Source organism: uncultured Campylobacter sp. (genome assembly GCF_937980635.1).
GTDB lineage: Bacteria > Campylobacterota > Campylobacteria > Campylobacterales > Campylobacteraceae > Campylobacter_B.
Genome location: NZ_CALJPG010000036.1, coordinates 1 through 45,469, shown reverse-complemented (window position 1 = coordinate 45,469; position 45,469 = coordinate 1). Strand labels below are relative to the sequence as shown.

Below are 45,469 nucleotides of genomic sequence, written 5' to 3'. Positions count from 1 at the left end.
GCTTGAGCATTTGAAGTTGCTGTTTCATCACCTGCTGAACGAATATTTATCCACCCTGACTTTTATGTTATAATTATATAATAAATTTGATTATAATTATATAATAAATTTGGGTTCTTTGTCAATAGTGGGGGTGTAAAAACACCTCTATCTATTGCAAAGATGAGATTAGAATTTTATCCTCGAAGGCTCCATCGGTTTGCTGTAGAAGTAGCCTTGCATATATTTAATCCCCATCTCTTCTAAGATGATTGAAATTTCGTGGTTTTCTACGTATTCGGCGATGAGCTCGTAGCCCTGCTTGCGCGCGAAGTTAGCGATCGTTTCGACGATGGCGCGCGAGTTTTTGTCGTTTGCGATGTTTTTGATGAGCGCTCCGTCGATCTTTATGTAATCCACATCAAGCGTTAAAATTCTATAGTAGTTGGAGTATCCGCTGCCAAAATCGTCTATCGCGACCTTGCAGCCGTAGTTTTTGGCTACGGCAATGAAGCTACGCAGGCTCTCGTAATCGTCGAATTCCTCGCTTTCTAAAATTTCAATAAACAAATTTGAAGCATTTGGGCTGGATGCGAGCTTGCGCTCTAAAAGCTCCTTGATACCTTCGTTTGCGATGTCAAAATATGAAAGATTTATGCTAAAGCAAGTCCCTGCGAAGCGGTCTAGCAAGCGAAAAGCTTCGTTTATTACGACCTGAGTTAGCGGGATGTAGAGCGAGGTCTGCTTTGCGATGTCGATAAACTCACCAGGGCAGCGCGTCTTGCCCGAGCGGTCGATTAGACGGATTAGAATTTCATATACTAATGGGACATAATCACCGCCCTCGGTGCCGTATGTGTTACCACTAGGATCGCGGTGGGTGATATCAAATATAGGCTGGACGAGTACAAAGACTTGATTTTTCTTGATCGCGTTTTGAATGGTGTTGATCATAATCTGATTTTGCAGATATTTTTCCTCAATCGCATTTGGACGCGAGTAAAAGCCCACATGCTCGTTTTTGCTCTGCGCCTCATACATCGCCATAACCGCCTGAAAGACCCTATTTGCGCCGCCCGCTACGTCGGCGCGCTCGCTTACGCCCATCGTGATATTTAAAGGCGCGGACGCAAAGCCCTCGGTGGTATGGAGATTAAAGACCTTGTCGGTGAAGTATTTATTTATGATCTCCACGTCGCGCGCGACATTTAGTCCCTCGTAAAATAGGCAAAACTCATCCGATTGGATGCGAAAGATACTGGCTTTGATCTCGTGCGATTCGATACACATTGCAAGCGTGCGCGCAAAGGAGCGCAGAATTTCATTTGTCGTCTCCGCCTTGTAAAAAAGCCGCAAATTCGCAAAATTTACGATAGTGATGTAGATCGCTACGCCCGTTTTTTCGGCGTTTATTAGCTCATATAGCGCCGCTTCGTTGCCCTGGCCCGTAAGATGATCGATATAGACTTGATTGTTTAAACTCTCCTTTGCGCTCGCAAGAGCTAGTTTCATAATCTCGCGCTCGCCGATGTCATGAGCGTAAAGCGCATATAGCGGCGGCTTGGATGCAGCGGCGATATTTGCTAGTCTTAAGCTCACGTCGGCTAGTTCGCCGTTTTTACGAAGCAGGCGCGTATCTTTGGCGCTTTTATTTACCATCGCAGGAAGTTCGATCCCCTTATCTTTGGGCATCAAAACTCCAAGATCGCTTCCTTGCAGCTCGCTTTGTTCGTAGCCGCTTAAGCTAAGCGCGCTTTTATTGGTGTATAAAATTTTAAAGCTTTGATCTGCCAAAACTATCGCTTCGCCTGCCTCCTCGCATAGCGCGCGATAGGGCGCGAGGGCGCGTTTACTACGCAAAGCATCGGAATTTATGATGTAAGTAAGCAGTAAAAACGACAAAAACACCGCCGTGTAAAGCATAGTCATTTGCATAAACGAGCCGTAAAATTCCTCGCTAGCGTAAGAAAATCGCTCGCGCAGGCTTGCGAAGCGCTCATTTAGCAACGAGAGATTATCGCTTACGATGATATTTTGCCGCTCGAAATTCCTTAAAATTTGTCGCGCGATTCCTATAAACGCAGCTTCGTCAGGGCTTGACGCATCTGCGCTTTCTAGCGCGCTTTTCAAAGCGGAGATCTCGGAGCGATTTTTATAGTTAAGCCCTAAAATTTGAGAGTAGAGATTTGCTCTTTGCGCATTTGCGCCACTGGATAAAAATTTTTGCTGCAGACTTTGAAAAAGGATTAAATTCTGCGAATTTAAAGCTCCAAGCTCGTCCAAAAGTGAAATTTTATCGCTAAAAGCGCTTCCGATCGCGCGCACATCGCTGCTAAGTCCGATTTTATCAATGATTTTGTCTTTTTGCAGAGCTTGTAGCACCTGATAGATGCCGCGCATATCGGCATTTGCGATCGAAAAGTCCCTTCTTGCGATTTTTGCATCAAATAATATATTTAGGCGATTGTCGGCATTATCGATCAAAGCTAGCTCGCGCGAAATCGTGCTAAATCTCGCTACATCTCTTAGCGACGAGAAATAATTCCCGGCGATGATTATGCCTAATATCATAATCCCCACCATCAAAGCCCACATTATCTTATCTTTCATCCTGCGCCTCCGTCATCTCGCCCTTAAGTGTGGCTAAAAAGCTCATCAAAGCATCAAGCTCCCCATCGCTAAGATCGTATTTTAGCAGATCCTTTGCGATCTGCCGCACCGCAAGACGCAAATCCGTCTGCCCGTTTACGTAAGGCGCGGTTTGCGTGATATTGCGCAAGCTAGGCACGCGGCGCAGCTCAAATCCATCGGAAGTGAGCCTATGCCTAGGCGCATCCTCCTCTTCCGCGCTTGGGCGAATTTTAGTAAAGCTGCCGGTGCCAAGGCTAACGCCGTTATGACATGCCGAACACAGCCGCACAAAAAGCACATATCCGTTATATTCGGCATCATTTAGCTTAACCTCGCCGCGCAAAAACCGATCAAATTTAGAATTTATCGCGGTTTTGGATTTTAAAAATTCCTTTAGCGCATCAATGAAGTTCGCCGTATTCGCCTCGCCGTAAGCACTTTCAAAAGCCTGCTTGTAGGCTAAATTCTTCCTGATAAGCTCTAAAATTCTATCTTCGCTCGCGTCCAGTTCATTCTCGCCAAAAACCGACGCCGCGATCCGCGCTTCAAAGCCCGCGAAATTATAATCGCCCAAGTAGCGATCAAAGTAATAAGAATTTATTAGCGTAGGCACGCGTCCATCGCGCACTGAAGCGCCTGAGTCGTTTAGATAGAAGTTATGGCAGCTCTCGCAGGAGCGGCCTTTGCTGCTAAATCTTACATCGGTAAAAATTTTTGCACCCAGCCGCGCCTTTTGCGGATCATATTTAGGCATCTCAAGCGGCGTAAAAAGATTGCCGCAAAGCCCCAAAAGCGGCGCCAGGCTAAATATAAAACAGCTTAAAGCTCGCTTCAATCTCATCGCTTATCATCCCGCCTTTAGCCCGCTTTTTCAAAATCTCCTCAATCTCGCGCTCGCTAGCCTCCGCGCCGTCCATATGCAGGTGCCACGCGGCGTTTTGCACCGCTTCTTGCAGACTGCGTTTTTGCTCGCGCCTCTCGGTTAAAATTTCGCTTTTAAATTTGATGTCGCGCGCCCCGAGCAGCGCCTCAAACTTTTCGGCGGCGGTAGCAAGTCTTTTAGCTCCTGTGCCGAAGCGCTCAAATAGCGGCGCTAGCATAGACGAATTGCGCTCGCTCGCCCAGTTTAGATAAATTTTTCGCTCGCCCAAAGCCAAAAACGCCTCAAAATCCTCCGTGCTTTTTAGCGCGGGGCTCATCGTAAGAAACGCGATATCAAAAACTGCGGGAATTTTAAAATTTTCGCTCTCGCGGTTTTTGCCTGCAGAATTTTTAAAATTTAAAGCCCACGCTTCTTGAGCTTGCGAGTTTGAAATTTTACTTTGCGATCTCGGATAAATTTTAAAATTTTCGCCCGCCGCGTCTGCAAAGCCATCGCAACTCAGCCGCTCGCAAAACTCCGCGAAGCTTAAATTTAATACGTTTTGCAAAGGGATGCCAAACTCCTCCGCGCTGCGCCTTAGCTCGCGCAGCATCCCCTCCGAGCTATCGATCGCCGTGACCTTGGCGCCCAGCGACGCGAGATACAGCGAGTAAACCCCCGTGCCGGCGCCCACGTCGAGCACGCTTTTACCCGCAAAGCTCACGCCCCAGCCGCGCAGTATCTCAAACACCCGCTTGCCGAAATCGCCCGGCTCGCCGCTAAATTTAGCGTAACTTTCGGACTTTTTATCCCAGCTATTTTCATCTGATTTTTCGCCGATTCTCTCCACCGCTAGCCTTTAAATTTTTTGTAATAATAGCAAAATTTGGCAATTTTTCCGAATTTGGGCTATAATAAATGCTTTCAAAATCTAGGCGAAAGGGCGTTCATGGCGGACGTGACGATAAGAAATTTAAACTTTGCTTACGAAAAACGCGAAATTTTAAAAGATATAAACTTAAGCTACGAGCTGCGCGATTTTTTAGCGATTTTCGGGCCCAACGGCGGCGGCAAAAGCACCCTTTTGAAGCTGCTTTTGGGGCTGCTGCGACCAAGCTCGGGCACGATCGAAATTTTAGGCAGATCGCCCGCGCTTGCCAGGGCGCAAATGGGCTACGTGCCGCAGTTCATCGCGATAAACAAAAGCTTTCCCATAAGCGTGCTCGAAGTCGTTTTAATGGGGCTGATAGATAAGAAAATTTTAGGCTTCTACTCCAAATTCGAGCGCGAGCAAGCCATGCAAGCCTTGGAGCGCGTAGGCATGCAAGACCTTGCAGACTGCCGTATCAGCGAGCTTAGCGGCGGACAAAGACAGCGCGTTTATATAGCGCGGGCGCTGTGCGCGAAGGCTAAAATTTTACTTCTTGATGAGCCGCTAGCGAGCATCGACACGATGGGGCAAGTTCAAATTTACGAGCTTTTAAAATCCCTAAACGAGAGCGGCTGCGGCATAATTCTAATCAGCCACGACGTACAGCTCGCGCTAAACTACGCAAACCGCGCTCTTTACGTCGCAAACGGCTCGGCGCATACTCATGAGATCGATCCGGGAAGCAGGGCGGAATTTTTAGATCACCTGCGACGCGAGCACGGGCACTTCTGCGCCGTCGATCTCGCGCTTAACGAATGCCGCTGCAAGGAGGGCGAAAATGGCTGAAATTCTATCCTATGATTTCATGCGAAATGCCCTACTCGGCGGGCTTTTGGTCAGTATAGTCTGCGGCGTCGTGGGCTCTTTAGTCGTGATAAATCGCATGAGCTTCATAGCAGGCGGCATCGCGCACGGCGCATACGGCGGCATCGGCATCGCGCTATTTTTAGGCATCTCGCCCGTGCTGGGAGCTAGCGTATTTGCGCTGTTTTTGGGGCTGCTCATCGCCTACGTCACGCTGCGAAACACCGAGCGCTTCGACGCCGTAATCGGCGCGATATGGGCGTTTGGGATGGCGCTGGGGATAATCTTCGCCGATCTTACGCCCGGGTACAAATCCGATCTGATGAGCTTTTTATTCGGCTCGATCTTAGCGATAAATCACGAAAATTTAATCTTCATCGGCATTTGCGGCGCGGCATTTGCGGCGCTTACGGCGTGCTTTTACAGGCAGTTTTTAGCGATCAGCTTCGATAAGGAATTCGCCCTGCTGCGCGGAGTAAATACTAGCGTCTTTTACTATGTCCTCGTAGTGATGGCGAGCCTTGCGGTGGTCGCGTCGATTCAGATCGTAGGACTAATCTTGGTAATCTCGCTGATGACGATCCCACCTTTCATCGCCGAAAAAATTTCAAAAAGCCTAGGCTCGATGATGGCGATAAGCTGCGCGCTATCGGCGCTCTTTTGCGCGGCGGGGCTTATTTTGAGCTTTAAGCTCAACCTAACCAGCGGCGCTTCGATAATCCTAGTCGCCTCGGTCTGCTTTTTCGCAAGCTCGATCTTTAGCAAACTTCGCGCCTAAAAGTCCACCCAGTTCGCTAAGCAGGATGCCTGCGAGTATCAGCGCCGCGCCTAAAATTTGAAGCGCGCTTAGCTTTTCGCCGAAAGCATACCCCATAATACCCGCGCTTACGGGCTCCAGCGCGAAAATCAGCACCGTTTTTATCTCGCTTACGCCGCGATTTTGCGCCATCGTTTGGATCACAAACGCCGCGACGGTGGCAAAGATCGAGGTCAAAACCAGCGCGAAAACAAAATCGAAGTTCGGCGAAAAGATCAAATTCCCAAGTACCTTTATCTCGTCTTCAAATTCCGCGTGTGGGACAAAAACTGCCGCGATTAGCGCGCAGACGCAGACGCAGATAAACTGCACGATCACAAAGCCGTAGAGATTGCTTTTGCGCGCGCAGACGCCGGTAAATACGATGTGAAGCGCGTATGCAAACGCCGAAACTAGCGTCAACCGCTCGCCTATGCCAAATCCAACCGCGCCGCTTGCTCCGCTTAAAAAATATAGCCCCAAAAGCGCCACGACCGCACTGCCAAAGGCGCTCGCACCGACCTTTTTACCGAAAAAAGCAAGCATTAAAAAGGGCACGATGACGACATTTAGCCCCAAAATAAACGCCACCGTCGATGATAGCGCATAATCAAGCGCTATGGTCTGGCAGGAAAAATCGCAAAATAGCATCAGCCCGCAAAACACGCCCCGCCCTATCGTGTCGCGGTCAAATTTGACGCCGAAGCGCAGGCAGGCGAGGTAGGTAAAAATGCTCGCCGCCAAAAAGCGCCAAAACAAAAAGCTAAAAACGTCACCGCTATGCAGCGCCCGCTGAACCGGCACGAAAGTGCATCCCCAAACGATCGCTACGAAAAGCAGCCCCAGATCCCACAGCCTGCTAGGCGGAACGGGGTTTTGCACGCGGCTTTGCGCAGAATTGGAATTTTGCCCGAAACTCTGCGCGGAATTCGAGCTTTGCGTGCAGTTTTGCGTAGAGGCAGAATTTTGCGCGGCAGCAGGGCTCTGCGTAGAATCAGAGCTTTGCGCGAAATCGAAATTCTGCGCGAAATTTAAGCTTCTAGCGGAGCTAGAATTCTCTGCCGAATTAGATTTCTTCGCAAAATTCCGCGCCTTAAAATTTTTCAATCTAAAGCTCTGCGGTGCATGAGCGGAGGCTGGATCATTTGCAAGAGTCTCGATAAAATTTTTCTTTAAGCGTCGCGTATGAGCTGCGGCAAGGCTTTTTGCGGGGCTTAAATTTGGATCGTCTACGGCGCTCGCACGGCTTAGCAAACTCGCGCTATTTGCGCCGCTATGAGTGGAATTTTCCGCACAATTTAATATAAAATTTTGTTTGAAATTCTTTGCGGAATTTTCGCGAAGGTTTATTGTGGGGGCTTTTGCGGAATTTAAAGTTTTATTTTCGGCGCAGCTCGGAATTTGCGCGGATTTTAAATTTAGCGCAAGAGTCGCCAAATTTAAAGCAGCTTTTTTTTCTATATTTCTGACGCGCGGGGTGGAATAGAACGCGGCGAGATTGCGCGCAGCAAAACCGACCGAAGCGGGATAAAATTTTAAATTTCTTCTGCTCATAAAATTTAACTCGGCGGCCGCATCTTGAAACTTAAAATTTCTTCTGAGGTTGGGAGCTGGAGCGAAATTTGCCGCGCTGCCGCGCGCTGTATTTTTCGCGCGCTCGCACGTCTGATTTGAGATAAAATTTAAAGCGGATTTCGAATTAAAATTTTCCGCGAGCTCCGAGATAGAATTTTTCATAAATTTAAAGTAAAATTTCGCTGAAATTTTAGTGCGGTCGCGCCTATCTAGCCTTCTTTATCGCGTTTAAAATCGCGCCCGAGTTTTTGCGAAATTCCATTTCGTTTTTGCTTAAAAAATCGAAGCTCTCGTTGATGAGCGCGCTGCTAAACTCGCTACTAAAATCCTCGCCCGGCTCGCGTCCGACGGCACTTTTAAAGCTTTTAGCAAAGCTCGCATCGGCTCCTAGTTCACGTGCCAAAGGGCGAATGATTTCGTAAATTTCATCAAAGGCATTTGTGCGCAGATAGTGGCTGAATAGCACCTCGCCGCTCATTACCGCCTTAGTATCGGCTTCGGACATATCTTTTATTTTAGCGAGTACGAGCTTTTTGATCGGCTCTACGGCAAGACCTAGCTTCTTGCTCGCCAGCCTTTGCATATTCTGCACGGCGATGCTTTTTTTGCCCGCGCGCTCGGTAATGTAGCTAGGCAGATCGAGCTCGTAATCCTGTACGCCAGTGCGTTCGTATTCATTTGCAGCGCGTTTGATCAGAGTGCTTAGTGAGTTTTTAAAATTTTCGCTATCGCCCGCACCCGCGCTAAGCATCACGTCCAGTCCCTTTACGGCGACCTCTTCCCAGCTAGCAGTCGCAAATAGTGGCAATAAACAAAAGATTAATTTTTTAAGCAAAGTTTTTCCCTAATTAAAGATTGATTATTTTATTTCGAAAATTTTAATGTATAATCAACGCTTTTATAATACCAAAAGGGCTGAATATGGAGCTTTTACTCATCGCTTTTGCGCTTGCTATGGACAGCGTCGCGCTTAGCATTTCAAACGGCGCGAAATATCCGAATTTTAAATTTGCGCAGATCGCGCGCGTCGCGTTTTTCTATGCGGCGGCTCAGTTTATAATGCCGTTAGCGGGCTACGCTTTGGGGATAAACTTCGTAAAATTTATCGCGCAAATCGATCACTTCGTCGCGTTTGGAATTTTATCGTTTTTAGGCGTTAAGTTGATCGCGGAATCCCGCCGTGAACAGGATGAGCCCACTCTGCGCTTAAGCACAAAGGAGCTGGTGCTGGGTGCGATCGCTACTAGCATCGACGCGATGGCTGTGGGCGTGACCTTTGCCTTTGGCGAGACAAACATCCTCTACGCCTGTTGCGTGATCGGGCTCGTCTGCTTCGCGCTGTGCGTCGCGGCGTGCTACGCAGGCAAACTAACGGGCGAATATCTGCACTCAAAGGCGCTCGTTTTAGGCGGCGCGATTTTGATCCTAATCGGGGTTAAAATTTTACTCTCGCACCTCGGCGTTATCGATATTTAGCGGCGCGGATATTCAGCGGGCAGATGAGGTAGGCGCGGTTAAAGTACTCTGTCGCGATAGTGGCGTAACGATACGTAATTTTAAAATTTATAAAATTTTAGATTTATAGAATTATAAAAAATTTCGCGGATTTTCTAAGCGGTGGGATTTAAATCCGATTGGGTGCGTGGCGGGAACGAAAATGCGCCGCTTCAATACGGCAAATATATCTAAAGCGCAGATCAAAGTATTTGTCGCGATACTAACGCAGTAGTCGTCAGGCGGAATTTCAAAATTTAAAATTAGGCAGAATTCTAAAATTCCGCCGCATTGTGTTTTCTTAAAATTTCGCAAAAATTTAAAATTTCGTAATCTTAGAATTCCAAAATTTTTAATAACTTTAAAATTTTATTCGCGTTAGCTACCGATTTTAAATCGAATAAAGGCTTTTCATTTTCTACCCATCAGAAGCTTTGAGCTGCCTAGCATCAGCCATTTGGCTTCGCGCGGGTCCATAAAAAGCCCCTGCGTCGTGTCTATGAGCTCGAGCTGCTCATAGCCCTGCTCCTTAAGTCGCGCGATGAAAGCATCCATGTCGCCGTAGTTTCCGCGCGAGAAAAGATCGTGGATCGCGAAGCTGCCGCCCTTTTTAAGCACGCGAAGCGTCTCTAAAAGCAGCGCCTGGCGGTCCTTGCGCATGATGTTGTGATAGACGTAGTTACTTGTAACCGCATCGAAGCTGCCGTCCTCAAAGGGCAGCTGCGTGGCGTCGGCCTGTTCGAAGCTAGTGTTTTGCACCCCTTCGGCGCGCGCGTTGGATTCGCACAGCTGCTTGTTAAAAGACGCGTACTCAAAGCCCCAGCGATCTACGCCTAGCACCGATGCGTGCGGGTTGCGCTTAGCGACGGCGATCGTTAGCGCGCCGCTGCCGCAGCCTACGTCTAGCCCGCGACCGCCCTCAGGCAGATCTACGTATTTTGCCGTGCCCTCTACGATCGCGCGAGAGAGCTGACGCTTGCCGCCGTAATCAAACGCGCGGTACCAAAAGATGCAGTAGATCGTAAAGCCGATCAAAACCAGCGCCGCTGCGCCGAAAAGCCCAGCTAGCACGCCTCTTAGCGCACCGCTAACACCCAAACCGCAAACGCCGAAAATCAAAAATAAAACTAACGCTACGCCCGCACCCGCGGCAAATGACGCGATCATGCCCTTAGGCACCCAGTTTTTATAATCAGGCTTCATCTTCGCTTCTTTTATTAAATTTAATCTCGCGGCGGCAAAGCACGCTGCGGCAAAATTTTAAATTTCGCCCGTAAATTTTAAAGTCCGCAGCTCAAAACCCCGCCTAAATTTAAACGCGCGCTAATAGGCGTATTTAAACTCCACGTAGTAGTTGCGTCCGGGAGCCGGAGTATAGACATCTGCGCGTAAATTTTGGTTGTAATTGTATTCCTCGTCAAAGACGTTTTTGACTCCGGCGCTTATCAAAAACCCACTTGCGAAGCGGTACGCAGCGCCCAGATCCACGATCGTGCGCGAGTCGATCCTATCGTGGTTGGCGTCGTGCGATGATGAGAAATATTTAAAATCGCTCATCAGCGTTAAATTTCTAATCGGCTCGTAATCGACGCCCAAAACGAACTTCGAGCGCTCCACCAACGGAACCTGCTTGCCTTTATTCGCGCCGGATTGGATCTTGGCGTCGACATATGAAAAGGTCTCGCTGAGCTTTAAATTTGAAAGCAGACTTTGCTCCGCATACAGCTCTACGCCCTTGCGGCGCGTCTCGTCGATATTGATGAAATGCCAACCGCTATTAAAGCCGCTACCGAGTAGCTCGTTTACGATCTCGTTTTTCGTATCGGTCCAAAACAGCGTCGCACTTACGTATTGCCCATAGATTAGATCCTTCATGCCGATCTCGTAGGTTTTAAAGGTTTCGGATTTGAGGTTATTAAGCACATAAGGGCCGTTACGACCGAGCTTGTCGATGAGTTGATTAGGACCCGGCGAGATATAGCCGCGCTCAAATTTAAAATATAGATTGCCATCCTTGGAATAATTAAAATTCGGCGTAATCTCAAAAGCGTAGTTGTTTTTATGATCCGTTACGTGCGTGCTTTCTTGAGTATGAAATATGCGCCCCATCCTACGCATCGTCGTAGAGACTTCGCGATCTACTTTGTATTCGGCGCGCTCAAAACGCCCGCCAGCACTAAGCGAAAACAGCTCTGTGAAGTCGTGCTTTTCTAAGGCATAAACCGAGTGCGTCTGTTTTTGCATATCAAAGATCGTAAGTTGCGAAAGGCTCATCATAGGATTCATCGAAGTGGTAAAGTCGATCCTACGGAAGCCCTTATTTTTAAGATAATCATATCCAACTATGAGCTCGTCGTTATCATAGGTAAACTTGCCCTTTAAATTCGCCCCCTCTTTGCGATCTTTCATCACAAAGCCCTTTTGCAAAATTCTAATATCTTGGTAATAAGGCTGTAAATTTGCTTCAAATCTATCGCCGAATTTCACCGCATAATCCAAGTCAAAATTTAGTCGCGTACTTTTGGTAAAGGTCCTCTCACCTCCCTGTTGGCGACGATCCGCTTTAAGCTCGGCAAGCCCTAAACCCGGCACATCATGTGTCCTAGCGCGATAAAAGCTCGGATTAAAAGATAGGCTTTGATCATCTGAAATTTTATAATTTAGTCCGAACGATGTATAGTAGCCTCGCTCTCTTTCGCCCTTACGGTATCCATGCTGATCAAAGCCCTTTATTGCGGTCTTTAGAAATAGATTTTCGCTCACATTACCGCCTACGCCGAAATTTAGATCTTTATAATTATACGACGCGATCTTGGTAGAGACATTGGCGTATGGATATTTTGCGCCCTTTTTTGTGATGATATTTATCACGCCGCCGCTGGTGCCGCTGCCGTAAAGCACGCTACCGCCGCCGGGGATGATCTCCACGCGCTCGATATCCTCAATAGGAACAAGATCGATCGGGATGGTCGTCGGCGTCGTGTCGATCATATTGAGCGCGACTCCGTTAAGAAGGACCTTTACGGAGGTATTGGCTTTCGCACCTTGCCCACGCAAATCAACAGATCTGCCGTTAAAGCTAACCCCCGGCGCCTTTTCTAAAATTTCGCGCAGATTGCGGTAGCCGCGATTTTCCATATCCTCAGCGGTGACAACGGAGACATTGCGAACCTCATTTTTAAGCGTGTCCTCAAAGCCCGTCGCGGTAACTACGATGGTGCCCAGCTTTGTGGCGTTCGCGCCAGAAGCGCTTTTAGAAGCTGCGGGATTTACCGCTTGCGCGCTAGATGCGCTGATATTTGCAGACGTAGCGTTGTTTTCAGCCCCGTTTAGTTGCAATGCGGCACACAAACTTAGCGCGATCGCGGCATTTGAAAGATAAAATTTCTTAAACATCACTCTCCCCTATTTAAAATTAAGATTTTGCGAATGATTTGCAAATGCTATATTATAATTTCTCTTGATTAAATAATAATAAATTTCAAAGATTAAAGATAGATTTTTTAAAATTTAGGCGGAGATTGGATGAAATTTTAATTTCGAGCGTTTTACGTAGCGTGGTAAAATTTTAGTTTTAAATTTAGATTCTTTAGCGGCGTTTGTTTTTAAAACAGCAAATCTGCAAAGTAAATTTAGCTGAAATTTTTAAAATTTTACTCAATCCCTAAAATCATACCCGTCTAAAATGCGCCAAAAGTATTAAACCTATCCTAGTGCTCATTTTTTATTCCTAAGACTTTTTGATTTTGCTTGCGTATCAATTATTTTTTATCATGGCTCACCTTCTTTAGCCACTCTTTTTCAAATTTATAATATCTTTCAAGCTTTTTATTCTTTTCTATTTGATTCCACTTTTCTATCTCGGCATAATCTTGCAGCTCACCTCCGCACTTAGGGCAAACGCTCCTATCTTTAACGTCCGAGAAATTATAAAATTTAAGACACCCTTTGCAGCGCATAAATTTAGGATAATACTTTACGCTTTTTTCAGGGCGAAATGCGAGATATAAAAAGAAAGCGCACGTCGCAAAGCATAAAATTCCTATGATGATACGCAGATATGTGCTTTCAAGCTTTACCGATGCCATAAAGCCGGGTTTTATATCGACTTTTTCCAATAAAGCGGCCGTCAGCCCCCATGCGAAAAAAGCAAAAAAGCCGATTAATGCAAAAATTCTATTTAGCATTTTTATATATTCCTCTATAGCAAATCAAAATTTCATCGCTTTTTAAATTTACGTTTTTTGATCTTCGGAGTTTTAGCGTTTTGCTCGGAGGCGTTTCTTTTCCAGTAGTCGCCGTCATTATACTCCGTAAGCTTTTTGCCGCAGTCCGGGCAAATTTGATCCGTATCCTTGACATCCTCGTATCGGTAAAATTTACCGCAGTCTACACACCACATATACTTCGGATATCTTTTTATGTTCTTTTCAGAGCGAAAGGCGAGGTAAAAAAACAAGATACTAATAAGTAAAACCGAAAATCCCGAGATAAGAAAAGGATATCCGATTTTGCTTTGTATTCCTGCGGGATCTTGCGTTGTAAAAATTTCTATAGATATTATTAAAAGATTTAAGCCTATCAAGGCATTAATCACTCTACCTATTTTTTTGTTTATGAAAATTCCTGCGGAAACAAACAATAAGCCGATGATAAAAATCTTGATAATGTAGACCGGCTCAACTGCGCTCCAGCCCCCGTATTTAAAATACATCTTTCCGCTAAAGCAGCCAAGAATACTTTCAAATACAAAAAATGCGCCCAAAAGTATTAAACCTATCCTAGTGCTCATTTTTTATTCCTATGGCTTTTTTGAGATAGTTGTCATCATGCCGATACAACAGGAGCCGATTCTATCTAACATTTTGCTGCTCCTTTTCGTTATGATCTGCTTTATTTATAACGTTTTGCGCCATACCGTCCGATCCTTTAAATTTTATAGTTTTATCCGTGCTGTCATACGCAAATTTCATTCCGTAATGAACTGCTTATAAGGATCCGGTACCGTCAGATGTTTGGAAAATAGCAATGGCATATATTTGTAAATATCTACCATAACGATCTCTTGATACACATTATCTAGCCGCCAATCTATTTTGTCGTAGTGCTTGTTTTCATCATGCATATCTTCTATAAGGAGATCGCCATTTTTTATACCAAAATTTATAATTAGATCGAGCTCCTCTAGCGTGTATCCCCAATCTATATGGAAAAATTTAAATACTACGGATATGATCCCGTCTCCTTCGATTGCGGAGGATAGTAACTCTACAATGTGCTTTTCTCTCATTGTCGCCTTTTCTTCAGCATAAATTTCTCTTTATCGCTTGGTATCTTTTTAGTTTATAAGTTCCGCCGAGCCCTCCTCAAGCGAATTATGCTCATCCAGATGTATATGCGAATGTTTCGGCACGGAATCTTGCGCTAAAGTAAGCAAATGTCTAGCAAGAGATATAAGTCCGCTTTTATTTGCCCTTATAGTAACTTCGTTTCCTGGGGCATTGACGGAGATCGCGAAGTCCTTTTCCCATTGTAGCCGCAGTCTCTTTTCTGCGCAGTAATCTAATGTTTTTATAACATACTGTCCCATATATCGCTGATACTCCTTTCTAAATTTAATCGGTTGCCGATAAAAATTTATCTCATTGATCGCTTAATCGATCTCATAGTATTTCTGGAAAAATTATATCTAAAATAAAAATGAAAGATGTCGGAATAACTAAATCTAAGACAGGTGCTGTGCGTGAAAAAGAAGTGATTAAAATTTTAAAACAACTTAAGCAGGAATTAAAGAGAAATAGAAAGAAGTGATTATAACTTAAAAGTAGCTTAAGTGGTGGTCCCGATTGGACTCGAACCAACGACTTCCACCATGTCAAGGTGACACTCTACCAACTGAGTTACGGGGCCAAAAAGAAACGGCAGTATATCAAAAAAATCTCTCAATAGCAAGCAAATTTTAACTTTTCGTGAAATTCCGCCGAAATTCTATACAAGATTTCGCCGCGATGTAAAACCCCGTCGAATTCTACGCGAAATTTCACGATATTGCCGAAACCCCGCGCAAAATTCTATCCCGCAACTAAAATTCGCAATCCCACGCGAAATTTCATCCCATTACTAAAATTTCGAATCCCACGCGGAATTTTATCGCGCTTACGCGGTGCTCGCGTGCTTTGCCCCAGCAGCCTATTCTGCCCCGCTTTGTTTTATCTAGTCGTTTTGCTTCACTCCGCCCCGTTTCATTTGCTTGCCTCACTCCGCCTTGCGCCCGCTAAGACGTCCAAATTTTTTCATTCAACTTTAGAATTTTTACGATTTGCAGCATCGCGTCCAGATCTGCCTTGATATCCTTTGCGATGCGAGCATTGAGTATCGGCTGATCCAAGCTCGGCTCGAAACTATCGGTGCCGCGAGCTATCGCGATGTAAATTTTATTTTGCTTGAAGCTCAGCGAAATATCCGATTTCACGAGCTGTTTAAGAGATAAAATTTTCTCCATCAGCGCAGGCGTCAGGACGTACATAGCCGCCACCGTATCGCTTGCGTAAACCGAGAAATTTGCATTGAAATCCGCGTTATCTATCGGAATTTTGCGGTTGCTCCATAGCCCGCGCGGCAGCCCCGAAGGTGGTAAATCTATGCCTGCGGGCGCCGCCACGTCCGAGAAAACAAAAACGTCGGAGCAGATTTTTTTATTAAAATTTGCCACGAAAAAGGGTCCTTCGAAAAATGTGGCGTAATTATTTTTAAAAATAAATGGAATTCCCGTGCCGATGTCCTTTTCCAGCCTTATGTCGCAAAACATAAAATCCACGCCGTCCACGTTCGCGCAAACCAGATCATCCGCGCGAAATCTATCAAATCCGTCAAATATCTCGCTTGCCCTTACCTCTTTTTCCTGAAAAAGCGCGCCCATTTTATACGAAAAGCCCAGACTCTCGATATAAGGCTTGAGATAAAGCTCTTTGTAGCGCATCAAAAATCGCTCGGTTTTGCGCTCAAAAATCCACTCGTAAAATTCGTCCCTCGTACTGATTATTGCTAAAATAGACATGACCAAAAAAGATAAGCTTTCTATGCCAAGATCGAGTTTGGGAAAATCAAGAAAGATGATTATCAATGCGAGCGCAAGCATCGGACCGAAAACCGCAAACGCTACTAGATAACTTAAAATTTTCCAAAGCTTGCGACTTTTCTTAAGCCGTTTGCGCTGCTTTTCTAAATCTATGACGGTTTTAATATCCACGCCCAACCTCTAATTATTAAATTTAATGGCGCAACTTTACGGCACAGCGTAAATTTACGACCGATACGGCGTAATAGGTGCACGCTGTTTATATGCCGCTAAATTTTACGGCTGCTTGCGCGAGCCGTGCGCAGTGAAATTTGCCGCCACGCTCAACTTGTAGCATAAATCCCGTGATTAAAAAATTTATTTCAGCAGTTCGTTTGCATACGCTCGCACGCTCGCATCCACCGCCGCAAGCGCTTCTGCGTCCGTCACACTAGGCGAGTTAAATTTCTCCACGCACTTTAGCACCACGCGCGCAATGTCGGTGAAGCGGCACCGCTGCTGCAAAAACGCATTTACGCCCGCTTCGTTCGCGGCGTTGATGACGACGCCGAGATCAGGGTTTGCTAACAGCGCGTCTTTGAGGGTAAAGATTTGGAATTTCATCTCGTCGATCGGTTTAAATTCTATCGGTCGTAGCGCGTACAGATCCACGGGCGCGGTGATCCGCTCCCGTACGTCGCCGCCAAGTAGCGCATGCGCGATGGCTAGCCGCATATCGGCTCTGCTAATATGCGCCGTCGTAGAGCCGTCTGCGAATTCGACCAGCGCGTGGATCTGCGAGGTGCGCTCGATAAGCGCATCGATCTCGCGCGTGCCGTAGAGCCAAAACGCCTCGATCACCTCAAAAAGCTTATTCGCCATCGTGGCGCTGTCGATCGTGATTTTCGCGCCCATCTTCCAGTTGGGGTGCTTGAGGGCGTTTTGCGGAGTGAGCGAACCGAGCTGCGTTAGCGGCACATCGTAAAACGCGCCGCCGCTAGCCGTGATGATTAGGCGCGAAACGGGGATTTTGGCATTGCTAAGTAAAAATTTCAGTCCGAAATGCTCGCTGTCGATCGGGTAAATTTTATCCGTTTGCAGAAATTTCCCGCCGACGACGAGGCTTTCTTTATTGGCGAGGCATAGTCTCTTTCCGAGCTCTTGGGTTTTTAGGCTCGGCATCATGCCCGCAAAGCCTACGAGAGCGTTTACTACGGTCGTGCTTTTGCACTCCGCAAGCATCTGCAAAATTCCATCCGCACCGCAAAATACGCGCTCGTGATCTACCTCACTTTTTTGCTGCGCGTCCGCGATACAGACGAGCTTTGGATGAAATTTTGCGATCTGTTCGTTTAAAAGCTTGATATTGCGCCCGCAGCTAAGCGCTTCGATCATACTACCGCTACGCGCGGCTACGTCTAGGGTGTTTGTACCGATAGAGCCCGTGGAGCCTAAAACTACCATGAATAGACTATCGCCATCGCGATCGCGCCGAACATATAGCCGTCGATGCGGTCTAAGATCCCGCCGTGTCCGGGAAAGAGCGCGCCGCTATCTTTAAGACCCGCCGCACGCTTTAGGTAGCTTTCAAACAGATCGCCGAATACGCCAAAAATTGCTATGATGATGGTTTTGCCTAAAATTTCAAGCGGCGGCATATTGGTAAAGATGCGCGCATAAATGAGGCTAACGATAAGCGCGAGCGCTAATCCGCCTAGCACGCCTTCTACGGTTTTATTCGGCGAGCTAGCGCTTAGTGGAGTTTTGCCGAAGGCCCTTCCGATAAAATATGCGCCGCTATCGCTAGCTACGATAATGAAGATCAGCCAAACGAAGTGAAAAACTTCCCCAAAATCATCGTAAGCCGCCCACATAAAAAATATCGGCGCAACGGGATAGATGAAAGGAAGCGTGATCTTTAGGCTAGGGCCCTTGGTAAAGGCTACGACAGAGGCGACGCATAGGATCATCAGGATGCTAACTTTTAGCGCTGAGACGAAGGGCTCATCGGTCTGCGTAAATGGTAGCAGCGCAAAAAACGCGATCGCCAGCGCGAGCCACTTTTTGCTAGTTTCCTCTAGACCCCATAATTTGAGGCTTTCAAAAAACGCCAGCACGAGTATCAGCGCAAATACGGCGAAATTTAGCCACCTAGCGTTTATGAGAATTAGAGCCAAAAATACGGCGAGTAAAATGCTTGCCGTGATTATTCTTTGCTTCATAGAATTTCCTTGGAATTTATTTTGAGCAATTATATCGCAAGCTCGCTTATTACGGCTTTAAAACGCTGATTGTTTTAAAATTTACGTAGTTTACGAAAGCACCTTCGTTGATTTTGACATTTTGACGTTTGGTGTAATCGACGAGATATTTTCCGCTGCCGCTTGCACTGAAGCTCACGCAAATTTTAGCAGCAAATTCGACCACCTCTTCGCTTAGACTTTGCTTATTTGTCTTTACGATGACGTGTGCGCTTGGAATATCCTTAAGATGAAACCAATAGTCGGATTTGGAGCTATTTTTTAGTAAGAACTCATTGCCTTTTTCGTTTTTACCGACGCTGATTTTAAAATCCCCGAGATAAAAGCTCGCTACATATTCGCTATTTTTTTCCTTGCTTTTTTGCCTAATTTGCGTGCGCTTAGGCATTAGAATTTCGATCTCGTGTGCATCCTGTGCGGCAAGAATGAGCGATTTTAAATTCTCATAAAACGCGAGTTTCTCCTTTAAATTTTGCTCTTCGATATGGATATTGGCAGCCTTTTGACGCATACGCTTTGCCTCGGAGTAAAGCTCGCCCAAAGCGGCGCTCGCAGGCTTTTGCAGCTTAAATTCTACTGCTTCGGCGTCTCCTTTTTGTAGCGTAAATTCTCGCGCGCTAGTTGGAATTTTATAGATATTTTCTTTTAGCAAGGCAGCTTTCGCACCTAAAAGCTCGGCGCTTCGCAGTAGTTCGGCGCTGCTTTGCAAAGAGCCTAAAGCCTCACGCACCGAGTCTAGCTTTTTATTTAGCGCCGTGATTTTTGCGGATTTGAGCGAGTTTAAGCGATCCGTATTTAGCGCGTTAAATTCCGCGCGAAAAAATGCTTTAAAATCCGAAATTTTTGGCACGGGAGCTTCTTTAATATTTGCAGGCGGCAGATGGCGGAGCTTTCTTCCTACCTTGATCTGTCTAAATTCCGTCTCGAAGTGCCGCAGTGCCTCTAAAATCACATCATTTTCGTCGGTGATTATTACGTTTGTAAAACGCCCGGTAAATTCGAAGTAGATATTTGAGCTTTGGGTTTTGTAGCTTGCGTTTTGGCTTACGCTAAGGCATAGAATTCTATTATTTTCTGGCACGCTAACGGAGGTGATGCGCGATTTTACAAAGCGCTTGGCAAGTAGCACATCAAAGGGCGCCGCGTAAACCTTGCCTTCGGTAAAAGCGTCATTTTCGTGGATATTGCAGCCCGATTTATTCATATCAAAAAACAGCGTCTCGTCGCCGTCGAAGCAAACTTTAAAAAGGTTATCTCCTACGCGCTTAATGTGCGAAAGGAAGCGTTTGGCGCGTAGATACTCGCAAATTTGAATTAAGTTTTGATACTTCATACGCGTTAAAATTTCTCTTTATGGATTTTGGCTAAATTTAACTTCTGCAGATCGTGAGGGCTCGGGCGCTGTTGCGGCATGCCGAGGGCTAGTATCGCTTCTGCTTTGAAATTTGGCGGAAAGCCCAGCGCCTCGCGCAAAAACTCCTCGCAGCTGCGTCCGTCCGCAGCGGCACGCAGCCTTACCTGCACCCAGCAGCTGCCAAGATTTAGCGCGCTTGCGGCAAGGTGCATGTAGCCTAGCGCTACCGAGCAGTCTTCGATCCAGACGTCTTGCTTCTGCTCATCTGCGATCACGACGATCGCGGCCGCGGCCTGTTTTAGCATATTCGCTCCGCTGCTGCGACATCCGCTTAGTCGCTCAAGCATCTGTTTGTCGCGCACAAGGATGAACTCCCACGGGCGGCGTGCATGCCCCGACGGCGCAAGCAGGCCCGTTTTTAAAATTTTATCCAGCGCCTCGTCCTCAAGCGGTCCCTGCGCGTATTTTCTTACGCTTCTGCGGTTTGCAAAAATATCTAAAATTTCCATCGTCTCGCTCCTTGCGGCTCAATTATACATAAAATTGCAAAAATTTATGATTTTTTAGCTAAAATCGCGCAAATTTAACCGATACGAAGGAGATTTTATGAAGCAGACGATCACGGAGAAAATTTTTAGCGAGCACGTGGGCGAGGCGGTTTTTGCGGGGCAGATCATCGAAAGCGCCATTGATATGGTCATCGGCAACGACATCACGACGCCGATTTCTATCAAGCAGTTTGAGCTTAGCGGCGCGAAAAAGCTCGCCAACCCGGACGGCTTCGCGATCGTGATGGATCACTATATCCCTACGAAGGATATTCTAAGCGCAAACCAAGCTAAAATTTCACGCGAGTTTGCTTACAAGCACGATTTGAAAAATTATTTCGACGAAAAAGATATGGGTATCGAGCACGCGCTGATGCCTGAAAAGGGGCTCGTAGTGCCCGGCGATGTCATCATCGGCGCGGACAGCCACACCTGTACCCATGGCGCGCTGGGAGCCTTTGCGACGGGTATGGGCAGCACCGATCTAGCTTTCGCGATGATAACGGGCAAGAATTGGTTTAAAGTACCGCCTACGATCAAAGTAATTTTTCACGGCAAGCCCGCGCCGCACATCTACGGCAAGGATCTGATCTTGGAAGTTATCCGCCTCATCGGCGTGGACGGCGCGCGCTATAAGGCGCTGGAGTTCTGCGGCGACGCGCTTAAACACCTGGATATGGATAGCAGATTTTCGCTTTGCAATATGGCGATCGAAGCGGGCGGCAAGAGCGGTATCGTCGCGGTCGATGAGATCACGAAGGAATTTTTGGCAGATAAAAATTTGCGCGCCGAGCCGAAATTTCACTACTCCGACGAGGACGCGAACTACGAGCAAATTTTACAGATCGACGTTAGCAAGCTTGATCCGGTGATCGCGTATCCGTTCCTACCTAGCAATGGCAAGAGCGTGCGCGAGGCGGTGCGCGATGACATCGCCGTCGATCAGGTCTTTATCGGCAGCTGCACCAACGGCAGACTCTCCGATCTACGGATCGCCGCGCAAATTTTAAAAGGTCGCAAGGTCGCGCGCAAAACCCGCCTCATCATCACACCTGCGACGCAAAAAATCGCTCTGGCCGCGCAAAAAGAGGGGCTGTGGGATATTTTCGTAGAAGCGGGCGCAGTCGTGAGCAACCCGACCTGCGGCGCGTGCTTGGGCGGATATATGGGGATTTTGGGCGTGGGCGAGCGCTGCGTAAGCACGACTAATCGAAATTTCGTCGGTCGCATGGGCGATAGAACGAGCGAAGTATATCTAGCAAACTCCGCCGTCGCCGCAGCTAGCGCCGTCGCAGGTAAGATCGCCGATCCGAGGGATTTGTAGATTTCAAAATTTAAATTTAGCCGCGCAAGACAAATCCTCCGCTTTGCGCGGTTTGAGAAATCTGCTGATCTGCTCATTTTGTGCTTATCGCAAAATTTAAAGCGTCCATACATTTAAGATAGCTGTTAGATTATTTCAGAAATTTTGTAGCCAAATCACTATAAATTTGGATAATGTACCTTGTTTTAGGCAAGATAACGCTCAATTTAATATATTTTCTTTTCTTACCGGAAATTCTATAAAATATTTATCGTTTTCATTTTGTATAATATTTTCCGCATCTTTATGATAATACTTTATAGTTATGTTACCCTCTTTGTCGTTATCGATATAACAAGAAGCAGTAGAATCATGCTCGCATTCTTTTACTTTAAAAATTTTAAACATTATCTGTGAAATATCAGTCGAATTATTATCTTGATAATGCATGATACGCTCTTTTGTTATATTAAATTCATCTTTCGGTATTTGGGCTTTAAAAAAATATTGCTCATCAAATTTGACTTTTACTATGAGGTTATTTATTGCCGTTTTATTATCATCACTTAATTTTAAATTTTTGCAAGTATCGTTATAATCTTTAAAACATAGCGGGATTTTATCCAATTTTTCACTTTCGATAAATTTATTTTTTACTATGAAATTGGCTTTATAGTTCGCAAGCTTGATCATTCTTACGAAATCGGGACTTAAAAGATAAATTGGACCTAACCCAATAAAGAAAGAAAGCCAAAAAACTGTTTTATAATCAAAGTATTTTAAAAATGCAATAATTCTAGCCAAAAGAACAATCATAAAAAAATATAAAAGTATTAGCGGCTCTATATTTTCATATCTAGAATAAACTATTATTATGAGAAGAAGGTCAAAAATAGGATATGAAAGTATAAATAAATTTGTATCATCTTTAAATTTTCCGGTTTTAAACATAGATAAAATAAAATATGATATAGATGCTATAAAATAAACAACTAGGATAGCGTCGAAATTATTAAGTATAGGATTTAAATATTTACTAAAAAATTTAATTTCATATAGAAATGGAATAGTAAGAATTGCGAATAAGTAAATTTGTACAATTATAAAATATATATTTATCCATTTTTCATTAGTTTTGACATTAAAAATAAAATAGCTACCTATAAAAGAAAGTAAACCTACCGTAACAACATACAATAAACCTAAAACGCCAACAAAAAATAATAACGGAATTATTTCGGTCGTATTAATTTGTGGCGGTATTCCAATTTCAATGAAATAAAAAGAACAAAGTATCCCTCCGGCAAAAACAACCATCCAAAATAATAAAACTATATGTTTCGCGGCAATAGAAATCAAATTAAGAAAATTAAAATATATAGAATTTTTCATATGTCTTATATATGATTGCATAATACTCGCATCTTCAAGTATATTGCTAAGATTATTGTAAACATCATACAATACATTCTCTTTTTCAAAAAATTCATAATTTAGATTTTTTTGTTCCTTTATATTTCTGCTTTTTATGTACCTTTCGATAATTTCTTTCTCTTCTTTTAATATTTTAATCGATTTAATATATCTTATGATAGTGGTTCTAAATGCAGTTCTATTGGCTGAGTAAATATTATCTTGCTTCAAAACCAACAAATATTGTTCTATTTCATTAATAAGACCACGGGTCGTATCAGATAAAATTTTAAAATCATCTTGTTTTATAAATTTTTGTAGAAAATTGATGGTTTCATCGGTTCTATTCATGCGCTTGGCATATTCAGATTTAAATATAGCTATTATATATTTTTCCGTACTAGAAAAATTTGAATTTTTTAATTTGTCAAGAGTTCTACTAATTTTCCAAATACATGACTTATTATTATAGACATTAGCTAGCGCCTCATGTATATTTTCTATTTCAGTCTCTACTTGCTCTAAATCCTTATAGGTAAAATTCCTCTCAAACATAAAAATCATTCCTTATTTAAATTTTTAAAACTACGATACCTACCTATTTTAAATTTCTACGCCTCCAAAATCGCTCCGTTGCTAGCGTTCGTTACCAGCTTGCGATACATTCGCAGCCAGCGATACGGCAGCGGTTTTTCGATAGGCTTAAATTTAGCCCTGCGCTCTGCGATCTCCTCATCGCTTAGACGCACGTTGATCGCGTACGTATCCACGTCGATGTCGATGATATCGCCGTCCTCTAGCAGTCCGATCATGCCGCCCTCGGCGGCTTCGGGACTCACGTGTCCGACGCTTAGTCCCCTCGTAGCGCCGCTAAATCTGCCGTCCGTGATCAGCGCCACGTCCGCGCCGAGCCCTCGCCCCATGATTAGGCTCGTTGGACTTAGCATCTCCTGCATGCCGGGACCTCCGCGCGGCCCTTCGTAGCGGATTACGACCACGTCGCCCTTGTTTACCTTGCCGTTTGAGATGCCCTCTATCGCCTCGTCTTGGCTGTTAAAGCAGACCGCCTTGCCGCTAAATTTGCGCTCGCCGATAATGCCCGCGGTCTTGATGACGCAGCCCTGCTCGGCTAAATTCCCAAACAAAATCGCCAGCCCCCCGACCTGCGAGTAGGCGTTTTCGACCTTGCGGATGACCGATTCGTCTTTTATGGGGCTAGCTCCGACGCGCTCGCCTAGGCTTTCGCCCGTAACCGTCGGCGCGCCTAGGTCCAACAGCCCGTTGTCGCGGCGCGAAATTTCATTTATCACGGCGCTTAAGCCGCCCGCACGGTCGATGTCCTCCATATGCACGTTTGGCAGGCTCGGGCTGATTTTGGCGATGTGCGCGATCTTGCGGCTGATCTCGTTTAGCCCTGCGATCTGTAAATTTACCCCAGCTTCGCGCGCGATAGCTAGGATATGTAGCACGGTGTTGCTGCTGCCGCCCATCGCCATATCGACGACTAGGGCGTTTTGGATCGATTTTTCGTTTACGATGTTGCGGATTTTATATTTTTCATCCAGCGCGATTTGGCAGATGCGACGTCCAGCCTGCCTGATGAGCTCCTCGCGCTCTGGCGTAAGCGCGGGCACGGTGCCGTTGCCTTTTAGCGCGATACCCATCGCTTCGCACAGCGTATTCATCGAGTTTGCCGTAAACATCCCCGAGCAGCTGCCTCCGCTCGGACAGGCGGCGCACTCGATCTCTTTTAACTCCTCGGCGCTGATCTCTTTGGTTTCAAATTTACCCACCGCCTCAAACGCAGTCGCAAGGTCGATCGGCTCGCCTTTTTTGGTGTAGCCCTTTTTCATCGGGCCGCCGCTAACAAAAACCGTCGGTACGTTCACGCGAAGCGCGCCCATCACCATGCCCGGTACGATTTTATCGCAGTTTGGCATGCAGACGAGAGCGTCTAGGGCGTGCGCGTTCATCACCGTTTCGATCGAATTTGCGATCAGCTCGCGGCTAGGCAGGCTGTAAAGCATCCCGCTATGCCCCATCGCGATGCCGTCGTCCACGCCGATGCAGTTAAACTCAAAGGGCACGCAGCCGTTTTTGCGGATCTCGTCTTTTAAAATTTCGGAATATTTGTTAAGGAAAAAGTGCCCCGGTATGATCTCTATGAAGCTATTTGCCACGCCGATAAATGGCTTTTCAAAGTCTTCGTCTTTTAGTCCGGTCGCTCTTAGCAAGCTTCTGTGCGGCGCACGCGTATAGCCTTTTTTGATGATGTCACTTCTCAAATTTGATCCTTTTTAATTAAATTTTGTACCGATTGTAACTAAATAAAACTAAATTTTCCGCTGGACTTTGAAAATTTTATTTATGCTTGAAAAAACATATTTTTCAAGCCCTTGTGGGATGTGCGGACCTTTATTATAGTAGGCGAGTTTTACGTTAATTTTCTTATTATTAAATTCTAAATTCTTATCGCCGAAAATCGTTTCAAATCCATTTGCTTTAAATCTCGCACCTTCGCCGTGTTTTAGACCTTTTGGGTCGACGAAAACTATCTCGTAAATCTCATCTTGTTTTAGCCAAAATATGAAGTCGGGATAAAATTTACGCCAAATTTGCTCTTCTTCATCAAAATACGGCACGTAAATTTCATCTACGTTTTGAACTATTTTACAAAAATTCCATTCAAAGCCGTCAAGCGCATTTAGACCGGTCTTTAAATCCTCCAAAAATTCTATCTCACTTTTTTCGCTTATCGCATATACTATTTGCGCTTTATTATCGGCATCTATCACGAGCGGATTATAGTAATGGCGAGCCAAATTAGCATCTAGTTTAAAGCCTAAAATTTCACAATCCTTTTTATTTTGTTTTATTAAATTAGCAAACTCTCTCGACGTAATTTTTTTGCTTTCTAACTCATCTATAAGCTCATCTTCGCTTTTAGATTTTAATAAATTTAAAATCGCTTCGTTAATCTTTGATATTTCGTCTTTGTCAAACGTCGTGCTAAATTTCGTAAAATGAGAAATTTCATTTTCAACCTCTTTAAAACCTTTTAATTTTTTACTTTTAAATTTACGGAATTTATCTATTTCGCATAGTGTAAATTTCGGGTTTTGAAATTTTTCGGTCGCTCCACTAATTTTTATAAATTTTTCGTCTTTTTTAAGCGTTTTATTTATTGTGCTAAGCCCTAAATCGGGACTTTTTAACTCCGAGCTAAATAGTAAAACGTCCAAATCGTAAGAGTTTATAAACTTGTTTAAATTTTCATAATCGGAGTGCGAAATTACATAGGGCTTTGATTCACCGATTTCGTCTTCATATTGGGGTAAAAGCAACGGTTTGATTGTCTGCGACTTTTTAAAGCCTTTTAAAATTTCGCCGGTTTTAAATTGCTCCAATTCGCTCAAAATAGCTTCTATAGCTTTTGGGTCACTAGCAAAAACAAAAAGCGTTTCAAGACCACTTGCAAGCTCTTTTAACCTCTCTTTTTCGTCAAATTCCGAATCCGCAAATTTACTCGTGTATTGCAAACGTCGCCGTTCGTTTTTAAAAGGTTCGATTCTAACGCCTCGTCCTATCGTTTGCGTTACGTATTTTTTGGCCGAGCGCGAGCCTATATTTATAAAACTTATCAAATTTACGCGGTTACTATCCCAGCCCTCGTTAAAAACTTTGCTTCCGAGCATTATATTTATCGGAGAATTTTGCTCGTTAATATGTGCGAAAAAACCGCTATCTACATCGATTTCACTTTGCACGCCAAGCTCGTTTAGATACTCTTTTTTCCAGCCTTTGGTGTCGCCGATATTTAGTAGCATAAAAGGCTTACTGGCATTTTTACTTTTAAATGCGACCTCTTTATCGTTGTCTTTGATTATGCAAGCCTCTAAGCTTGAAAGACCTTGTGCGTAAAATAGCTCTTCACGCATAGTTTTTGCATCGATATTTTTAACTATTTTTATAAATTCATCGCCAATTTTCTCGCCGCCGAAAACAAATTCAAGCTGATTTAAAATTTGGACTAAATTTTCAAGTATTTTAGGGATATCTACGTCGTTTGTTAGCACCTTGCAAATAGCCTCAAAATACTGTTTTATTCCGGCATCCTGTGTATTTACTTTATCCGATACAGCGATGATTAGCGGCGCATGATAAAGGGCATCTGATAATCTTCGCGAAATTCGGCGATTTGAAATTTTAATCGACGTAAAGATTATAAAGCTTTGCAAAATTTGCTCTAAATCATCTAAATTTAGCTTATTTTCAAATATCGCGATATTTTTGCCATAGCCTTGGTTGTTAAATTTTTGTAAATTGTAGTTAAATGCGCAGGTTTTTAGATCAATTTCGTCCGTAAAGGTCGCGCTAAAATTTAAGATAAATCCGCGAGGGAATTCGTCTTTTTTACCGCTTGCTAGTTCGTTTATGTAGCCTTTTCGCACGGAATCGGTGCTGTCCCCTTTATGCGCTTCGTCTAGTAAAATATACCAACCGTTTTCATTTTTAAAATTTGCGTAATTTAGCCTTTTACCTGCATCTTTTTTACTCGTGTTTTCGGTACTTTCCAGCAAATCGCTACGGGCGATAAAAAGCGTCGTATCATATAAATTTAGCCCGGAATTCGCGCTCTCGAAATCTTTTAAATCGCGCGCGTATATTTGCTCATTTTGATAGCGATTGAATTCATTTATTCGCTCTTTAAATTGGCTTAAAATCTGTTCGGTCGGCGCAAGAAGTAAAATTGGCTTTTTAGGTAAAATATCAAACTTAATCAGCCGCGAAATCGCCCAAATCAGTTTTATCATTACGATCGTTTTTCCACTTCCCGTAGCCATCCAAAAACTAGCGCGATTAATCTCGTGTGTATTTAAATTTGCGCCAAATTTACGGTAATTTTCAAGCAAAATTTCGCGCTCGCTAAATTTGCTTTGATTATTTGAACTGTGTAAATTTGCACTATCGCTACCTCGAATTTGATGGCTTGCGTAATAAAACTCTAAGATTTTTAGCGCACTTTTTACCGCGCTTTGTTGGTAATCGGTGAGCTTAAATTTAGAAAAATCGCTCAAATTTAGAGAGTCTGCTTCCGCGCTCAAATTTAGCTCTTTTAAAATTTCGGCCAGGATTAGTTTATCGGCTTGAATTTTCATCTTTATTTTCTTTAAATTTTTCTAAAGATTGAGTTATTAAGGCATTTATAAATACTTTGAAAATGAAATATATAAATATAAAATTTATTATAAATAGCGTAATTAATAGAGCAAATATAGCTAAATAAAAATAGACATTATTGATTATGGGCGCAATTAAAGACACAAAACAAATAATAATCGTAGCCAATGCAATACAAATTGCGTCTGTTATGTAGTATTTTAATGTGTGAATTTTGCACTGAGTTGGTATCAATGGATCTACAACATACAAGGTTCCAAGATATTTTGATGAAAATAAAATAGATAAACTTGCAAGATAAAAACCAAATGTAATAGACATAAACGTAATTAAACTTGTAGAAAATGTGTTTATAAAATTTTTTATTTCTCCCATATCAAAAAAAATCAATGATATAAAAAAAATAGATATAAAGGATAATAAAAAAATAATTATCACAGATATTTTATGATATCTATACATTCAATTGCTCCAAGAGTGATTGTTTTACATACTCCGCGTCATACATTCCATTTTTATCTTTTTCAACATTGACCTGTATTTTTTTCATTAAGGTTTCAAGGTTAAAAATTTTTTCGAAGCCTTCATCATCTTTACCTATACAAATTACCCTACTAATTTCGCAATTTTCTTTTTTAGATTTGAATCTATTAAGAAAATTTATAAATTTTTCACGTTCAAATTCAAATAATTTGTTTTGAATTTTTGCTTCTAGCGTAAAATTGATAGGCTGCCCTAATCCATACACATCGCCAATATCATCAAATATTGCGCCATTAAATAAATCTTTATCGCCAGATGTAAATTTAATACTTTCAACAGATGATATTGTGTCTACAAATTCTTTCGGATCTATAAAATATTTTTTAATATCAAATTCCTTATTATACTTAGCTTTTAAATAATCTTTCAAAAAACTATTTTTTCTAAAATCAGAAACATATAGTGTAGCTTTATCATAAATATATATGCAAAAGAGCTGGTTTTTAAGTTCTGCTTCATTTGGGCTTCTGCTATTTTTATAATTCTCTTGCGTTTCTATATTCAAAACTTCATCTGTATATGGTTTAGGTTTACCATATTTAGCATAGATCCAAAAGATATTATTTTTTATGATTTCACAATCAACCTGATAATAAACTCCATCTAGCTCATAACTATCAGATTGTTTATTTTCAAAAATATTTATTTGTGGAATTTCGCTTTGATTTATAATAAGTTCACATTCACTAAAAGTTATTTTCTCGCTCATCTTACCTCTCCCACCAGATTAGGTCGCGGATTTTAGGAAATTTTGCCATATCGATGTCATCTTTTTGCATTATTTCACCGTTTTCAAATTCCGCGCACTCTACATCGTCACGCGCAAAAATTCGCTTGATTTTAGCGCCAGTCAAATTTGAATAACTCAAAAAAATGTCAAATTCACCTCTGTATCCGACCATATCAAGGCACACTTTTTCACCCTTATTTAGCTTCTTTATGAGCTTACGTGATCTGCGATAATCTATTACACCGTTCTCATCTAGTGCGTATTCACACTCATTTAAAGCCTCTTCGTAACTTTCCAGTTCGTAGTATCTAAACGCTCCGCCGCCTTTATAGCCAATGATATTAGATAGCGACGACCTTCTGGATTTATTCATAGCAAAAAAAAATTTATCTCCCGCCAAAACATTTTTCATCCTACCTAATAAGCCAAGCCTATACTCAAATGTTTTGCTTTCTTTGTTAAAACTTAAATACTTTTCATAGAAATGATTTCCCATTTCTATGCCGATCCACCTTCTTTTTAGTTTATGAGCTACCGAACAAGTAGTTCCGCTTCCAGTAAAAAAATCTAAAACTAAATTGTTTTGATTTGAGCTGGCTTGTATAATACGTCTAATCATATGTTCTGGTTTTTGTGAGCTATAAAAAGAAATATTTTCACTAACTCTCATCTCTGATTGCGTAAAAGAATATATATCGTTCCATATATCACCTACTGGATATATTTTTTCATTAGAAATATCAACACTTTGTAATTTTAATTTATCATTTTCATATTGTTCAATTAAAAAATTATAGTCTTTTATTTTTTTGGGACAATTTGTTTTAGCCACAGCTATTAGATCTAGCTGACCTAAATTTAATTGACTTATGTTTCTGTTCGGTTTCCATAATTTATTAAATATACTATTTCCATTTTTTATAAAAAATATAGTCGAACTCTTTAATGCAAAATTATTACCAAAGCTTTTATAACCAAATAAATCAGCTTCCTCGTCCTTTGTAGCATTTGTGTCAAAGGTTATTTTTTTACACTCATCAAAATTGAAAATTTCGTCTAAAAGCATTCTGCCTAAGAAGTCGGCATTCTCATCAAGGTGTAAATAAAAACTCCCTTTATTGCTTAAAATTTCGCGCGCAAGCTCTAGGCGGTTTTGCATTAGTGTAAGCCACGTCGCATCTTGGAAGCGGTCTTTATACTCAAAGTCCGAGCCCGTGTTAAACGGCGGATCGATATAGATGAGATCGATTTTACCTTTATAACGAGGCATCAGAGTATTTAGCGCGGCAAAATTGTCCGATTTTACGAGCTCGCCGTTTAAAATTTCGTCTAGATTTTCAAACCTGCTAAGCAAATCCAGTCTATTTTTATCGCTTAAAAATTTCGTATCGAGCGGTAGAAATTTAAACTTTTCAAATTCTGTTTTTAAGGTATCGGTGGCGAAATTAACGTCGACTAAATTTAACTCTTTCCACTCGGCAATTTGCTTGTCGGTAACGAGCGAAACATCGAAATTAGGAATTAAATCTAGCGTAAAAACGTATTGAGTATTTTTGGCGAATTTCGGTTTTAGCCAAATCGCTTTTAGCTCATTTTCAAATTTGGCGATGATCTCGATTAACTCAAATGCGATATTGCGGATTTTTTGTAATCTCTCAATCGCGTAAGACTGCCACTTATGCGTCTCGCTATCGCCGTAGAGATGGCTAAACATCCATAACTCGAACTGCTCTTTCAAAAAATTCTCGGCGTCTTTATGGATAAAAAAATCCACTTCGTTTTGCTTTTTATAGCTATGAAATACCTTTTTAAGCTCGTTTTTGTCAATTTTAAGCGGTTTTATCTCTTTTAGAAAATCGTCTGTAAATTCGCCGCTTCCTTGCTTAAAAACGCTTTTTAAGTCCTTAAATAGCTCGCTTTGATTCGTTACGTTTATTTTGATTAGTGGAATTAGCGCCTGTAAATTCACACTTTGGTCTAATCCCGCGAATTTAAAAATTAGCTTTGTTTTTACATTATCGCTTGACCGGTGAAACCCGTTTGCGTTAAATTCCACTGCAAATTTAGTATTTTCATCGCTTAGCGTCATACTTTTATAAATAACGTCCGATTTTACGTAGTATAAATTTTGTGTTTTATAAAATAGGCTCGTGTCTTTAGAATTTGAGTAAATTTTTGCATAGATATTTTTATAAATAGGCGTATCGGTAAAAAACGGCGTGCCGGTTTCGTTTAGATAACTATCGAAAAATGTGTAAAGCTTGTTATAAATTTCGTGTTCGTCAAAATCGTCCGTTGACGGAATCCGCTTATCTAAAATTTGCTTAATATGCTCAAAGTATCGCTCTTTTATGCTTAAAAGATTACCAAAACCGCTTTTATCTTTCGTATCCTTGATCTTTGCACCCAAGTAGCAGTCTTCTAGTTTCGAGTAAAATGCTTTTTTATAATCCATTGCAAGCCTTTTTAATTTAAATTATAACTATTTTTAAATTACGGATAGCTTTAAATACCTAATTTTAAAGCAGTTATTGGCATGCGAAAACATCCATTATAGCTGTCCTTTATCCAGTAGCTCTTAATGGCGAGCGGTGCGGCGTACGCGCGTAGCCCTTTTTGATGATGTCGCTTCTCATTTTGCGTCCTTGAATTGAAATTTTCTCCATTTTAGCATAAAATTTTACCGCTGCGGGGCGTTTTAAATTTTAGCGCATTAAAATTTAAAGAGGGACTATTGAGCTTAATCAAACCGAATCACTCCTATTTTTGATATAATTGCACATCGATTATCAAAATCTTGCCGTTTGGCAGGAATGAAAAGAGGAGAAAATGCAAAGAAGAAATTTCTTAAAACTAACGTCTGCGTTGGCGGCTAGCGGGCTTGCTAGCCCTCTTTTTGCGAAGGAGGCCTTCACTATCTACGGCGCGCCCGCGATGCCTAGCCTTATCATCGGCGTTGCGTGCATGCAGGGGCAGATCGGCAAAAAATACGACGCCAAACTCGAGCTTTGGCGCGATCCCGATCAGCTGCGCGCAGGCGTGGCAAACGGCGAGTACAAGGTCATGATGAGCCCTAGCAACGTGGGGGTGAACCTCGCAAATCAGGGGCGCAAGATCGGTATGGTAAATATCCTCACCGAGGGGCTAAATTTCGTGATGAGCAAGGGCGAGAAGATAACGGAATTTGCGCAGTTGAAGGGCAAAAAGATCGTAATGCCTTTTAAAAACGATATGCTAGACATCATCGTGCGAGCCATAGCGAAAAAGCAGGGCATTAGCGGGCTGAATATCGACTACACCGCCAGCCCCGCAGAGAGCGCGCAGCTGTTTTTGGCCAAAGACTACGACGTCGCGATCACGGTGGAGCCGCTAGCAAGCGCCATGATCTTAAAGGGCAAAGTATCGGGTATCGCCGTGCAACGAGGAACAAATTTAAGCGATATGTGGGCGCAGGCGTTTTCGGTAAAGCCCATCATCCCGCAAGCAGGCATCATCGCAGATACAGATTTTTACGCCGCAAAAAAGGCGGATTTTGAAATTTTAAATGCCGATCTGGCAGACGCGCTTGTGTGGATCAAAGCGAACAAACAAAGCGCCGCGGCGATCGGGACGAATTTTTTCCCTGCGCCGCCGCCTGCGATATTTATGAGCATCGATACATCGAATTTATGCGTCAAAAAACCTAGCGAGATCAAGGACGAGCTTTTGAAATTTTATGAAATTTTGATGGAATTTAACCCTAAGCTCCTCGGCGGCGCGATGCCTAAGGACGAGTTTTTTCTATGCTAAAAATCGATAAAATTCGCAAAGCTCAAAACCCCGCGTTTTACGTCATAGACTATCTGTGGGGCGGCTTTGCGAGCCTAGGAGCGGTGTGCTTTTTCATAGCCATTTGGCAAGTGGCGAGCGAGGCTTACGGGCCGCTCATTCTGCCAGAACCCGCGGCTGTTTTTTCTAAGGCGTGCGAAATTTTAAAAAATTTCGCTGCAAACGATCTAGCTTTGTCGCTTAAGCGCGCGCTTGTAGGCACCTTCCTCGCGCTTTTTGCGGGGATTTGCAGCGGGCTTGCGGCGGGGTATTTCAAAAGCCTGCGAGCCTTTTTAAACCCGCTAATTACCGTGCTTCTTTCGACTCCGCCCATCGTCTGGATCGTGCTTGCGATATTTTGGTTTCATTTCGGCGATACAAGCGTGCTTTTTACCGTCGTTATTGTCGTCGCGCCGATGACTTTTGCGTCCGCGGCGCAGGCGATGGCTAGCGTGAGCGCCGAATACACCGAGCTTTTCGATAGCTACAAAAGCTCAATTTTAAAAAAACTGCGCTACCTCTACGCGCCGCACCTAATCGAGCGGCTGCTTCCTGCGATCTACGTCGCGGTCAGCAACGGCGCGAAGGTGCTTGTGATGGCGGAGCTTTTGGGCGCGAACGACGGCATCGGCGCAAAGATCGCCGAAGCGCGCGTCAATATCGATACGGTCGAGGTCATGGCATATGTGTGCCTAGTCATAGCCTTTACGGCGCTTTTCGATTATCTCGTGACCAAGCCGCTTGAAATTTTACTGATGCCGTGGAGCAGATGATGCTAAAAATTTCAAATCTGCGCTACGAAATTCTGCGCGACGTTATAATTTCCGATTTTTCATTGCGGCTGTACGCAGGCGAAGTAAAGACGCTTTTTGGCCCCAGCGGCTGTGGCAAAACCTCGCTTTTGAGGCTGGTCTGCGGACTGGAGGATAAAAAAAGCGGGCAGATCGAAAACGGCTTTAAGAAAATCAGCTTTTTGTTTCAAGAAAACCGCCTACTGCCGAACCTCACGGCGCTTAAAAATATCGAAATTTTTAGCCCCTCCCGCGTGAACGAAATTTACGCCCTCGCCGCAAAGATCGGGCTAAGCCCGAGCGATCTGAATAAATTCCCGCGCGAGCTAAGCGGCGGCATGCAAAAGCGCACGGCGTTTTTGCGCACGATCCTTAGCGGCTGCGATCTGGCGCTGCTTGATGAGCCGTTTGTAGGTCTAGATCGCGATCTGCGCGGCGTGCTGATCGAAATTTTAGTCTCAAAGATCGAGTGCGAGGGGCTTGCCTGCCTTTTGGTGACCCACGACCGCTTCGAAGCCGCACGTCTAAGCCACGAGATCATCGAGCTTGAGCCCAAAGGGATGGGGCTTAGGCGCGTCGTGAGCCTAAATGAGCCGCTAAGCGCGCGCGACGAGCGGTACGAAGAGCGCGTGGTAAGCGAGCAGTTCGGGGGAGTAAGCTATTATGAGTAGAAATTTTATCTTTGATGCGCGCAAATATGGAGGCTCCGCACGAAATTTAAACTTGCGTTTCGGCCTGGGCGCGAGCAAGCGGGACTTTGGCGCACAGCGTGCTCTGAGCGCGTACGAACACGGGCATTTGCCAGGCGCTAGCTGCGACGACCTCAGCGCTCGCATAGATGGGCTTTTTCGGGACATCGGGCGCTACGATCTGGATGCGCGCAGGCGCGAGCTTTTGCGGGGTTCTGGATGTATCGATGTCGGCGCGGGCAGACACAGCCTCACACAGGATGCAGGGCACCGCGGTTTTATCACACCGAAATACGAACTGCGCAGCCGTGCGAACTGCGATTATAGCGTGAGCGTGCTCTTGAACGGCGTAGTGTGCTGCGGTTTTACCGCGCGAAATTTAGCGCAATTTAGCAGCGATACATACTGCGGCTCTAACGAAAGTACTTACTCGCGGTATAGCTCTAGCGTGGGCGCTTGCTTACGATGCGTTGACGCGAACCGAGATGTCCGCTCACGCCGCGATCCCAGCGCGATCGCTCGTTTGCGACGCAGCTCTAACACGAGTGATCGTTTGCAATCTAGTATGAGCGTCCGCTCGCAGCGCGATTTCAATGCAGACATTTGCTTGCGTCGCGTTGGCACGAAGCGGGGCGTCCATTTGTACTACAAATTTGGCGCGAACCGAGACGCCTTTTCGCGTTGCGGTTTTGATGCATACGGATTTAGCGCGCAGTTCAGCGCCCAAAAAACCGTTTTGAGCGCCTACCGCTCGCCGCTTAGCGGTGCAGACAGGCTAGGTAGCGAGCAAAATCCGGCTCTAGGCACGTTTTGTGCGGTGCAGAATTTTTTGAGTTTACATGTCGCACGCGATTTTAAGAATTTTAGCCCCGTAAATTTGAAGAAATTTAACCTTACCACCGCGCTGCAATTTGCAAATTTAAAAAAGCAAATCCGCGCCGGTGAAGGTGCTGATAAGAGCGCCGAGCCGCACAATTTGACGAGTTTTGGGCGCGAAGCCCCCACACCGCGCAGACTAGGCTCTGAAAGTAAAATTCTCGCGCCGCGTAGATTTTACTTTGAGACAGCACTCAGCATACCGTGCGGACCTGGCCTACGGCACGGAGGTTGCGAAGCCGCACAAAATTTTAAAAATTTTACATGGAGCTTGGAAGCCGCACCCGCGCAAAATTTCAAAATTTCCGATCTAAATTTTACGCGAAATTTTAAAAATTCCGCTCGTGATAGAGAAGCCGAGCCTGCGCAAAGCTTCAAAGATCAAAACCTCGCGCAGGACTTCTCACAAAATGGTAAAAGCTACGATCAAAATTCCACTCAGGGTTTTTCGCAAAGCGGCAGAAGCGCCAAGCCAAATTCCAAACCGAGTTTCTCGCAGAACATTAAAAATTCCGAACGAAATTTCCCACTAAGCTTCTTACAAAGCATCAAAAATTCCGATCAAAGTCAAAATTTCAAACCCGCCCGCCCGCAAAGCTTTAAAAATCAAAATTTCGCGTGGGATTTCTCACAAAACGGCAGAAGCGCTGAGTCAAATTCCGAGCTGAGCTTCTCGCAGAGCATTAAAAATTCCGATCGGAATTCCAAAGCTAATTCCACGCAAAACCAAACCGAGCCTGTTTCGCCGCAGGAGCTCAAAAATCCGGAGCCGTGCGGGGTGCAGCAGCAAGAGCTAGGCTTTTACGCGCCTAAATTTAAAGATGAGCGCGCGAGAAATTTTTTCTCCCATCCGATGCGCGCCTTCGTTCTTTGCGCCTGCTTTTTTGCGGCGCTGGGCGCGCTTAGCTTTTTAGCGCCCGATGCGCTAGCGATCGATTATGTCGCCGCTCATAAGTTTTACTTTCTGTTTTTAGCGCCTTCGTGCATCTACGCGGCGTTTTTGCTTACCGCGCTGCCCGATTGGACGAACTTCGAGGGCTCGCTAAAGCCCGTCTCGCTTGCCTTTGCCGCCTGCCTGATCGCAGCTTTTATCGCGAGCTTTTTAAATTTACGGCTCGCGGCGGCGATTGTGGCGCTGTTTTGGGCGATATTTTTCATCTTTGCGGCATGGCTTTTGTGGCTGGATAAAAACTCGAATAATTTTAGCATCCTAGCAGTCTTAGCGGCGTTTTGCGCCTGCTCTGCCGCCTACGGCGCGAGCGGAGATGAGAAATTTTTACTTAGCTTCGTGCATATCAACGTTGCGGCGATCGCCGTCGTAAGCTACCGCATAAGCGTCGTCATCGGCAACGAAGCATTAAGGGAGGCGGGGCTAAGCGATGCCGTTTTTATTCCAAATTTTATTTACAAAAATTTAGCCGCTTTCCTCGCCTTCGCTTTGGCGCTCGCGACGCCCTTTTTAAGCGAGGCGGTATGCGGATTTATCGCACTTGGCATCGGGTTTTTGTTTTTGGCGAAGCTTCGCGAGCTGCACTACGCCGAAATTTTAAGCCGCCACTATATGGCGTTTTACTACGCGCTGCAGGCTGCGTGCGCGGTGGGATACCTGTGGCTGGGCGCGGCGCTGATCCGCGGAGGGTACTCTGCCGCGCCGCTGCACGTCATCGCGATCTGCTATATCTACGGAGCGATACTTTTCGTAGGAATGATCGCCGGACAGCGCCACAGCGGAATTTCGCCGCTAAACTTCCCGCGCCTAAGCCGCGCAGCGCTCGTTTTGGCTCTACTCGCGGGGGCTTTAAGAGCCGTTTTTGCGGGCGAGAGCTTTGTTTTATACGTGATGATCCCCTCGGCGCTTTTCATCGCCGCGGTCGCGCTATATCTGATAAGCTTCGTTCCGATCTTTCTGAAAAATCCTTTCAGCGCGGATCCGGATTGATAATCATCAAAGCGAGCTTGCCAAATTTTAGCTAAAATCGATCAAATTTCATTTCAAGGAGAACTTATGCAACACATCAAAAATATCGACGCCGCTAAGGTCGTAGAACTTGCTTCGCTAGTCGAAGTATCCCCTCATAAGGTGATTTCGCGCACCCTCGCGCAAAATCCAGCGCTGAATATGACGCTTTTTGCCTTCGACGGCGGCGAGGAGATCAGCTCGCACAAATCCGACGGCGACGCGTTCGTTTACGTGCTTGAGGGCGAGGGCGATTTCACGATCGACGGGCAGAAGCACCGCGTAAAAGCGGGACAAAGCATCGTCATGCCTGCGGGCTTGCCGCACGCGATCTTCGCTCCGGTGCCGTTTAAGTGGTTTTTAGTAGTGGTTTTTTAGCCTCTAAGCTTAAGGGCGGGTCAAATTTTAAATTTAGCCCGCCCGCCGCTTCATAAAATTTTATCCGAAATTCCATTCGTAGGGTTGTTCTGTTTGTTTCAGACCGCTCCCGCTCGCCCTCGCAAAATTTTAAAATTTCAAAAACGTTTAAATTTTGCTTTTACCGCGCCCAAAAATTTCGTCTGTTTTGCAAACCATGCAAGTCAGATCCATAGCTCGCGCGTTAAATTTTAAAGTCGCGCCAGGCGTGCAATACATATCGGGCGATTAGAGCAGATGGACGCTGTAGTAGGGCAAACCCGCCGAGTGCGCAATGCGTGTAGCTCATAGATCGAGCGTTAAATTTAAAGGCCGTGTCCGGCGCGAAATGCACGGCAAGGCGGTCTAAAATTTTAAAATTTAGCTTTCGCTCGGGGTTAGCTCCTTGATAATGAGCTCGGGCGTGATCGTGCCGCGGAAGTTGTTTTTGCTAATCGTAAAGATCACGTCGACCCGCTCGCCCGCGCGCGGCAAAAAGTCGTAGTTGAAAAACAGCGCCTCGACGCTGCTGCCGTTTTTATCAAGCGCCATTTTGATATGCTTGCTCTCCTTGCCGATCTCCCTGATATTGCGGGCGCGCGCGCCTTTGATACAAAAGAGCGGGCGCGGATTTTTCTGCCCGTAGGGCTCGTAAAATTCCAAAATTTCAAGCAGCTCAAAGTCTATCTGCGACGCGTCCAGCTCGCCCAGCAGATCGTCTTGCGCGCTAAAATCGCTCAGATCCTTGGGCGTGATACGCTCATTTACGCGCCGCTTAAACTCCTGAAGTAGCGCAGGATCGATCCCCACACCTGCAGCGCCCTTGTGTCCGCCGAAGGTCGTTAAAATTTCGCTTTGCGAGGAGATCAGCTCTAAAATATCAAATTTGCCGATGCTACGTGCGCTCCCTTTGGCACGTGAGTCGTTTACGCTAAAGACGATCGCGGGCTTTTTGTAGGTCTTGCTTAGGCGGCTTGCGACGATGCCGATGATCCCTTCGTGCCACTGCGGACCCCACACGACGATGACGTTGTCGTTCGGATCGACGCTTTTTACGATCTCGTCGTAGAGGCTTTTCTCCTCCTCTTTGCGCGAGTTGTTGATGGAATTTATCGTCTCTAGGTAGTGGTTTGCCTCTCTGATATTTTTGGCGCATAGGAAGTTATACGACATCGTCGCATCGTCCATCCGCCCCGTGCAATTGATTAGCGGCGCGATCGTGTAGCTGATATCGTCGAATTCGAAGTGCTTTTTAAAATAATGCTCCTTAATCGCCTTGAAGCAGGCGCGGTTTGAGCTATTTAGCCGCTTGATGCCGAAGCGCAGCAGCGCGCGGTTCATATCGCGCAGCTCCATCATATCGGCGATTATGGCGATGATGAGGATATCCATCGAGCTTGCCATATCGTAGTTCACGCCGAGGGTTTCTTTTAGCGCGCCTACGAGATACCACGCTACCTGCGCGCCGCAAATTTCGATATTTGGGAAGGTGCAGTCAGGCTGCTTCGGATTGATTATCGCGTAAGCTCTCGGCAGCACGGGCGGGGGCATGTGATGATCGGTGATGATGAGATCGATCCCCTTTTGAGCGCAAATTTCGGCGGCTTCCGTCGCGGAGGTACCGTTATCTACGGTGATGATGAGATCCACATCCTCAAGCTCGCCTATAATCTCGCTGTTTAGCCCGTATCCGTCGGTGAAGCGGTTAGGAATCTTAATGACGTACTCCGCTCCTATTTGATTGAAAAAATCGCTCATTATGACGGTGCTTACGATACCGTCGACGTCGTAATCGCCGACTACGGCTATGCGCTGGTTTTCTTCGATGGCAGTTTTTATGCGCAAAGCCGCCTTATAGGTATCCTTAAGATCGCAGGGTAAGGGAATTTCAGAAATTTTAGTATGCCGATCATTCGCAAATCTAGATTTTAGAATTTCCCTTATCTCATTTTTACCTAGCATTTTTTATAGATGCTTCGATAAAGCCCAAAATAGCGGGATTTGGGCGCACTAGACGGCTGGTAAATTCCGGGTGAAACTGCACGCCCAGAAAAAACGGATGGTTTTTTAGCTCGACCGCTTCGATAAGCCCGTCGCTTTCGCCGCAGACGATAAGACCGTGCTTTTCAAACTCGGCGCGGTACTTCGGATTGGCTTCGTATCGGTGACGGTGGCGCTCGCGGATGGTTTTTTGCTCGCCGTAAATTTTACCCAAAAGCGAGCCTTTTTTGACGTCGCAGTCATAGCCGCCTAGCCGCATAGTGCCGCCCATAGGGGATTTATGCGTGCGGATCTGCTTTTTGCCGCTTGCGTCGATGAAGCTGTCGATGAGGTAGATTACCGGATCTTCGGTCTGCGGGTCAAATTCCGAGGAGTTGGCATTTTTCAGTTTTAAAACATTGCGCGCAAACTCCACCATCGCAAGCTGCATCCCCAGGCAGATGCCCAAAAACGGCACCTTATGCACCCGTGCGTAGTTTATGGCTAAAATTTTACCCTCTATCCCGCGCGAGCCAAAGCCTCCTGCGACCAAAATTCCGTTTACGTCGCGGAAAATTTCATCCACATTGCTTGCTTCAATTTTTTCGCTATCTACCCACTTTAAGCTTATTCGCGTATCAAGCGTCGCGCCTGCGTGGATGATCCCCTCGGTGAGGGATTTGTAGCTTTCTTTTAGATCGATATATTTGCCGACGAAGGCGATTGTGGTTTCGTTCGTAGGCACGATGACGCGCTTAACGAGGCTGTCCCAGTTGCTCATATCGACTTCGAGCTTGTTTAGGCTTAAAGTCTCCGCGATCGGCGTTAAAATATCCTGCTTCAAAAACGCAAGCGGAATCTGATAGATGCTCGCGCTATCGGGGCTTTCGATGACGCAGTTTTTATCTACGCCGCAGCTTAGCGCGATCTTATCTTTAAGCGCGCGATTTAGCGGCATTTCGGAGCGGCAGATTATCATATCGGGGCTGATACCGATGCGGCGCAGCTCGCCTACGCTATGCTGCGTAGGCTTGGTTTTGAGCTCGCCCGCTACCTTGATGAAAGGCACGAGCGTGAGGTGGATATTCATCGTATTTACCCTACCCAGCTCCACTCTCATCGCGCGGATCGCCTCTAAAAACGGTAGCCCCTCGATATCGCCCACGGTGCCTCCGATCTCGACGATCAGCACGTCGTTGCCCTCGCCCGCCTTTTTTATGCGGCGTACGATCTCGCCTACGATGTGAGGGATCACCTGTATCGTCTTGCCCAAATAATCGCCTCTGCGCTCCTTTTCGATGACGGAGCTGTAAACTTTGCCCGTGGTGAAGTTGTTGTCTTGGCTTAAATTTTCATCCAAGAACCGCTCGTAGTGCCCCAAATCCAGATCGGTCTCCGCGCCGTCGTCGGTGACGAAAACCTCTCCGTGCTCCAGCGGACTCATGGTGCCGGGATCTACGTTGATATAAGGATCCGCCTTTAGGATGCGCACTTTAAGCCCCGCGTGCTTTAAAAGCGTCGCGATCGACGCCGCCGCAATGCCCTTACCCAGCGAGCTCAGCACTCCGCCGGTGACGAAAATATATTTCGTTTGTTTTGCCATAAGTTTTCCTAAATTTTGATATTAATGTCGCGATTATAACTTCTTTTAGGTTAAAGCACACTAAGCTAGAATTTGAAAATTTTAGAAATTTACGGCAAAATACGCACCCAAATAAATTTTAAATTTAAAGGAGAGATGATGAAAAAGATCATCGCGGCTTTAGTGGTCATCGTAGCGCTTATAGTGGGCGTTTTTGTGGCGACGAAGGACGCTAAAACGGGAGTAGCTAAAAGTGTAAACGATAGCATAACCAAAACGGTTGACGGTGCGGTCGGCAAGAGTGCCAGCGCGGCAATTGAGCAGCAGATTGCGGAATTTATCGCTAGAAACGAAATTTTCGAGACTAAGAGCGCTAAATTTTATCCGGGAGATAGCAACTCGAGCGGCTTTATCGAAGGCGTAGTAAAAAAAGAGAAACTACAAAAAAGCCTTGCTGAAGGCTTTAGCAAGCTAAAGGAAAAAGCAGGCGCGCAAGATAGCAACGATACGGACGAGCCAGATCCTGCTAAAATTTTCCCGGAAGATTTTGCTTTTCGCTATGACTACACTATCAAGCATAGCGTAAAAAACGCTGCGGATGGATTTGAGAGCGACGGAATTTTAACGATTAAGACGCCATATTACGCAGAACCTTGCAAGAAGCTGTTTAAGACTGACGCGCCGCTTAGCACGCATCTAAACTACGGACCTACAGAGGTTAAATTTAGCGCAAAGCTAGCCGATATAAATGTGCTCGAAGATGGCGGAATGGGACGTCTTGCAGGCCTTAGCCTAAACGGCACGAGCGATATGAGCGGTAAAACGATAAAAGCCTTGGGCTTTAAAATCGGTGAAATTTTTATAGACGACGGCAAGGATTCGGGTCTTGATGTGAAGGATCTTATCTATGAGGCAAACTTTAAAAACGGCATCCAAGATCTAGACGATAATATAACTAAGCTCTTTTTGAATGACATAGATTTTGCAGGCAGCACAAAAGAGCTCGTCGTAACTGTAGATAAGCAGCGCTTCGTCGTAGTTACGGATATGAGCACAGAAGGTAGCTACCGCGTAAAAGATGGAATTTTAAATTTCAACGAAAGCGATAAAGCCCAAAGCCTAAAAATCGCCGATGTGCTAGTGCGAAACATCCATTTGGGCGTCGATACCAGCTTTAGCGCAGCACTTTTCGAAAAATATCTGTCTGTTATCTCAAATCCGCAAGAAGGCGAAAAATTAGCGGAAAATAAAGAGCTTTTTATGAAGCTGCTAAAAGATGATATGAAAATCAACGTGAATGATTTTTCGTTTGAAAATAGCCTCGGCAAGAAATTTGCTTTTAATGCAAGCGCGCTAGTAGGCGGCTACATCGACGAGACGCAGCTTTTTAAGCGTATGAGCTTGGATGGCAAAGCTACGATAAATACGACCATCACGGACTTCTTATCGCCTTATGACAGCTTGCGCGATTTTGCGCCGATGGCGGAAGTTTACGGCTCGCAGTTTCTTAAGCCTGATGGAGATGGGGTTAAGATGGAGTTTAGCTTCGATAAGGCAAGCAACTCTATGATCTTAAACGGAAAGCCTATCCCACTACCGCACAATTAAATTTTAAAGCTTTGCGGGTAAAATTTAAACCTGCCTGCAAAGCTCTTTTTATTTCCTACTTTTTCGGCGCAGAATTTCGCAAAGCTTCGCGTAAATTTTTACCTGCATAATTTCGCACCGCTACCATAAAATTCCGCTCGAATTTTACCGCATTGTTTCCGCCCGCTTCGTTAAATTTTAAAACTTACAAGCCAAAATCTCATACCTACAATGACAGATAGGCTTAAGCAATTTTGGCTATAATGCGCGATTTTGCAGCGCAGCTAGCGTAAATTTAAAAGACGGCGGGATTATGAGCGGCATTTATTACGCCACCTCTTTTGACGACGTATTTTATATTGGGAAACTAACGCTAAATTTGCATTTTTAAATTTCAAGGAACGATATGAAAGTAATCAAACGCAACGGCAGAACCGAGGAACTTGACGTAAGTAAGATCAAAAAATACACGAGCGAGGCAGTGGAGGGTCTGGAAAACGTAAGCCTTAGCGAGCTTGAGGTGGACGCAAAGATCCAGTTTCGCGATATGATCACCACGGAGGAGATCCAACAAACCCTCATCAAAACCGCAGTCGAAAAGATCGACGTGGACCGCCCGAACTGGACCTTCGTCGCCGCGCGGCTATTTTTATACGATCTGTATCACAAAGTAACGGGCTTTAGCGGCTACAATAGCCTGGGGGATTACTTCGCTCGCGGCGAGGCGTCGGGTCGCATAATGCTCGGCTTAAAGGAAAAATACGATCTAGAGGATCTAAATTCTTATTTGCAGCCGCAGCGCGATTTGCAGTTTAATTACCTCGGCATCAAAACGCTTTACGATCGCTACCTCATCAAGGATAAAAGCGGCGCGCCGATCGAGCTTCCGCAGCAGATGTTTATGGCGATCGCGATGTTCCTTGCGCAAAACGAGCTTGATTGCCAGAGCTGGGCGAAGAAATTTTACGATCTTATATCTAAATTTGAAGTCATGCTGGCTACCCCGACGCTCTCAAACGCCCGCACGACGCGACATCAGCTAAGCAGCTGCTACGTGGGAAGCACGCCCGATAATATTGAAGGAATTTTCGATAGTTACAAAGAGATGGCGCTTCTGAGCAAATTCGGCGGCGGCATCGGCTGGGACTGGTGCAAGGTGCGCGCGATGGGCGGCAGTATCGACGGGCATAAAAACGCAGCGGGCGGCATCATCCCGTTTTTAAAGATCACGAACGACATCGCCGTCGCCGTCGATCAGCTGGGCACGCGCAAGGGCGCTATCGCCGTGTATATCGAGCCGTGGCATATGGACGTGAGCGACTTTTTAGATCTGCGCAAAAACTCGGGCGAAGAGAGGCGTCGCGCGCATGAAATTTTCCCCGCGCTGTGGATAAACGATCTGTTTATGAAAAGGCTTCAAAGCGGCGGCAAATGGACGCTCTTCGATCCCGCCGAAGTAAGCGATCTGAGCGATCTATATGGTGCGGAATTTGAGGCGCGCTACGAGCAATACGAGGCCGACGATAAAATTTCAAAATCCACCATCCTGGCAAAGGAGCTTTGGAAGAAAATTTTAACGAGCTATTTTGAGACGGGCATGCCCTTTTTGTGCTTCAAAGATAACGCCAACCGCATCAATCCAAACGCGCATCAAGGCTTAATCAGGAGCTCAAATTTATGCACGGAGATCTTTCAAAACACGGCGCCGAACCACTATAAAATTAAGGTCGTATTTGCCGACGGCAGCGAGAGGCTGTTTGAGGAAAACGAGGATATAAGAACCGACGCGGGCATCGTAAAAAAGGCGAAAAAGATCACCGCGCTAGACACGCTGGGCGGCAAAGAAATTTTTATCGTAGAAAAGGGCTGCAGCGAGGGCGCGACGGCAGTTTGTAACCTCGCAAGCGTAAATTTAAGCAAAATCAACAGCCGCGAGGAGATAGCTCGCGTGATGCCGATCGCCGTGAGGATGCTCGATAACGTCATCGATCTAAATTTTTACCCGCACGCCAAGGTCAAATACACCAATCTAAAAACCCGCGCGATAGGGCTCGGCGTAATGGGCGAAGCGCAGATGCTTGCCGAGCGCGGCGTGAAGTGGGGCAGCTACGAGCACTTCGAGCTGATCGATAGGATAATGGAAAACGTGAGCTTTAACGCGATCAAGGCAAGCTCAAATTTAGCCGTAGAAAAGGGCAGATACCCTGATTTTGCGGGCTCGAAGTGGAGCGAAGGAATTTTCCCGATCGATTTAGCGAACGAAAACGCCAAAGTGCTCGTTAAGCGCGGCGGGCTTTTTGAGCAGAGCAGCTGCGACTGGGACGGACTGCGCGAGAAAGTAA

Annotated in this window: 36 protein-coding genes and 1 tRNA gene; 11 read left to right on the top strand and 26 right to left on the bottom strand. The window is 45.1% G+C overall.

What is annotated here, in order from left to right; all coding sequences use genetic code 11:
• Window positions 1-168: 168 nt before the first annotated feature.
• From Q0460_RS09970 to Q0460_RS09960, 3 genes are read right to left on the bottom strand one after another with little or no spacing between them, the layout of a single operon-like run.
• Entirely contained in the window at window positions 169-2,589 is a 2,421-nt protein-coding gene (locus tag Q0460_RS09970) for a GGDEF domain-containing phosphodiesterase (protein WP_299086580.1), read from the bottom strand.
• Complete coding sequence (locus Q0460_RS09965) at window positions 2,579-3,451, bottom strand: cytochrome c peroxidase (RefSeq protein ID WP_299086579.1); 873 nt, start codon at window positions 3,449-3,451, stop codon at window positions 2,579-2,581. The genes Q0460_RS09970 and Q0460_RS09965 overlap by 11 nt, the downstream gene beginning before the upstream one ends.
• Window positions 3,414-4,322: a bifunctional 2-polyprenyl-6-hydroxyphenol methylase/3-demethylubiquinol 3-O-methyltransferase UbiG gene (locus Q0460_RS09960; protein ID WP_299086578.1), complete on the bottom strand. Its 909-nt coding sequence runs from the start codon at window positions 4,320-4,322 to the stop codon at window positions 3,414-3,416. The genes Q0460_RS09965 and Q0460_RS09960 overlap by 38 nt, the downstream gene beginning before the upstream one ends.
• A gap of 99 nt (window positions 4,323-4,421) precedes the next feature.
• Here Q0460_RS09960 and Q0460_RS09955 point away from each other — a divergent pair, with 99 nt between their 5' ends.
• Window positions 4,422-5,189: an ABC transporter ATP-binding protein gene (locus Q0460_RS09955; protein ID WP_299086581.1), complete on the top strand. Its 768-nt coding sequence runs from the start codon at window positions 4,422-4,424 to the stop codon at window positions 5,187-5,189.
• On the top strand, window positions 5,182-5,985 hold the full coding sequence (locus Q0460_RS09950) for a metal ABC transporter permease (protein ID WP_177388780.1): 804 nt from the start codon (window positions 5,182-5,184) through the stop codon (window positions 5,983-5,985). The genes Q0460_RS09955 and Q0460_RS09950 overlap by 8 nt, the downstream gene beginning before the upstream one ends.
• On the opposite strand, the gene Q0460_RS09945 is transcribed toward Q0460_RS09950, so the two are convergent.
• Both Q0460_RS09945 and Q0460_RS09940 read right to left on the bottom strand, forming a co-directional pair.
• Window positions 5,929-7,557: a DMT family transporter gene (locus Q0460_RS09945; protein ID WP_299086577.1), complete on the bottom strand. Its 1,629-nt coding sequence runs from the start codon at window positions 7,555-7,557 to the stop codon at window positions 5,929-5,931. The two genes, Q0460_RS09950 and Q0460_RS09945, sit on opposite strands and share 57 nt — an antisense overlap.
• Window positions 7,558-7,783: 226 nt before the next feature.
• Entirely contained in the window at window positions 7,784-8,413 is a 630-nt protein-coding gene (locus tag Q0460_RS09940; protein ID WP_299086576.1) for a hypothetical protein, read from the bottom strand.
• Between the two features lie 86 nt (window positions 8,414-8,499).
• Between Q0460_RS09940 and Q0460_RS09935 the strand changes: the two genes are divergently transcribed.
• Complete coding sequence (locus Q0460_RS09935) at window positions 8,500-9,054, top strand: manganese efflux pump MntP family protein (protein ID WP_299086575.1); 555 nt, start codon at window positions 8,500-8,502, stop codon at window positions 9,052-9,054.
• Between the two features lie 429 nt (window positions 9,055-9,483).
• Here the strand turns inward: Q0460_RS09935 and Q0460_RS09930 are convergent, their stop codons facing one another.
• From Q0460_RS09930 to Q0460_RS09870, 13 genes are all read right to left on the bottom strand, one after another.
• The gene (locus tag Q0460_RS09930) at window positions 9,484-10,275 is read right to left on the bottom strand and encodes a class I SAM-dependent methyltransferase (protein ID WP_299086574.1); all 792 of its coding nucleotides are present in this window, start codon (window positions 10,273-10,275) and stop codon (window positions 9,484-9,486) included.
• 120 nt (window positions 10,276-10,395) lie between these two features.
• Entirely contained in the window at window positions 10,396-12,468 is a 2,073-nt protein-coding gene (locus Q0460_RS09925; RefSeq protein WP_299086573.1) for a TonB-dependent receptor, read from the bottom strand.
• Between the two features lie 365 nt (window positions 12,469-12,833).
• Window positions 12,834-13,190: a hypothetical protein gene (locus tag Q0460_RS09920; RefSeq protein WP_299086572.1), complete on the bottom strand. Its 357-nt coding sequence runs from the start codon at window positions 13,188-13,190 to the stop codon at window positions 12,834-12,836.
• Window positions 13,191-13,291: 101 nt separating this feature from the next.
• Complete coding sequence (locus Q0460_RS09915; protein WP_299086571.1) at window positions 13,292-13,864, bottom strand: hypothetical protein; 573 nt, start codon at window positions 13,862-13,864, stop codon at window positions 13,292-13,294.
• 177 nt (window positions 13,865-14,041) lie between these two features.
• A complete protein-coding gene (locus Q0460_RS09910) occupies window positions 14,042-14,362 on the bottom strand; it encodes a hypothetical protein (protein ID WP_299086570.1) in 321 nt (106 codons plus the stop codon).
• Window positions 14,363-14,410: 48 nt separating this feature from the next.
• Window positions 14,411-14,662, bottom strand: a complete 252-nt coding sequence (locus Q0460_RS09905) for a hypothetical protein (RefSeq protein WP_299086569.1) — start codon at window positions 14,660-14,662, stop codon at window positions 14,411-14,413.
• A 244-nt stretch (window positions 14,663-14,906) separates the two neighbouring features.
• Window positions 14,907-14,982: transfer RNA gene (locus Q0460_RS09900), tRNA-Val, on the bottom strand.
• Between the two features lie 199 nt (window positions 14,983-15,181).
• On the bottom strand, window positions 15,182-15,331 hold the full coding sequence (locus Q0460_RS09895; RefSeq protein WP_299086568.1) for a hypothetical protein: 150 nt from the start codon (window positions 15,329-15,331) through the stop codon (window positions 15,182-15,184).
• 15 nt (window positions 15,332-15,346) lie between these two features.
• Window positions 15,347-16,321, bottom strand: a complete 975-nt coding sequence (locus Q0460_RS09890; protein WP_299086567.1) for a DUF3137 domain-containing protein — start codon at window positions 16,319-16,321, stop codon at window positions 15,347-15,349.
• Between the two features lie 186 nt (window positions 16,322-16,507).
• Entirely contained in the window at window positions 16,508-17,593 is a 1,086-nt protein-coding gene (dxr, locus tag Q0460_RS09885; RefSeq protein ID WP_299086566.1) for a 1-deoxy-D-xylulose-5-phosphate reductoisomerase, read from the bottom strand.
• Window positions 17,587-18,351 (bottom strand): phosphatidate cytidylyltransferase, encoded by a 765-nt coding sequence (locus Q0460_RS09880; RefSeq protein ID WP_005872778.1) that lies wholly within the window; start codon window positions 18,349-18,351, stop codon window positions 17,587-17,589. Before Q0460_RS09880 ends, dxr begins: the two co-directional genes overlap by 7 nt.
• A 49-nt stretch (window positions 18,352-18,400) precedes the next feature.
• Entirely contained in the window at window positions 18,401-19,723 is a 1,323-nt protein-coding gene (locus Q0460_RS09875) for an NFACT RNA binding domain-containing protein (RefSeq protein WP_299086565.1), read from the bottom strand.
• Window positions 19,724-19,728: 5 nt separating this feature from the next.
• The gene (locus Q0460_RS09870) at window positions 19,729-20,253 is read right to left on the bottom strand and encodes a nitroreductase family protein (protein ID WP_299086564.1); all 525 of its coding nucleotides are present in this window, start codon (window positions 20,251-20,253) and stop codon (window positions 19,729-19,731) included.
• Window positions 20,254-20,350: 97 nt separating this feature from the next.
• On the opposite strand from Q0460_RS09870, the gene Q0460_RS09865 reads away from it, so the two are divergent.
• Entirely contained in the window at window positions 20,351-21,616 is a 1,266-nt protein-coding gene (locus Q0460_RS09865; RefSeq protein WP_297990387.1) for a 3-isopropylmalate dehydratase large subunit, read from the top strand.
• A gap of 201 nt (window positions 21,617-21,817) precedes the next feature.
• Here the strand turns inward: Q0460_RS09865 and Q0460_RS09860 are convergent, their stop codons facing one another.
• From Q0460_RS09860 to Q0460_RS09835, 6 genes are read right to left on the bottom strand one after another with little or no spacing between them, the layout of a single operon-like run.
• On the bottom strand, window positions 21,818-23,563 hold the full coding sequence (locus Q0460_RS09860; RefSeq protein WP_299086563.1) for a hypothetical protein: 1,746 nt from the start codon (window positions 23,561-23,563) through the stop codon (window positions 21,818-21,820).
• Between the two features lie 56 nt (window positions 23,564-23,619).
• Window positions 23,620-25,293, bottom strand: coding sequence for a dihydroxy-acid dehydratase (gene ilvD / locus Q0460_RS09855; RefSeq protein WP_299086562.1), 1,674 nt, complete (start codon window positions 25,291-25,293; stop codon window positions 23,620-23,622).
• 48 nt (window positions 25,294-25,341) lie between these two features.
• Window positions 25,342-28,167 (bottom strand): DEAD/DEAH box helicase family protein, encoded by a 2,826-nt coding sequence (locus tag Q0460_RS09850; RefSeq protein ID WP_299086561.1) that lies wholly within the window; start codon window positions 28,165-28,167, stop codon window positions 25,342-25,344.
• Complete coding sequence (locus Q0460_RS09845; protein WP_299086560.1) at window positions 28,148-28,651, bottom strand: hypothetical protein; 504 nt, start codon at window positions 28,649-28,651, stop codon at window positions 28,148-28,150. The genes Q0460_RS09850 and Q0460_RS09845 overlap by 20 nt, the downstream gene beginning before the upstream one ends.
• Complete coding sequence (locus Q0460_RS09840) at window positions 28,644-29,441, bottom strand: hypothetical protein (protein ID WP_299086559.1); 798 nt, start codon at window positions 29,439-29,441, stop codon at window positions 28,644-28,646. The genes Q0460_RS09845 and Q0460_RS09840 overlap by 8 nt, the downstream gene beginning before the upstream one ends.
• A gap of 1 nt (window position 29,442) precedes the next feature.
• Window positions 29,443-31,917 (bottom strand): DNA methyltransferase, encoded by a 2,475-nt coding sequence (locus Q0460_RS09835; protein WP_299086558.1) that lies wholly within the window; start codon window positions 31,915-31,917, stop codon window positions 29,443-29,445.
• Window positions 31,918-32,291: 374 nt separating this feature from the next.
• On the opposite strand from Q0460_RS09835, the gene Q0460_RS09830 reads away from it, so the two are divergent.
• The 5 genes from Q0460_RS09830 to Q0460_RS09810 all read left to right on the top strand — a co-directional run bounded on the left by Q0460_RS09830 (window position 32,292) and on the right by Q0460_RS09810 (window position 37,960).
• Window positions 32,292-33,251 carry an ABC transporter substrate-binding protein gene (locus Q0460_RS09830; RefSeq protein ID WP_299086557.1) on the top strand — a complete coding sequence of 320 codons (960 nt, stop codon included), beginning with the start codon at window positions 32,292-32,294 and terminating at the stop codon, window positions 33,249-33,251.
• Window positions 33,245-34,042, top strand: coding sequence for an ABC transporter permease (locus Q0460_RS09825; RefSeq protein WP_299086556.1), 798 nt, complete (start codon window positions 33,245-33,247; stop codon window positions 34,040-34,042). The genes Q0460_RS09830 and Q0460_RS09825 overlap by 7 nt, the downstream gene beginning before the upstream one ends.
• Entirely contained in the window at window positions 34,042-34,731 is a 690-nt protein-coding gene (locus Q0460_RS09820) for an ATP-binding cassette domain-containing protein (protein ID WP_299086555.1), read from the top strand. Before Q0460_RS09825 ends, Q0460_RS09820 begins: the two co-directional genes overlap by 1 nt.
• Entirely contained in the window at window positions 34,724-37,564 is a 2,841-nt protein-coding gene (locus Q0460_RS09815) for an NnrS family protein (RefSeq protein ID WP_299086554.1), read from the top strand. Before Q0460_RS09820 ends, Q0460_RS09815 begins: the two co-directional genes overlap by 8 nt.
• Window positions 37,565-37,630: 66 nt before the next feature.
• Entirely contained in the window at window positions 37,631-37,960 is a 330-nt protein-coding gene (locus tag Q0460_RS09810; protein WP_299086553.1) for a cupin domain-containing protein, read from the top strand.
• A gap of 399 nt (window positions 37,961-38,359) precedes the next feature.
• Here the strand turns inward: Q0460_RS09810 and recJ are convergent, their stop codons facing one another.
• Window positions 38,360-39,940, bottom strand: a complete 1,581-nt coding sequence (gene recJ, locus Q0460_RS09805; protein WP_299086552.1) for a single-stranded-DNA-specific exonuclease RecJ — start codon at window positions 39,938-39,940, stop codon at window positions 38,360-38,362.
• Entirely contained in the window at window positions 39,930-41,561 is a 1,632-nt protein-coding gene (locus tag Q0460_RS09800) for a CTP synthase (RefSeq protein ID WP_297949522.1), read from the bottom strand. Before Q0460_RS09800 ends, recJ begins: the two co-directional genes overlap by 11 nt.
• 138 nt (window positions 41,562-41,699) lie before the next feature.
• On the opposite strand from Q0460_RS09800, the gene Q0460_RS09795 reads away from it, so the two are divergent.
• Window positions 41,700-43,148 carry a DUF945 family protein gene (locus Q0460_RS09795; protein WP_299086551.1) on the top strand — a complete coding sequence of 483 codons (1,449 nt, stop codon included), beginning with the start codon at window positions 41,700-41,702 and terminating at the stop codon, window positions 43,146-43,148.
• A gap of 385 nt (window positions 43,149-43,533) precedes the next feature.
• The coding region (locus Q0460_RS09790) for a ribonucleoside-diphosphate reductase subunit alpha (RefSeq protein WP_299086550.1) at window positions 43,534-45,469 on the top strand (1,936 nt) is incomplete at its 3' end.

Bases quoted from the DNA above. Each gene is read 5' to 3' on its own strand.
- Q0460_RS09945 (WP_299086577.1), bottom strand. From the start codon at position 7,557: ATGAGCAGAAGAAATTTAAAATTTTATCCCGCTTCGGTCGGTTTTGCT.
- Q0460_RS09850 (WP_299086561.1), bottom strand. From the start codon at position 28,167: ATGAAAATTCAAGCCGATAAACTAATCCTGGCCGAAATTTTAAAAGAG.
- Q0460_RS09800 (WP_297949522.1), bottom strand. From the start codon at position 41,561: ATGGCAAAACAAACGAAATATATTTTCGTCACCGGCGGAGTGCTGAGC.
- Q0460_RS09810 (WP_299086553.1), top strand. From the start codon at position 37,631: ATGCAACACATCAAAAATATCGACGCCGCTAAGGTCGTAGAACTTGCT.
- Q0460_RS09840 (WP_299086559.1), bottom strand. From the start codon at position 29,441: ATGAGCGAGAAAATAACTTTTAGTGAATGTGAACTTATTATAAATCAA.
- Q0460_RS09825 (WP_299086556.1), top strand. From the start codon at position 33,245: ATGCTAAAAATCGATAAAATTCGCAAAGCTCAAAACCCCGCGTTTTAC.
- Q0460_RS09950 (WP_177388780.1), top strand. From the start codon at position 5,182: ATGGCTGAAATTCTATCCTATGATTTCATGCGAAATGCCCTACTCGGC.
- Q0460_RS09820 (WP_299086555.1), top strand. From the start codon at position 34,042: ATGCTAAAAATTTCAAATCTGCGCTACGAAATTCTGCGCGACGTTATA.
- Q0460_RS09915 (WP_299086571.1), bottom strand. From the start codon at position 13,864: ATGAGCACTAGGATAGGTTTAATACTTTTGGGCGCATTTTTTGTATTT.
- Q0460_RS09845 (WP_299086560.1), bottom strand. From the start codon at position 28,651: ATGTATAGATATCATAAAATATCTGTGATAATTATTTTTTTATTATCC.
- Q0460_RS09930 (WP_299086574.1), bottom strand. From the start codon at position 10,275: ATGAAGCCTGATTATAAAAACTGGGTGCCTAAGGGCATGATCGCGTCA.
- recJ (WP_299086552.1), bottom strand. From the start codon at position 39,940: ATGCTAGGTAAAAATGAGATAAGGGAAATTCTAAAATCTAGATTTGCG.
- Q0460_RS09935 (WP_299086575.1), top strand. From the start codon at position 8,500: ATGGAGCTTTTACTCATCGCTTTTGCGCTTGCTATGGACAGCGTCGCG.
- Q0460_RS09865 (WP_297990387.1), top strand. From the start codon at position 20,351: ATGAAGCAGACGATCACGGAGAAAATTTTTAGCGAGCACGTGGGCGAG.
- Q0460_RS09955 (WP_299086581.1), top strand. From the start codon at position 4,422: ATGGCGGACGTGACGATAAGAAATTTAAACTTTGCTTACGAAAAACGC.
- Q0460_RS09965 (WP_299086579.1), bottom strand. From the start codon at position 3,451: ATGAGATTGAAGCGAGCTTTAAGCTGTTTTATATTTAGCCTGGCGCCG.
- Q0460_RS09905 (WP_299086569.1), bottom strand. From the start codon at position 14,662: ATGGGACAGTATGTTATAAAAACATTAGATTACTGCGCAGAAAAGAGA.
- Q0460_RS09870 (WP_299086564.1), bottom strand. From the start codon at position 20,253: ATGGAAATTTTAGATATTTTTGCAAACCGCAGAAGCGTAAGAAAATAC.
- Q0460_RS09880 (WP_005872778.1), bottom strand. From the start codon at position 18,351: ATGAAGCAAAGAATAATCACGGCAAGCATTTTACTCGCCGTATTTTTG.
- Q0460_RS09795 (WP_299086551.1), top strand. From the start codon at position 41,700: ATGAAAAAGATCATCGCGGCTTTAGTGGTCATCGTAGCGCTTATAGTG.
- dxr (WP_299086566.1), bottom strand. From the start codon at position 17,593: ATGGTAGTTTTAGGCTCCACGGGCTCTATCGGTACAAACACCCTAGAC.
- Q0460_RS09875 (WP_299086565.1), bottom strand. From the start codon at position 19,723: ATGAAGTATCAAAACTTAATTCAAATTTGCGAGTATCTACGCGCCAAA.
- Q0460_RS09835 (WP_299086558.1), bottom strand. From the start codon at position 31,917: ATGGATTATAAAAAAGCATTTTACTCGAAACTAGAAGACTGCTACTTG.
- Q0460_RS09860 (WP_299086563.1), bottom strand. From the start codon at position 23,563: ATGTTTGAGAGGAATTTTACCTATAAGGATTTAGAGCAAGTAGAGACT.
- Q0460_RS09815 (WP_299086554.1), top strand. From the start codon at position 34,724: ATGAGTAGAAATTTTATCTTTGATGCGCGCAAATATGGAGGCTCCGCA.
- Q0460_RS09830 (WP_299086557.1), top strand. From the start codon at position 32,292: ATGCAAAGAAGAAATTTCTTAAAACTAACGTCTGCGTTGGCGGCTAGC.
- Q0460_RS09925 (WP_299086573.1), bottom strand. From the start codon at position 12,468: ATGTTTAAGAAATTTTATCTTTCAAATGCCGCGATCGCGCTAAGTTTG.
- Q0460_RS09970 (WP_299086580.1), bottom strand. From the start codon at position 2,589: ATGAAAGATAAGATAATGTGGGCTTTGATGGTGGGGATTATGATATTA.
- Q0460_RS09910 (WP_299086570.1), bottom strand. From the start codon at position 14,362: ATGAGAGAAAAGCACATTGTAGAGTTACTATCCTCCGCAATCGAAGGA.